This window comes from Chryseobacterium defluvii, assembly GCF_014204415.1.
Lineage (GTDB): Bacteria > Bacteroidota > Bacteroidia > Flavobacteriales > Weeksellaceae > Chryseobacterium > Chryseobacterium defluvii_A.
Genome location: NZ_JACHLE010000001.1, coordinates 1,730,144 through 1,787,814 on the forward strand (window position 1 = coordinate 1,730,144; position 57,671 = coordinate 1,787,814).

Consider the following 57,671-nt stretch of genomic DNA (forward strand, 5'->3'; position numbering starts at 1 on the left):
CACCTGTAGAATTTGTCAGTTCCAATATTTTTTGTAATATTGCAACAATAATATTGACAGATCTCTCCCCTATTCAACTGCTTGATTTTGTTAAAAGTACTGAATTTGAGATGGGAAGAATTAATGATTCAAGAGTATCCGGAAGTTATAATGACAGGATAATAGATATTGATATTGTTAAATATAATGAATTAAATTTCAAATCAGAAAGATTAGAAGTTCCTCACAAAAAACATCTTTTTGACAGAGAATTTTCTAAAATATTATTAAAAAATTTATCTAGGAAAACATAAAACATATTGTATGAAATTAGGTTTATTATTATTGGCCACGTTGCCTATCGCCACTTATGCTCAGGACAGTATTGCAGTATCTTCTTCCAATGAATACCCAAATACTTTTTCCTCGGGCTCAGCCAATGTTCAGCCTTTCAACAACGCCTCGAGAAGGTTCAAGGATTGGGCCATTTCAGTTGGTGGTGGTGCAGCATTCATGACTCACTCTGATCTTACCTCTTTTTATGATAAGAAAATCAATTGGGGATATAACGCTTACGTCAGTTTAGACAAGCAGATATCACATACTTTTGGTTTGAGTCTTATTTATCAGAAAGGAGAAACTAACCAAAAAGCTCAATTGCCTGGCGTAACAGGACAAATGGCCGGGGTTGGAGTTGCCAAAACTAAGTATGACCAGATTGCCTTAATGGGAGATATTAACTTTTCCAACTTATTGCGAAGAGTGGATAACCATTCCCCATACAGATGGGCATTACACGGTTACGCAGGTATTGGTCTCCAGAGTTTCCATACCTCTATACATGACAACCATGAATATAGATGGAGTACTGTCCCTCAAAGAGTACCTCTTTTTATTGATCAAAAAATTGATATTGGTTCATTCTTTTATCAGGGAGGTATTGGTTTAAAATATAAAGTAAGCAGACTTGTCGACATTGAGGCAAGAACTATGTATGTTATAAGCGGGGATGATGAATTTGATGGTGGCGGATGGGCCGGTCCTGGTGACTATGATCCAAACTCCACTGTTTCCAAATATAACATGATTAATGACAGACGATCAGATAATCTTTGGACCGTAAACTTAGGTTTAACATTCAAATTAGGAAAGCATTTATCTCATTTAACCTGGCATGACCCATTACAGGAGGCATATTACAGAACAAGCTTACTTGAAAATGCTACAACAGACCTAGTGGTTTGCGAGAGAGGTGATAATGATAATGACGGCGTATGTGATGATTGGGACAGACAACTTGATACTCCTGCAGGAGCAAGAGTTGACGGTGCCGGTGTTGCATTGGATATGGATTTAGACGGGGTTATTGACTTGTATGATAAATGTGTTACGGTTCCCGGACCTGTTGAAAATAACGGATGTCCTACTACTCCGGAGCCTGCACCGGTAAATACGGCAACAACAGTAGAAAAAATCAATGACGATTTCCAGGGCATTGAATTTGAATTGAACAGTGATAAAATAAGACCTCAGTCTTTTGAAAAGCTTAATCATGCAGCTGATATTATCAAAACTTTAGATCCTAACAGTAAATATGCAGTAATAGGGGCTACAGATACCAGAGGTTCAGAAACCTACAACTTAAATTTATCACAAAAAAGAGCAAACTCTGTTGTGAAATATTTAACTGGTAAAGGAGTATCTTCAAGCATGCTGGTTGCAGAGGGCCGTGGAGAATCTGATTTGAAATATCCTGAGTGCGATCCTGCAACTAAATGTCCGGAATGGAAAAACGAAGCAAACAGAAGAGTTTACTTCCAAGCGAAATAAAATCATTTAATTAACTAAATAAAAAATACACTATGAAATTAAGTTTAGCAATTGTTGCATTAGCTTTAGCTATACCTACAGCTAGTTATGCGCAAGACTCAACAGCAGTTTCAAATGGAGAATATCCGAATACTTTTTCTTCTGGCTCTGCTAACGTTTCCCCGTTTACAAACAGCTCTAAAAGATTTAACGATTGGTCTATTTCAGCAGGGGTGGGTGTACCTTTCATTCAGTCTGCTGATTTAACATCTATAAAAAATGGTAACGGTAAAAACCTTTTTGGTTATTCCGCATATTTAAGTATTGATAAAGCCATTACCCATGCTTTTGGATTAAAGTTGCAGTATGACAGAGGAGAAACAAGACAGGGATGGTTCAATACCAAAGAAGCAGCGCCTGCTGATGCTACAGGTTACCAACAGGTAGGAGCAAGAACCCAGTATGATGCGATCTCATTATTAGGGGATATCAACTTTTCTAACCTTTTAAGAAGAGTTGACAATCATTCTCCTTTCAGATGGGCACTGCACGGATATGCAGGTATCGGAACACTGGCTTACAGAGCATACCAGAAAGACCAGACGTCACAAAGATTAATGACAGAAGTTAAGCCTTTCAAAATTGGTTCATTCTTCGGTCAGGCCGGAGCTGGTTTGAAATATAAAGTGAACAGAAGAATTGATCTTGAAGGTAGATTGATGTATGTAATGACCGGAGATGATGAATTTGATGGTGGTGGCGAAGCATACAGTGCTATCAACAAGCGTGAAGAGCAGGTTTCTGACAACTTCTTTAATGCTACTTTAGGGTTATCTTTAAAATTAGGAAAACACGAATCTCACTTAATGTGGCATGACCCGTTACAGGAAATCTATTACAAGTTAGATGTTTTGGCTAACAAAAACCAGGATATTGAAGTATGTAAGAAAGGTGATGCTGATAATGACGGAGTTTGTGACGATTGGGACAGACAGCTTGATACTCCTGCAGGAGCGAGAGTTGATGGTGCCGGAGTTGCCCTTGATACAGATTTAGACGGAGTAATTGACCTTTATGATAAGTGTGTTACAGTTCCGGGACCTGTTGAAAACAACGGATGTCCTACTGCAGCAGCAGCTATTGCGGGGCCTGTAACTGATGATACTAGAACTTTGGAAGGAATTGAATTTGATTTAAATTCAGATAGAATTTTACCTTCTAATACTCCAATCCTTAACAACGCAGTTAATTATATCAACTCTTCAAATGGAGAATATAACGTAATCGGAGCTACAGATACAAGAGCTTCTGATGCTTATAACCAAAAACTATCTGAAAGAAGAGCAAACAACGTTAAAAATTATCTGATCCAGAACGGTGTTCAGTCCGGTAAACTTAACGCTGTAGGTAGAGGAGAAAAAGATCTTAAATATCCTGAATGTGAGCCTGCAACTAAATGTCCTGAATGGAAAAACAGAGCAAACAGAAGAGTTTACTTCGAAGCTAAATAATAAACCTATTATTTATTATATAAAAGTCATGCTATGCATGACTTTTTTTGTTATCATACTTTTCCTTATTTTTACCCTATGATTTCATCACAGGACTTTCAAAAACTGAAATACCAGACTCTTGATCATTTCTGGGGATATACCAGCTTCAGAGATGCTCAGGAAGAAATCATCGATTCTATATTAAACGAAAAAGACACTCTGGTTTTATTGCCCACAGGAGCAGGAAAATCTTTATGCTACCAACTTCCGGCACTGCTAAAAGAAGGAGTATGTCTCGTTATCTCTCCATTGCTGGCCTTGATGAAAGATCAGGTCAGCCAACTGAAATTAAGAGGTATTGAAGCAGAGTACCTGTCTTCGGAACTGGATGAATATGATTCGGAAGTGATCTATAACCGATGCAAAGACGGCTTGACAAAACTATTATATGTATCACCGGAAAGATTAAACAATATTCAGTTTATCCGGAATATGGAAGAAATCCGGCTGTCTTTCATTGCAGTGGATGAAGCTCACTGCATCTCTGAATGGGGACAGGATTTCAGGCCCAGCTACCAAAACATAAAAGAGTTCAGAAAAAATACTCCGGGTATTCCGTGCCTTGCTTTAACGGCTACGGCTACGCCAAAGGTTATGGAAGAGATCAAAACCAAACTGGAACTTAATCTCCCTAATGTTTTTCAGAAAAGTTTTAAGAGAGACAATATTAAAATTTTTACTGACGAGGTTTCAGATAAATTCCAAAGAGTTTTCGATATATTGAAATATAGCTCAAGTTCAGGGATCATATACGTCCGGACAAGAAAAGAAGCGGAACAGTTGACAGATTTCCTGCACAGGAATCAATTAAAAAATGTGGATTTCTTCCATGCAGGACTGACTACAAAAGAAAAAAATACCAAACAAAATCTATGGAAAAATAGTGACAACCATGTTTTGGTTGCAACCAATGCTTTTGGGATGGGAATCGATAAGGATAATGTGAGGCTTGTGATTCACTTCTCCCCTTCCTCTTCGCTGGAAAACTACTACCAGGAAATAGGAAGGTCCGGAAGAGACGGGAAAGACAGCCATGCATTTCTATTGTGGAATAAGCAGGAAATATTGAATTTTGATCAGGTTTTAAAAAATCAAACTCCCGGCAAATCGGAATTCCTGAATATCATCACCTACCTCTATTCCGTATTTCTGGTGGCCGAATATGAAATGCCGGAAAAGGTATTTCAGCTTAATATTACAGGAATCCAGAACTTCACAAAGCAGTCAGCAGCTAAGATTAAAAATGTTTTGAATTTCCTGCATAACCAGGAGATCATCTATTTTAATGATCATAAAAGCTTATCTTCGGTAGAATTGCTTATTAAAGCTGATGAAATAGACCAGCTTCCGCAAAAGGATGCCTACTTCATAGAGCTTCTGCTGAGGACAGTTTCCGGAATCACAACCCATAAAGTAATATTCAGTGAGCAAAATGTAAGCAATAAGATCGGGATTGGTATACCTTTGATCAAAGAGCGCCTCAGGGAACTACAACAGAAGAATTACCTCGAGTATGTAGACGGAGCATTGTCCAGTGTGAAATTCCTGAAACCAAGGGATGAAAGGGCAGTCAATGGTATTTACTGGAAGCTCTTTGAGCATATTCAGAAAAACAAGATCCAGAAATGGGAAGAAATGAAGTTTTATATTGAAAATAATGATTATTGCAAGATGAAACTTATTCTTGCCTACTTCGGGGAAAAAAATTCAAAGAACTGCGGGCAGTGCTCTGTCTGCGAAAAAAATAAACAATCTATTTTCGGGCAAAATATTTCTTCCCGGATCATTGATCTTCTGGCCAAAAACCCGGCAACTATTGAAGAACTTTCCGTACAGTTAAGCTACCATCCGAAAGAGAATATTTTAGAAAACCTTATCTTCCTTCTGGATTCCGGCAAAGTAAGAATGCTGAACTTCAGAACATACGCACTGGCCTGATCGATAAATGATGATTAGCAATATAATCTTTTAATCTTTTAATCTTTTAATCTTTTAATCTTTTAATCTTTTAATCTTTTAATCTTTTAATCTTTTAATAATTAAAAGACCTCTATCTTTGCATCATGAAATCATTGAAAGTAGTTTTTTTAGGCACTCCTGAGTTTGCAAAAACTTCACTGGAGGCCATTCATCAATCACATCATGAAGTCGTAGGAGTTGTAACTGTTGCTGATAAAGCAAGCGGACGCGGACAAAAGATCAGTCAATCTCCGGTAAAAGTTTTTGCGGCAGAAAATAATATTCCCGTTTTTCAGCCCGAAAAATTAAGAAATCCTGAGTTTCTCGAAGAATTAAGAAAGCTGAATGCAGATGTTTTTGTAGTCGTTGCTTTCCGGATGATGCCTAAGGTTCTTTTTGAAATGCCTGAAATAGGCACTTTTAATCTTCATGCTTCCCTGCTTCCGGATTACAGAGGAGCGGCCCCAATCAATTATGCTATCATCAACGGAGAAGAGAAAACCGGAGCGACCACATTTTTCATTAATGAAAAAATAGATGAAGGAAATATCCTGCTACAGGAAACACTGGAAATTTTGCCTGACGAAAGTGCCGGAAGCCTTCATGATCGGTTAATGGAAATGGGAGCTAAACTCGTTGTAAAAACCCTTAACGGATTATCTGAAAATTCTATTGAAGAAAGGCCACAGCCTCAGGTGGAACATCCTAAGAATGCTTATAAGATTTTCAAGGAAGATACCCGGATCAATTGGGATGCCCTCTCTAAAACGGTCCATCAGTTTATTTTAGGAATGTCTCCTTACCCTGCGGCATTTACCACATTAAAAATAGGAGAAGAAGAAAAAGGGCTAAAGATCTTCGGAGGCAAATTTGAAATTTCAGATCATGGAAAAGCTCCGGGAACTTTGGATATTTCAAAAAACGATCTTAAAATCTATACAAAAGACGGTATATACCATCCTTTAGAGCTGCAATTGGAAGGAAAGAAAAGAATGAACAGTAAAGATTTTCTGAATGGTTTCAGAAATTTTGACGAAATAAAAATGGCTTGATAAATCAAGCCATTTTTATTTCGTCAAAGTCAATGATCAAAAGAACTGCTCATATTAAAATTTACAATTCACCATTGCCTATTCACTTTTATAATTGAACCATTTCGGTTACCTCCACATCATATCCTCCTACCTGTGGTTTTATATTCGGATTTTGAGTAATTACTTTAAATTTATTGATCCCCAGATTCTTTAAGATCTGTGTCCCGATCCCGTAATCCCTGTAATTATAAGCCAACGTAGGGTGCCGCTCCTGGCCATCCTGATAATTCAGGAACTGCTGTAGCTTTCTCAGTGTATTTTCAGAATTTGAAACATTGTTGATGAAAATAATAGCTCCTTTCCCTTCTTCATTAATCATTCCGGTTACTTTTTCCAACAGAGGTTTTTCACCGTTATTCAATCTCGTTAAAACATCAAAATAAGAATCAGAAGACTGTACCCTTACCAGGATAGGCTCATCTACAGTCCAGGTTCCTTTGGTTAATGCAAAATGGATCTGATCGTTTGAAGTTTCCCTGAAAGCAAAAAAATCAAATTCCCCGTAGTGGGTCTTTACTTTTCTTTCTTCCAGTCTGTCTATAAGATTTCCTTTTTTAAGCTGATAATGGATCAGGTCTTCAATGGAAACTATTTTTATATTGTGCTTTTGGGCAAAAATATAGAGCTCGGGCAGGCGGGACATGCTTCCGTCTTCATTCATGATCTCACAGATCACTCCCCCTTCCTTTAAACCGGCAAGATGAGTAAGATCGATGGCAGCTTCGGTATGGCCTGCTCTTTTCAAAACACCTCCTTTTCTTGCACGAAGCGGGAAAATATGCCCGGGCCTCATGAAATCGGTAGGTTTTGATTTCTCGTCCATCAGTGCCAAAATGGTTTTGGCCCTGTCCCCTGCGGAAATTCCGGTAGAGGTACCATTTCCCAAAAGGTCTACAGATACTGTAAAAGCAGTTTCTTTAGGATCGCTGCTTCTGCTCACCATGATATCCAAGCCTAGTTCGTCACATCTTTTTTCAGGAAGCGGCACACAGATCAGTCCCCTTCCGTGAACAGCCATAAAGTTGATGATCTCAGGAGTGGTAAGCTCTGCAGCGCAAAGAAAGTCTCCTTCATTTTCCCTGTCTTCATCATCCACCACTATGATTACTTTTCCGGTTTTAAGGTCTTCTATAGCCTCCGGAATAGTATTTAATTTAATATCAGACATTTTTACTTTTTAAATTTGTGCAAAGATACTTATAAAAACAGGCATCTGCCAATTAATATAAACGGTTTGTTACGCTTTGAATAAAGAGTCGGCTGCCTCCCTGAAAATCCTGTAAGATTCCAGTCTTTTCCGATGATCATAAATATGAGAATTGATGATGAGCTCATCCACATTAAATCTTTCCTGAAAGTTTTTAAGCTTCTCTTCGATCTCAGATTGATTTCCAATGAAACTATATCTTAATTTTTGTAAAACAGCAGCCTTTTCCATGGGCGACCATATTTCATCCATATCAGCAACAGGCGGGGCAAAAGGTTTCCTGTCATTCCTTATAATATTGATAAATGCCTGGAATAAGGTAGTGGAAAGCAGATGTGCCTCCTCTGAGGTCTCTGCGGCAATTCCGTTGACACAGGCCATCATATAAGGTTGAGCCAATTGCTTTGAAGGTTCAAAGTTCTCTCTGTAAATATTGAGAGCCATTTCCATCTGTTCAGGAGCAAAATGCCCTGCAAAAGCATACGGAAGCCCCAGTTCGGCAGCAAGCCATGCACTGTCTGTGCTTGATCCCAAAATGTATAACGGAATATCCAGCCCTTCGCCCGGTATGGCACGAACCAAAGCCCCGGAATTTTCTTTAGAGAAATACGTCTGCAATTCTAAGATCTGCCTTGGAAACTGCTGATTGATCATTGCCGGATTCCTCCCTAAGGCCTGTGCTGTTAAACCGTCTGTTCCGGGTGCTCTTCCTAACCCCAGATCAATTCTTCCCGGAAAAAGGGATTCCAAAGTCCCGAACTGTTCGGCAATCACCAAAGAGCTGTGATTAGGGAGCATAATTCCTCCGGAACCTACCCTGATCGTTTTCGTTCCGTTTGCAATAAATCCAATAAGCACGGAGGTCGCCGAACTGGCAATACTTGCCATATTATGATGCTCGGCAAGCCAGAATCTTTTATAATTTAATCCTTCAACATAATTGGCCAAAGATAAACTGTCCTGGAAGCTATCATGGATGCTTTTTTCCTGTTTCACGGGAGCAAGATCCAGAACAGAGAGTTCAAAGTTTTTCATAATTTTAAATTAGCAGGCTGAAAACCTTAAACAAATTTAAATTATAAAAACCTATCGGGAGGCTTTTTATTATTGATAAGACTGATTGATAAGGTGAGCAAAAACTATTGAAAATGTCATTAAATTTCATTCCATTTTTGCATCTGAAACTATTATATTTGAATCATGGGAATAATAGTAAGCTATGAAGTAATTAATAATCCGAAAATAATTTCAGAGATTGAAAAGAATAAAAATACGGATTTTGAAATTGAAATTTTTTTGGATCAAAATAAAATATACATTCAATCATTTCCCTCTTTTGTAAAAAGCTGGAATCCTCTATATTCACTCCTCAATAAAATATCCGAAAATAATATTTTCAATAAGCTGAGCAGGTATGAATCGGGGGTTGAATTTAATGAGTACACAAAAATATTCAGTAATGATGAAGTAGAAATCTTATTTAATATACTTGAAAAAATCTCTACTCATGATATCATGGATCGTCTTAAGGATGAATCTTTAAAAAATAAAATTTCTAAAGAGGACGGTTACCACATGGAAGATATTTTTCATCGGGATTCCATTCTTTTTGAATTTCAGGAATTGAAAAAAGCTTTTAACACTGCTTTTAACGAAAACTCTCAAGTGGTTCAGATATTGTTTCCTTAAAATTTAAATCAAAATATTATTCTCTTTTTTCCTTCTTATAATTGTAATGATTTAAAAGAATCCTGATCTCATTAAACTCAAAATCATTTGGTAAAGCACTCTTCCATTCCGTTAAGGTCTGATATTGTTTTTTATCAAATTCTTCTTCAAATACTTTGATCTTATCCGCTGTAATTACCCTTGAAATATCCAGCAATCCCTGTTCTGCAAATTTCGCCAGGTGCCCGATCACCGTTTCCTTCACCAATCCCCTTTCTAGGGCAATCTCCGCAATGGTTTTCCCCTGCTCAAATAACTGGAAAGTAAGGACCTGTGACGGAACCTTGGCAATCTTCAGATTAACTTCTTTATTATTTTTCTCATCCAGAAGTTTGGTATCCAGCAGATGAATACTTTTTAAGCTGTTCAGGTATTCTTCAGTATCTTCCAGCCATCTCCTGAATTCTTCATTATAGTGTTTTAAGCCTTTAGCCCCTTTTATTTCAGCATAAAAATCTTTTAAAGGGCTAAATATCTTTTCATTGATTTCCTTAAAGAAAAAATTAACGGCTCCTTTGGCTTTACTTTCAATCTCAGACCATTCTTCTTTCTGATCGATAAAATTGGAGACCTTCTGAAACAATATCCTTTCGAGCTTTTCAAAAATCTTTCCCAGATTGGCGGCATCCTGTTTTAATTGATGATATAACTGATTCACCTTTAAATGATCGATACTTTTGGTCGTAACGGATAATGCATTCCAGTCTTCCACTTCCTGCAAAAACCACATACAATCTATTGTACGGAGCACCTTCCGGATGCTGTAATCATATTTCTCCTGATTCAAAATAGTTTCCACATGGTCATTCGCAAAGGTATTTCCCTGGAACTGCAGGATCCTGCTATCTTTAAAGATCACTTCAGGAGTGATTTTAGATTTCAATACGATCCCTTCCAATGTTCTGCAACGCGAAAGCGCCACATACACCTGCCCTGCCGTAAAGCTTTTTCCGGCATCAATGATAACTTTATCGAAAGTTAATCCCTGGCTTTTATGAATGGTTACCGCCCAAGCCAGCTTGATGGGGAATTGCTCAAAACTTCCCAATGTCTCTTCTTTGATATTCTTTTCAGCATCAAGAAAATATTTCTTTTGTTCCCAGACTTCTTTTTTGACGACAATCTCCCGTTCGCTGCCATCCAGGATCACCCGGATCTCGTTTTCATCCAGAACGGAAATTTCCCCCAGCTTTCCATTAAAATATTTTTTATCAGGAGAAGTATCATTCCTGATGAACATGATCTGCGCCCCTACTTTTAATTCCAGAAACTGGTCATTAGGGAACTGGTTTTCTTTAAACTCGCCAAAAAGCTTTGCCTCATAAATAGAAGCACTGGTTTTGATCCCGGCCAGTTTTTCCTGGTTGATCTCATCAGCCATTTTGTTATGGGAACAGAGATATACATAGGATTCCCCTCCCGGCTCAAATCCGGGGTCATACCTTTCATTCAGGTGGTCAAAATCAATATGGGCAACATCTCCGTCACGGATCGCATTTAAAATTTCTAAAAATTCTTCATCAGACTGCCGGTAGACTTTAGTCAGTTCAATCGTTATTAACGGGATTTCTTTTACGGCATGGCTATCAAAGAAAAACGGAGAATGGTAATACTGCTTTAAGATCTGCTCATCCCGCACCACAGGCGGAAGCTGATACAGATCCCCAATGAACAACATCTGCACGCCGCCAAATCTCTGGTTATTCCTTCTGATGAATCTCAGGGAAAAATCCATCATATCCAGAATATCGGCTCTCAGCATAGACACCTCATCAATGATGACGATCTCGACCTCTCTTAAAAGCTTGAGTTTATCTTTCCTGTATTTAAAATGAGGCATCAGGTCGGCAATATTCATGGCCAGACTTCCGTCAATTCTTTCAGTGGTGGGTACAAACGTTCTTAAAGGCAATCCGAACATTGAATGAATGGTAACCCCGCCAGCATTGATTGCAGCAATGCCTGTAGGTGCTACTACAATATGCTTTTTCCTGGTTTTCTTTACAAAATCGTTAAGAAAAGTGGTTTTACCGGTCCCAGCCCTTCCCGTAAGAAAAACACTTCTGTTGGTATGCTCTATTAAGTCAAAAAAATGATCATTCATCACCGCCAAAATTACGGAAATGAATTTGAAAATCCTGTAATGGCATACATTTTGAAAATTCCAGAATACAAAAATTTTTATGAAAAGAATATTCCTGCATGCTCCGGTACTGGTTTTGATCTTTATAACCAGCTTACTTTCCTGTAAAACAGCAATCAATATGGATGCTAACCTTCCAAAGGATATTTCGGAAAAGCCTGTGGATGAGAGCAGCCAGAGATATGACAACGCCCAGCTTGATAAGCTAAAGGCCGCCATAGAATCGGAAATTGCCAGAGAAAAATGTATTGATCCGGCTGAATGGACATTTTCACCCGTAGGGTCAAAAGCCTGCGGCGGACCGGTTTCTTATATTGCTTATCCTAAAAAGCTTGAATCCGGCATTTTGCCCAAGATACAGGATTACACTAACAAAATGGCTGAATACAATAAAAAATATAATATCACATCGGACTGTATGATGGCAACCCCGCCTTCATCGGTCAAATGTGAGAATGAAAAAGCCGTTTTAATCTATTAATTGATAAAACTCACAGATGACTAAAACCCTTGGGTAGCCACTAAGAATAAAAAAGCTCCGTCTGACATCAGACGGAGCTTTTTTTATTTTGTTATTTCTTCTTTATACCATGAGGAGTATTTCACATAATTATTGGCAATCCTGTTGACCTCGCCTTCCAGCAGCTGTGTTGAAATGTCTTTGATCTTTTTTGCAGGAACACCACCCCAGACTTCTCCCGATTTGATATGGGTTCCCTGGGTAACTACAGAACCTGCTCCCACAATGGAATTCTCTTCCACAAGGCAGTCATCCATTACAATCGCTCCCATTCCGATGAGGACATTATCCCTAATCGTACACCCGTGAACAATTGCATTATGGCCAATGGAAACGTTACTCCCAATATTTAAAGGATGTTTCTGATAGGTGCAATGCAGCATTGCATTATCCTGAACGTTTACTTTATCTCCCATTTTAATATAGTGAACATCTCCCCTGATCACTGCATTGTACCATATACTGCAGTCTTTTCCCATGACCACATCACCGATCACGGTTGCTGTTTCGGCTAAAAAAGTATTTTCCCCGATCTGCGGTGCCTTTCCTAAAAGTTCTTTTACAAGTGCCATAATTTTAATTTGAAAATTTGAAAATGAGCCGATTTGAAAATTTAATGCCTGTCTTACAATCTTAAATCATGATGATAGCAAAAATCTAATTTCCAATCTCTGGCTTCTAATTTCTAATTGCGTATTTTTGTATCTCAAATTTAACGAAAAAATGCATACCATAATTATAGAGCCAACCGAAAACCCGAAAGTGATGAAATTTGTAACGGATTACAACATGATTCCGGGATCTTTAGAGTTGGACAGAAATTCGGATATATCTGAAATTCCTCTTGCACAGGAGCTTTTCAATTATCCTTTTGTGGAAAGAATTTTCATTACAGCCAATTTTGTGGCAGTTGCCAAGCAGGATACTGTAGAATGGGAACATGTAGCGGAAAACCTTAAAAATGTAATTGAAGATGAATTATTGGCCAATCCAAGAATTTATCTCCAGAAGAGAAAGGAAATGTACCAGATCTATGCGGAAATGACCCCGAATCCTAACGTAATGAAGTTTGTTTCCAGCAAGCTGCTGATGGAAGGTTTCGTAGAGGTAAAATCCAGAGATGAAGCAGAAGGAGTTCCTTTGGCACAGGCTGTTTTTAATGAATTCGATTTTGCACAGGAAGTATTCATTTCTGATAATTTTGTGGCAGTTACAAAAAATAATACGGTAGAATGGCATCAGATCATGATGGCTGTTCGTGGTTTCATTGCTGAATATTTGCAAAATGGAGGTGTAATTTCTAATCTTGAGCCTCAAAAACATGAAAATCCGGTGGAAAAGATCATTAACAGAGATTATACCGATGATGAACAAAAAATTTCCGATATATTAAATGAATATGTTGCTCCTGCAGTGGAAAATGACGGCGGAAAAATTTCATTAATTGAATATGATGAAGTTTCCAAGACCGCAAAAATGCTTTTACAGGGAGCCTGCTCGGGATGTCCGAGTTCTACTGCCACATTGAAGAACGGGATCGAAAATATTTTAAAACAATTTGTACCGGATTTAGTAGAAAACGTGGAAGCCGTTAATGGTTAATTAGCTGACAGTTGATTGCTGGCAGTTTATAGTTATTGTACAATATAAAACAAAAGAGCTTGGAGAAACAATTCCGGGAACCTGAAACCCAAAACTCTAAAAAAGGAATTTTATTAGTTAACCTTGGTTCGCCAAAATCTACAGATGTAGAAGACGTAAAGGAATATCTTGACGAGTTTTTAATGGATGAAAGGGTTATTGATTACCGCTGGATCTTTCGTGCCCTTCTGGTTCGCGGGATAATTCTGAAAACCAGACCTGCAAAATCTGCGGAAGCTTATAAGACTGTCTGGACGGATGAAGGCTCTCCTTTGATCATTATTACACAAAAAATTCAGAAAAAACTCCAAAAACTGGTAGACGTTCCTGTAGAGATCGGAATGAGGTATGCTGAACCCAGTATTGAAAGAGGAATTCAAAAACTGGTTGATCAGGGAGTTTCCGAGATTGTTCTTTTCCCACTGTATCCCCAGTACGCCATGAGTACAACGGAAACCGTGATTGAAAAGGCCGAAGAAGTAAGAAAGAAAAAATTTCCGGGTGTAAAGATCAATTACATACAGCCGTTTTATAACAGGGATATTTATATCGACTGCCTCGCTGAAAGCATTAAGGAAAAGCTCCCGGAAAATTTTGATGTACTACAGTTTTCTTATCATGGTGTCCCTGAAAGACATATCTATAAAACAGACCCTTCGAATACCTGTAAAATTGATGACGCCAACTGCATCAACAGCAAAGTAGATGCCCATAATGCCTATTGCTACCGCCACCAATGTTATAAAACTACAGAAGCCGTTATTGCAAAAATCGGTTTGCCAAAAGAGAAAACCATTGTTTCTTTCCAATCCAGATTAGGAAAAGACAAATGGATCGAACCTTATACGGATGAGACATTGGAAACTATACCTAAAAAGGGAGTAAAGAACCTGGCTGTTGTTTGCCCTGCCTTCGTTTCGGATTGTCTGGAAACATTAGAAGAGATCTCCGAAGAAGGCAAAGAGCAGTTTTTGCATGCCGGTGGAGAGAATTTTCATTATATTCCATGTCTGAATGATGAGGACCGGTGGATTAATGTTGTAAAGATTCTATGTAAAGAAAAACTGAATGATTTTTATTTAGTCTGATAAAACAAATGAAAATATTAAAACCTCCGGTAACCGGAGGTTTTATTTTTATCTAATAATATTACGGATGCTTCGTGAACTACGTTCGTAAACTTTCAGTTTACGAACGTAGTTCACGAAGCATTTTTCATTTGATCTCTGCCTAAAAACTACACACTCACTTTATTATGAGAATAGTCTTTAATAAATTCTGAAGGTGTTTTTTCCGTATACTTTTTGAACATTCTGTTAAAATACGTTACATTATTGAATCCGCAGCTGTAGCTGCTTTCTGAAATGGTCTTATCCTGTGCCATCATCAGGCATGCCTTATTGATACGGTAACGGTTAACAAACTCCGTGAACGTGATCTGGGTTGCTTTTTTGAAGAAGTTACAAAAGGCGGGCAATGTAAGGTTGGCCAGTTTTGCGACATCATCTATATTGATCTCCTTGTCATAATTATGTTCGACATAGGTGAAAATATTTTCCAGGCGGGTTTTATTTCTGGAGATGATCGTATAGGGCATGATTTCATTATTCAGCAGTTCATAGTCTTTGCATTTTGAGAGTTCAAAAAGAATTTCCAGTAATAAAAGATATCTTCTGTACCCCTCGGATTCCTGCATGTGCCTGAGTTTTGGAAGCATTGCCTTTTTGATCTTATGATGAAAATGGATGCCGTATTTTGAAAGTTCCAGAAGGTTCTTAATAGATCTTGCTTCCACTTCCTGCTGGGGAAACTGTAAAATTTCCTCTCTAAACTGGAGTACAATCTCTTCATGCGGATCTATGGAATTCAGTCCGAAACCGGAATGGGGAATATTGGAACCGATCAGGACGAGGTCTCCATTTGTATAATTGCTTTTATGATATCCTACGTGGCGGGTCCCGCTGCCGGAAACTACACACACCAGTTCAATTTCGGGATGGTAATGATAGGCCCATTTAAATTCAGAAATGGGAGAATTATTGTGTATCATGCGAAAAGAGCTTTTTTCATCCGGAACTACTCTTTCAAAAGTAACTTTCATTCAATTAATCGTATTTAATCGTTAAAAATAATAATTATATTAATATAGTTCAAATATTGATTTATTGTGTTAAATTAATGTTAAGTCAAATGCTTCTATCTTAGCCAACAAGAAATAAGTTTAATGAAAAATTTCAATATAAAGATAGTTTTATTCTTAAATTATTTTGTTTTTGCCATCCTGCTGAATTCTGTAGGTACCGTTATTTTGCAGGTACAGCAGAACTTCGGGATCTCGAAATCAGCAGCAAGTGTCCTGGAAGGTTTTAAAGATCTTCCGATCGCTATCTGCTCATTCATTTTAGCCTCGTTTTTACCAAAGATAGGAATTAAGAATTCAATGCTTATCGCCTTGTTTCTGGTGACCTGCATGTGTTTTGTGATGCCTTTTTCAAATGATTTCTGGTTTTTTAAGTTATTATTTGCTATTGTAGGGATTTCCTTTGCGTTAATAAAAATATCGGTTTTTACCTCTATAGGCCTTGTCACTGAAAATGATAAAGAGCATTCAAGCTTTATGGGATTTCTGGAAGGATTTTTCATGGTAGGTGTGTTGATGGGAAATGTTCTTTTCAGTCTGTTTATAGATGACCACAATCCTAAGTCTACGGAGTGGCTGAATGTATATTGGGTTTTGGGAGGGCTTTCGCTGGCATCATTTTTATTTCTCTTCTTTTCTAAGCTGGATGAAAGAGAGGCAAAGAGCGAAAAGACAGATCTTATAGGGGATGTTAAAAACAGTATAAGCTTACTTAGCTATAAAAAAGTTTTATTCTTTCTTCTGTGTGCATTTCTTTTCGTTTTGGTAGAACAAAGCTTCCAGACCTGGACACCCACATTTTATAAAGAGATCCTGAAATTGCCGACTTCCATGAGTATTCAGGCGGCAGCTGTTCTGGCAGGAGCATTTGCTTTAGGGAGATTTTTATCAGGATTTTTCTCTAGAAAATTCAACTGGATCTATGTGGTTTCTTTTTGTATTATTGGCTTTGCCATCAGCATACTGCTTGTATTACCTCTGACTCATAACATTCATATTGACGTAAATACAGGTTGGTTAAACGCGCCGCTCGTCGTGTATCTGTTTCCATTGATGGGCGGTTTTCTTGCTCCGATCTATCCGAGCATCAATTCTATTATCCTGTCTTCTATTCCTAAATACCTGCATAGTGCTATGTCTGGCCTTATTGTAGTATTTTCTGCAATCGGCGGAACGATCGGTTCTATTATTACCGGGTTTGTATTTCAGGAGTTCAGCGGACAGCATGCTTTTTATCTTTCATTGATCCCGCTCTCATTGCTTCTTGTTTCAGCAATTTTTATGAGCAGATTAACAATAAATTCTAAAAAATAATGAACAAACAGCTATATATTAATGAAATTCAGGCTCTTTTTGAGGATGTTCAGAGAGCCCGGATTTTTGAGGATCAGAAAATGATGACCGACGCGGTGCCATTGTTTCCTGTTTCCGAGATCAATGATAAGTATGCAAAAGAAAAACATGAGCAGGGTTTTGATTTAAAAGCTTTTGTTTTATCAAATTTTGATTTTTTAGGGGCAAAAATATCGATTCATAGAGAGGAAAATTTACCAATAGAACGGCATATAGAAAAACTTTGGGATGAACTTACACGCACGGCATACGAGGAAAAGGGAACTCTTCTGAAACTTCCCAAACCTTATATAGTTCCGGGAGGGCGCTTTAATGAATTCTTTTATTGGGACAGCTATTTTATCATGCTCGGGTTACAGGTTTCCGGAAGAATTGAGATGATGGAGAATATTATAGAGAACTGTTCCTATCTTATTCAGAGCGTAGGATTTGTTCCTAATGCAAGCAGAACCCATTTCCTAAGCCGTTCTCAGCCTCCATACTTTTCTATGATGCTTGATCTGCTGTTTGAAAGCACCCATGATGAAAAAATTTACATCAAATATTACAATACACTGGAAAAGGAATATAATTTCTGGATGAACGGTGAAGAATGGCTGGACAATGACACGGCTGTTAAAAGAGTGGTAAAAACCAGGGACGGTGATATTCTGAACCGTTATTACGATGCTGAAAATGCACCTCGTCCTGAAAGCTATATGATAGATATAGAAGACAGTGAGGATACTTTGGGAGAATTTTACAGGAATATAAGAAGTGCCTGCGAATCCGGATGGGATTTTTCCAGCAGATGGTTTGCAGACGGCGAGACCATACAGACGATAGAAACTTTGAATCTTGCCCAGGTTGACCTCAACTGCCTTTTATGGCATCTGGAGAAAACACTGGCTAAATCTTCACAACTTCAGAACGATACAGAAAAAGAACATTATTATACTGAAAGAGCAGCAGTCCGCAGACAGATGATCGATAAGTATTTCTGGGATGAAAACTCCGGGTTATATAAAGATTATCACACAAAAAAACACAACCATACGGCGTCTGAACATATTGCTGCTCTTTATCCTTTATTCCTTGGTCTTGCAGGTACAGAACAGGCTCTGGCTGTTGCAGAAAACATCACAGACAAATTTCTATACAAGGGAGGGTTAATAACCACAACGAAGCAATCCGGACAGCAATGGGATATGCCTAATGCGTGGGCTCCTTATCAGTGGATAGGGTATAAAGCGATGAAAAACTATGGACTGACCCGTCTGGCCGATGAAATAAGAGACAACTGGTGCTCTAATGTGGAAAGGGTATATGATAACACGGGAAAACTGATGGAAAAATACAATGCACTGGATACCGAAACTATAGCCGGAGGAGGAGAATATCCTAACCAGGATGGGTTCGGGTGGACGAACGGGGTCTATTTAAAATTAAAAACTAACTAAACAATTTAAAAATCATATGGCTATGAAAAGAAAATCGATCTTATTATTTACCGGGATCGCTACGCTTTATTTTAATCAGGCGTATGCACAGGAAACTCCACAGGATTCCACCAGAACGGCAGCTATCGACCAGGTAGTAATCACGGGTAGTGCAAACCCTAAAAAGAAAATAGAATCCAGTACGGCGATTTCTACATTCAGTGCAAAAGAAATTCAAAAGCAAAACCCTGTAAGTACTGCAGCGTTATTACAGAAAGTTCCGGGGTTTGCAGTAGAAACATCAGGAGGTGAAGTGGGGAACAACCTTTTCGCAAGAGGTATTCCTTCTGCCGGAGCTTATGAATATGTACAGGTTCAGGAAGACGGGCTTCCGGTTTTTGAAGATGGGGCTTTGCAGTTTGCCAATGCCGATGCTTTCTTCAGAGTAGACGCTACTACAGCAAGATTGGAAGCATTAAGAGGAGGTTCAGGATCTATTTTTGCATCCAATGCTCCGGGAGGTATTATCAACTTTATTTCTAAAGAAGGTTCCAATAAGTTTACAGGGATGACCAAACTGGAAACCAGTACTTATGGACTAATGAGGGTTGATGGAAACTTTGGAGGCGCGTTGGTTGAGGACAAATTATTTCTGAACGTAGGAGGCTTTTACAGAGTGGATAACGGGATAAGAAATCCCGGATACAAAGCCAATAATGGCGGACAGATCAAGCTTAATCTAAAGTATGTTTTTGATAAAGGTTTTGCAAAAGTATACTATAAAAAGCTTAACGACAGAAACTTATTCTTACTTCCGATCCCTCTGATGCAGGAAGGAGATAAGATCAAGGAATTCCCGGGATTTGATGCCAATTACGGAACATATGCTTCAAGATATATCTCAAAATTAAGAGTTCCACAAGTGGGAGGCGGATATTTTGAAAGGGATCTTGAAAATGGAGTAAATCCGAATGTAGATGTCTTAGGCGGTGAATTTAAGTATGATTTAGGAGAGAATTTCAGTGTTTCCAATAAAATGAAATACACAAATATTGACCTGAATTATACGGCAATTTTCCCAAGTGGAACTCCGACCTTAGCAAAAGATTTTGCAAACGGTTATACAACTTCCGCAGGTATGGCAGCTCCGATCTTAGGAAACAACTATCAGTATTCCTATGCGGATAACGGACAAGTAGCTAACCCGATGTATGTGCAAAAAGTTGGCTTCTGGGCAATTGATAAAAAAATGAACAATTTTGCCAATGACCTGAGATTTGATTATAAAATTGATAACTTATCAATGGCCTTAGGCTTCTATAAATCAGCTTGGAAATCTTCGCAGTCCTGGAACTGGAGTAATTTATTGGTAGAAACAAAAGATCATACAAGACTCTTAAACCTGGTAGATACTTCTCTGGATGCTACGGATCCTAATTATTCCAGAACGTATAACGGGGTATCAGATATCTCTTGGTTAGTAAGAAACTCAGAAATCCAGGGGAGTGTAAATGCTCTTTATTTTAACGCTGATTTCCAGGTTAATGATAAATTGAATTTGAATGGAGGGATCAGATATGACAACAATACTTATAAGGGTGTTAAGGATAAAGCATCTTGGGGAAATCAGTCGAATCTTGACAACTCAGGGCTATCTGTAGACGGAGGATCTTATAACGGATTGAACGGCTTCAATACCACTACTGCAGATAACAGTATGCTTGTTTCCAGCGGACCATATTATTATTGGAGATATGATGTGGACAAGGTTTCTGCAACAGCAGCAGGAAACTATAAATTCAACCAAAACAATGCGGCTTTTGCAAGATACTCTCATGGTTTCAGATCACCGATCGAAGAGGCGTACTATGATAACGCAGAGAATCTTGATAAGATAAAGCCAACTGTTACCAATCAGTTTGAATTAGGATTCAAGCATTATCAGAGTAATTTTGATATTACTGCCATCCTGTTCAGCTCTGCATTAAATGATATTGCATTTACAGATATCTTATCGAACGGACAGTCTGAAAATGCTTTTGGAAGTACTAAAAATTACGGATTGGAATTAGAGACCAACTGGAGATTCTTCAACAGGTTATTGGAAGTTTCATTAAATGGAACCATTCAGGACCCTACTTTCAAGGAAATGAGACAAAGCGGAGAAGATCTTGAAGGAAATACGGTAAGAAGAATACCTAAGTTGTATTTCACGATCAGCCCGGCTGTTAATATTACAAAAGAATGGAGAACTTACGTAAACCTTAATTATTACGGAATGCGTTATGCAGATAACTTCAATAAGCAGGAGCTTCCTTCTTTCACAGAGGTAGGAGCGGGAATGTCTTATCAGTTAGGAAAAATAAGATTTGCAGTAGATGCTACCAATATCTTTAATACTATCGGATTAACGGAAGGAGACCCAAGATCGGGAGCTACCGGTAAAGATGGTATCATCATGGCAAGGCCAATTATGGGTGCAGCTGCAAGAGCATCAATTACACTGGACTTCTAAAGTTAGTTTTTTCATATCGATAAAACCGCTCAAAATTGGGCGGTTTTATTTTTTTTATAATATCAATTCTACTTAAAAAACGGATTATACTGCTTTTCAAACCCTATCGTGGTAGGATTTCCATGCCCTGAGAACACTTGCGTATCACCATCCAGGATGAAAAGTTTGCTTTTGATGCCTTCAATTAACTGTTCATAATTTCCTTTATAAAGATCTGTTCTTCCTATGCTGCCTTCAAAGAGGACATCACCGGAGACCATGAATTTCTGATATTCATTATGGTACACCACACTTCCCGGAGAATGCCCCGGAACATGGTAGATCTTAAACATTTCACCATCCAGATCGAGGATATCCCCTTCATTAACATACTCAATATCTACTTTCACAGCATCTATTTTAATTCCGAATCGCATTCCGCTTGCCTGAAGCATATCCAATACTTCCTCATCCTCTTTGTGCATGCTTACAGGAACTTTAAATCGGTCAAACGCCCACTGTAAACCAAAAACATGGTCAATATGGGCATGGGTCAGGAGTATTTTCTGAATCTTCAGCCCGTTATCAGTAATGAAACCATCAATAGCCCTGGTTTCCTGTTCGTTCATATTTCCCGGATCGATCAGCCAGGCATTTTTATTTTCATTGAAGATGATATAAGTGTTTTCGCTCGCAAAGTTGAATACGAAGCCTTGAATCTGAAGCATACGTTGAAATATTTTTCCTCAAAAATACGATATTATTAAGAAAATGATGATTTTTCGCTATCTTCGTTATAATGAAAACCTTTCGATTATTTTTACTTTTTTTAAGCGGATTGGTCTTTGGGCAAAACATTCAAAGCATTCAGTTATTCAATCCCCAGACCAATGATGAAACCCCTGTGATCCGGTTTGGAGAGAGGCTGGTACTGAGTTTTGATGACCTCACCAATTCCAGTGAAATTTACAGGTATACCATTAAACATTATGACCGTAACTGGAATGATGACAATCTTTTCTTTACGGAATTTGCCAATGGAAGCCTGAATGGTCTTCTGGATCAGTTTCAGTATTCATTCAATACTTTGCAGGCTTATACCCATTATACACTGACCTTCCCGAATGAGAAGATGCAGCCAAAGATCTCAGGAAATTTTGAGCTTATTGTTTATAAGAATTCTGCCGAAAAACCACTTTTTAAGAGAAGATTTTATGTAGTTGAGGATACTGCCATCTTAGCATTGAATATTTCCAGGATTGCGGACGCTAAAAACCCTGACATCAACCAGAGAGTTGAAGTGCAGGCCGTTTCCAAAGGAGGAGACCTGTCTTCAAACGTAAACTCCATGAGCCTGAATATCGTACAGAATAATAACATGAATGTTTCGGTAAATAATATAAAACCAAGCTCCACTTTGGGAAATAAGCTGCTCTTCCAGCAGATGAATCTGACATTCCCTGGAAACAATGAGTTTTATTATTTCGACAATAAGAATATAGATATGGCTGCCGATATGGTTCGCTCTACAGAAGTGAAAGACGGGGTCAATAATACCTATCTGCATCCGGTATGGGCTTATCCGTTAAACTACCAGTATCAGCCGGATGTGAACGGTGCCTGGTACTACAGGAGAAATGATCTGGGGATCGAAAGAAATGCAGAAAGGGAAGCAGATTATGCATGGGTATATTTCTCGCTGGAATCAGATCCTTTGGAAAAAGAAATTTATATTCTGGGAGGATTTAACGACTTTAAGCCGGGCAAAGAATACCAAATGCAATATGATACCGCCAATAAAATGTATGTAGCAAAGATTTATATGAAACAAGGGTTTTATAACTATATCCTGGCAACAAAAAATTCTGATGGAACATTAAATTTCGGGGAGATCAACGGGAACTTCTGGCAGACTGATAACCTCTATCAGGCATTCTTATATTATGCGCCTTTCGGAAGAAGCTATGACGGACTGATGGGATATGGGGAATTCAGAAGTCCTGTAAGATAATTTGGACATTGTTTTTGCTATAACCGGTTTTACTTTGTTATTTCTGAACGAAGCGTAAGCGAAGAATATTTTTGATGCTCTGAACAGCTTATCCAGCCTTAATGGTTAATTTTAAAAGAATAATTAATGCAGATATGATTCGACTTCGCTCAGCATGACACGGCAGAAATTATAAATTATAGATTTTAATTGAAAAAGGCACATACACACTTATCAGTCATCAATATATACCTTCTATCAGTCATTTCCTGTCACCCTACCCCTGAGCAAAGTCGAAGTATCTATATTTAAATTAAAACTGTTACTCGTGATGTGAAAAATTTATTCCTCGTAGATTACCCAGATTCTTCAACACAAACATCTGCCAAATCTACGGGAGAATCAAAAAAAGCTGTCCAAAAAGAACAGCCTATCTATCTAAAGTAATTTAAACTACTTCCACTTAATATTACATCCCATACTCGGTCTCTGGATTTCCTCCTGCGGCTCACCCAACAGAAGATTTTCAAAAGCAATGATCAGGTCTTCGCCCGTCACATCCTTATTATTCCCCGGTCTTGAGTCATCCATCTGCCCTCTGTAAATAAGATCCAGCTTTTCATCAAAAAAATAAAAATCCGGTGTACATGCTGCATCATAAGCCTTTGCTACAGACTGGCTTTCATCATACAAATAAGGAAAATCAAATTTTCTTTCAATCTGGAATTCGATCATTTTTTCAGGAGAATCAGCCGGATATTTCTCAACATCATTGGTATTCACTGCAATAAATTCTATCCCTTTTTCATGATAATCTTCGTAAAGCTCATTGATCTTATCAATCACATGAAGAACAAAAGGACAATGGTTGCACATAAAAATCACCAATGTTCCTTTTTCTCCTTTCAGTTCCTCTAATGACTGTATTTCGTTACTCTTTGAAGGGTTCGGAAGCTCAAAAAAAGGAGCTTTGGTTCCTAATGCCAGCATATTGGATGGGGTATTCATATCCTGTATTTTTCTTTGCTGACAAAGATAAAACTTCTTTTATGATTAACAATTGAGGTTTTTATAAAGTTGCGTTAAATGTTAAAATTAAAATTTTGTTTGGATAGTATAATTAAAACTTTGTAGTTTTGCTAACACTGTTAGTAAAAACATCATGGGTTTACATGAACGCCGTCAAAGAGAAAAAGAATCTATCCGTGCAAATATTTTGCAGGCAGCTTTCAGTTTGGCTAAAACAGAGGGTTGGGCTTCTCTTTCCATGCGGAAGATAGCCGACGCTATAGAGTACAGTGCCCCTGTTGTATATGATTACTTTGAAAATAAGGAAGCCATTTTATTTGAAATTTCCCTGGATGGTTTCAACCTCCTGAGCAAGGAACTGGTCAAGGCTAAGAAAAAGCATAACACTCCTGAAGAGCAACTTACAGCCATCGTAGACGCATACTGGAAGTTTGCTTTTAAGAATAAGGAATATTACCAGCTTATGTTTGGACTAGGAATGCAATGCAGCGGAAAAGGACAGATGAAAAAGGAATTTTCTTCCTTTCAGGATATGATCTATTACTGCACGTATGATATCATTAAAAAGAATGGTTCAAATACGGATAATGCCTGCCACATGTCACATGCTTTATTTTCGGCTGTACATGGCCTGATTTCCATCATGATGATGCGTAATACGGATATTCCTTCCACGATGAACAAAACGACTTTGGACGAAACGGTTTCGGCATTTGTTAAGTCTTTGTAAATTTTTTTTGAATTAAAAATTAACAGCGTTAGGAAAAGTAACACGAGTATTTAATTTTTTTATTACAAGCTTATTAAAAATTACTCATACAAAATGAAAAATTAGTTTCCGAACATTAACACTGTTAGAAAATTTAACACCATATATATTATACTTTTATCTCTATAACTCATATTAAAAAAGCAACTCTAATTATGGAAATGACAACCTGATCTGACATTAAGAATTCTGTAATTTTTTTGATCTAATTATTAACACTGTTAGAAAAATTAACAGGATTTATTTTAAAACAACATCACTCAATTCAAACTTATCATTAAAAAAATCAAACGTAAAATGAAAATAACTGGAAAAATAAGGATCATCGTACTCATCGCTGCCGGTATCATCCTTTTACAAAGCTGCAGCAAAGCAGCCGAAGGCAGCAACCAGGCACCCCCTGCCCCGGAGCTTCCCGTTTATACCGTGATATCCTCTCCGGCAACGACCTATCAGGAATTTCCAACAGCATTGGAAGGAAAAAACAATGTGGAAATCAGGTCGCAGGTAGACGGATATCTGGATAAAATATACGTGGAAGAAGGCGCCTATGTAAGAGCCGGACAACCTCTTTTTAAAATTGACTCAAGAGCATACGGAGAACAGATGAATATGGCACAGGCCAATCTTCAGGTTGCCAATGCCAATATTCAAAAGGCCAAGGTGGAAGTAGACCGCCTTCAGCCGTTAGTAGAAGCAAAAGTAGTTTCTGAAGTACAATTAAAAACAGCGAAAGCGAATTACGCAGCCGCCGTAGCAGCTGCATCACAGGCAAAAGCTTCCGTAGGTGGTGCAAGAATCAATGTAGGGTTTACCACTATTACAGCCCCTGTAAGCGGCTATATCGGAAGAATTCCTTATAAAAAAGGAAGCCTGATCTCCAGAACAGATCCTAATCCATTGACATTATTATCAGATATCAGCGAGATCTATGCTTATTTTTCTTTAAGTGAACTGGATTTTATCGCCTTCCAGAACAAATATCAGGGCGCAACCTTAGAAGAAAAACTGAAGAATATGCCGATGGTAGAATTGGTGATCGCCGACAACAGCATGTATCCTGAAAAAGGAAAGATGAGCATCGTTGACGGGCAATTCGATAAAACTACAGGAGCCATCAGTGTACGTGCTGTCTTCCCGAACGCTAACGGAACTTTGAGAACGGGAAATACCGGAAGGGTCCGCATGCCGCAACTATTGTCCAATGCAGTGGTCATTCCACAAGAATCTACTTTTGAGATTCAGGATAAAACCTATGTATATGTAGTGGGAAAAGATCAGAAAGTAACCAGCAAGCCTATAAAGATATCAGGAAAGACAGACAGTTACTATTTTATTTCTGAAGGATTAGTTCCCGGAGAAAAAATAGTTTTCACAGGAATAGGAAACCTGAAAGACGGAGCCGCTATCAAACCGAAAGCTATTTCTTCTGACAGCCTGCTGAAAGCAAAACCATTGTAATGAACTATTTATAAAAATTGTTTAAGCTTGACCAAGTTTTTAAACACTTTAGTTATCGTAAGTTAAAAACTAACAGCATATAAGTTTCGAAAATCTTTGATATTCACCTCAGGCATACTTAATATTCACAGCTTTTACAATTAAATAAACTTATGTGTTTTTAAAATTCAGGATCAATAAAGTTTAAATACTTAAAAAAAATAAACTCCTTATGTTAAAACAATTTATAGAAAGACCGGTATTGTCAACGGTCATATCCATCATACTCTTACTATTGGGGGCACTATCGGTTTTCAATCTTCCGATCACGCTGTTCCCGGATATTGCGCCGCCGAGTGTTCAGGTAACGGCATTTTATCCCGGAGCCAATGCTGAAGTTGTAGCCCGTTCTGTCGCAACTCCGATAGAAGAGGCCGTAAACGGTGTTGAGAACATGACCTACATGACTTCCAACTCAAGTAACGACGGTACCATGACCCTTAGTGTATACTTCAAGCAGGGTTCTGATGCCGATAACGCAGCGGTAAACGTTCAGAACCGTGTATCCAAAGCAATGAGCCAGCTCCCGCAGGAAGTTGTTCAGGCAGGAATTTCCACCCAGAAAGTCCAGAACAGCTTTATCATGTTCATGGGATTGTACAGCGAAGACCCGAAACAATACGATGAGCTTTTCCTTCAGAATTATATGAAGATCAACATCATCCCTCAATTACAGCGTATCCCGGGTGTTGCCCAGGCTCAGGTTTTCGGGACAAGGGATTATTCTATGCGTATCTGGTTAAAGCCGGATAGGCTGGCAGCCAATAATCTGTCTCCGCAAGAAGTAATGAATGCCATTAAAGACCATAACCTTGAAGCCGCTCCGGGACGTCTCGGGCAGGGAAGCAAAGAAACATACGAATACATCCTTAAATATAAAGGCAAGCTAAACAAAAACGAAGACTATGAAAATATTGCCATCAAAGCCAATAATGATGGTTCATTTTTAAGATTAAAAGATGTAGCAAGAGTAGAATTCGGTTCTTACACTTATACAGCAGCCAACAGGGTTGACGGAAAACCGGTATCCGGTTTTGCCATATTGCAGACTGCTGATTCCAACGCAAACGAAATCTTAACGGAGATCGAAAAACAGGTTGATGAGTTCTCAAAAACCCTTCCTAAAGGAGTGAAGCCGATCATCATGTATAATTCCAAAGACTTCCTTGATGCTTCCATCCATCAGGTTGTGGAGACTCTGGTTATTGCATTTATACTGGTGTTTATTGTAGTATATATTTTCCTTCAGGATTTCAGATCTACATTGATTCCTGCCATTGCAGTACCTGTGGCTATTATAGGAACGTTCTTCTTCCTTCAGCTTTTTGGTTTCAGTATTAATATGCTTACCCTGTTTGCATTGGTCCTCGCGATCGGGATTGTGGTGGATGATGCCATTGTGGTCGTAGAAGCCGTCCATTCAAAGATGGAACACTCCGGAATGCCGGTAGAACAAGCCACCATGAATTCTATGAGTGAAATTTCAGGAGCAATTATTTCCATTACTCTCGTGATGTGTGCGGTTTTTGTTCCGGTTGGTTTCATGCAGGGCCCGGCAGGAGTATTTTACAGACAGTTTGCCTTCACGCTGGCCATTGCCATTTTGATCTCAGCTGTTAATGCATTGACATTAAGCCCTGCATTATGCGCCCTTTTCCTGAATGATCCTCAGGGAGAACATGGTGAGCACGGGCAGAAAAAAGGTTTCGGTGCGAAGTTTTTCAACGCCTTTAATGCGAGTTTCAATACCATGACCAGAAAATATATTTACAGTCTTAAATTTTTGATCAAGAATAAATGGGTTGCAGTCGGAGGTTTAGCCCTTATTACTGCGGCAAGCATTTTCTTAATTAAAAAAGCCCCTTCAGGATTTATTCCGACAGAAGATCAGGGATTCGTATTATATGCCGTGAATACCCCTCCGGGAAGCTCATTGGAAAGGACTCACAGAGCCACAGAACAAATTGATAAAATTGTAAACGGTGAAAAAGCAACCAATCACCTCTGGGTTGCAGATGGTCTGAACTTCATCAGTAATGCCAATGCTTCCCCCTACTCTGCCGGCTTCATTAAGCTGAAAGACTATGACGAGCGCGGAGATATGAAAGATCCTGATCAAATTGCAGCAGCCTTAACAGGAAAAGTAAGCCAGGTAAAAGACGCCAATGCCTTCTTCTTTAACTTCCCTACGGTACAGGGTTTTGGTAACGTATCAGGTTTTGAATTCATGCTTCAGGATAAGACCAATGGTTCTTTCGAGCAATTAGGGACAACAACCCAGGCATTTATCGGAGAACTGATGAAACGCCCGGAAATTGCGTTCGCCTTTACCACTTACGCAGCCGGAAACCCTCAATATACCATTGAAGTGGATTCTGATAAGGCCAACCAGCTGGGAGTTTCGGTTACGGATTTAATGCAGACCATGCAGATCTATTATGGCAGCAGCTTCGTTTCAGATTTTAACAGGTTCGGGAAATATTACAGGGTCATGGCCCAGGCAGATATTCCTTATCGTACGGATGTGAATTCTTTGGAAGGAATTTTTGTTAAAAACAATTTGGGTGAAATGGTTCCTGTAAAAACTCTGGTGTCCTTAAAAAGAACCTTCGGGCCGGAAACTGTGACCAGAAACAACTTATTTAACGCAGTAACCATCAACGGAACTCCAAAACCGGGTTACAGTACCGGGGATGCCATCAAAGCTGTGGAAGAAGTGGCCCAACAATCTCTTCCGAGAGGATATGGCTATGAATGGACAGGAATTACCCGTGAGGAGATCAAAACAGGAGGCCAAACCGCTTTCATCTTCCTTCTAAGTATTTTGTTTGTGTACTTTTTATTAGCCGCACAGTATGAAAGCTATATCCTGCCATTTGCCATTATTTTAACCGTCCCGACAGGAATTTTCGGAGTATTTGCTTTTACAGGATTGGCGGGAATTGATAATAATATCTACGTTCAGGTAGGATTGATCATGCTGGTCGGATTGCTGGCAAAGAACGCCATTCTTATTGTAGAGTTTGCAGTCCAGCGAAGAAAAGCAGGTAAAACATTGATAGAATCTGCTCTTCAGGCTTCAAGACTACGTCTAAGGCCTATTCTGATGACCTCGTTCGCCTTTATCATCGGTATGCTTCCGTTGGTCTGGACACAAGGTGCGGCTGCAAAAGGAAACCACTCCATCGGCTGGAGTACCGTTGGAGGAATGTTTACGGGAGTTGTCTTCGGAATCTTCATCATTCCGGTATTGTACGTGATTTTCCAGTATCTGCATGAAAAAATGCCAAGCAGAAAAAAGAAAAGGCTTCAAAGAAAACAACAGGAAGAAGAATTTTTAGCCACTACTCATTCATAAAAATGATATACAAAAGCCCATTAAAAGCTATGAAAATAATAAATAATATTTTTCTAACACTCATATTGGCTGTGCTCGCGGTTTCGTGCAAGACCAAAGTGGCCTACACGGAGCCGGACCTACAGCTCCCCGAAGAATTCCGGTTTACGGCTACTGCTGATACAGCAAGTATCGCAAACCTGGAATGGAAGCAATTTTTCAGCGACCCTATCTTACAGGGATGGATTGAAAAAGGGATTTCCAACAATTATGATCTTCAGATTGCATTAAAACAGGTTGCTTCTTCACAGGAAAAACTGAAACAGGCAAAATATCTGCAATATCCTGATGTAAATTTCGGGATTACGGGACAGATCTCGAGGCCTTCTAAAAACAGCATGAACGGGCAGAGCCTGAATTTATTTTTAGGACAAAGCCATGTTGAAGATTACAACGCAGCCTTCAATCTGGCCTGGGAAGCTGACATCTGGGGGAAAATCAAAAACCAGCAGGAAGTTTCGAGAATGCAGTATCTGCAAACCTATGAAGCGAAAAAAGCCATCCAGACACAGGTAGTAGCCGCAATTGCCCAGGGGTATTATAACTTACTGATGCTTGACAGGCAGCTGGAGATCGCCAAAACCAATCTGGAATTAAGTAACAATACTTTATCCATTACCAAAAAAATGTGGGAAAGCGGTGATACAACATCTCTCGGGGTTCAGCAGGCAACCGCACAAAAGCAATCTACTGAACTTCTGATCTCCCAACTGGAACAGAATATTGCCATTCAGGAGAATGCATTGAGTATTCTTGTAGGCAAGGCTCCCAATAAAGTAAACAGAACCATTGAAATGTCCGATACCTCTTTACCACAAAATATTTCAGCAGGGCTTCCTGCAGCAATGGTAAGCCGTCGTCCGGATGTTCGTCAGCAGGAGTTGGTTTTATTAGAATCCAATGCGATAGTAGGAATTGCCCAGGCCAATATGTATCCATCTTTGAAGATCACGGCAACCGGAGGAGTAAACTCTTTCAAGGTAGATAACTGGTTCCAGATCCCGGCTTCATTGTTCGGGTCTGTTCTGGGGGGGATTACCCAGCCTGTTTTCCAGAAAAGACAGTTAAAAACTGATCTGGAAATAGCTAAAATTCAAAGGGAGAAAAACGTATTGGCGTTCCGCCAGTCTGTTTTGAATGCGATGGGTGAAGTTTCCGATGCTCTGGTTTCCAATGAAAATTTAAAAGTCCAGGAACAAAAAGCAACGGAACAGGTACAGACTTTAAAAGAAGGAATAAAAAGTGCCCAGCTTCTTTACAAAGGAGGAATGGCCAATTATCTTGAAGTGATCACTGCTCAGGCAAATTCTCTTCAGGCAGAGCTGAATCTTGTCTCCGTAAAAAGGCAGAGATTAAGCAGTATAGTTGATCTGTACAGGGCTTTAGGCGGCGGTTGGAAGTAGTAAATTAAAATTATATTGTTGAGATGCAGTCTCTCGGGACTGCATTTTTATTTTGAACCGTTAAGAATATTGAAGTCATTAAGTTGTATTAAGAAAAATTGAAACTTTATTTTTGAAACTGTTCATAAATCCATTGGGTCAGATCGTCAAAATCTTTTTGAGAGTACCCTAACTGAAGATAGTGAATATTATCCGCCTTTCTGTACCAGGTCAGCTGACGTTTTGCATATCTCCGGCTGTTTTTCTTGATCTCTGAAATGGCAAAATCCAAATCCCATTCTCCGTCAAAATATTTAAATAATTCGGTATACCCTACCGTATTTAAAGCAGTCAGACCTTTAAATTCCTCCAGACTTTTTGCTTCTTCCAGCAATCCTTTTTCCATCATGACATCCACTCTCCTGTTGATCCTGTCATACAATTCCTCTCTCGGAGCTTCAATTCCGATCCTGATGACATTAAAATCCCGGGAGCCCTGGTCAACTGAGATCTGTTCAGAGTATTTCCTGTCGGTCTGCCAGATAATATCGATCGCCCTTAAAAGCCTTCTGTGATTATGGATGTCTACCACTGCATAGTATTCAGGATCAAGCATTTTCAGGATCTCCTGCAATTTCTCTATTCCGTCAGAATCTAATATATCCTGTAATTTTTCCTGATTTTCAGCATTCGCTTCCGGTAGCTCATTTAAACCTTCAATAACTGCTTTTTCATACATCATGCTTCCGCCCACAAGGATGACAGTGTCATGTTTTTCGAAAAGTTCATTGATCTTTTTTAATGCATCTTCTTCATATTGTCCTATAGAATAGTAGTCTTCCACAGAAAGATTTCCGATAAAATGATGCAGAATTGCCGCCAGTTCTTCTTCGGAAGGTGCCGCAGTACCTATTTTCATTTCTTTAAAAAACTGCCGGGAATCACAGGAAATAATTTCCGTACTGAAATATTTTGCCAGGTCAATTGCCAGTCTGGTTTTTCCAATTCCGGTGGGACCTATTACAGAAATCAAATTTTTCATCTGCCGCTTATACATTTTTCTTTTAATGATTATAATGTAATCATAAATCAACGACCGTGTTCTTCATACCATCCCATTTTTAAAACGAGTCCGATATGAAATTTATTTGTTGAGACTTTTTCGGCGCGGCAGCTTTGCCGCTGCACCGAAAAACCATTACAGTATTTTCCAGTTCATTACGATTTCACAGTGCTAATTTAAATGTTTATCTTTGTAAGACAATAAAAAACTATGATTTTATCAATGACCGGCTTCGGCAGAGCTGAAGGTGTTTTTGAAGGTAAAAAGATTTGTATTGATATTAAATCGCTGAACAGCAAAAGTTTTGATTTAAATATTAAAATCCCTTTACGCTACAAAGAAAAAGAATTTGAAATCAGAAAAATCCTTAACGACAGGATCATCCGTGGAAAGGTAGACTGCTACGTAAATTTAGAGAATCTTGAGGAAAGCAATGATGTAAAGATCAATAAAAGCCTGATTGATTCTTATATGAATGAGCTTCGCAGTATTGCTTCCGACGGACCCGACTTTGAATATCTCAAAATGGCGGTACGGCTTCCTGAGGCCGTAACCACAAGACCTGACGAGCTTACGGAAGGAGAATGGGAAAACCTGGCCGAAATTGTAAATACAGCCGTTGACCGATTTGAAGAATTCAGAAAAACAGAAGGTAAAATTCTGCATGAAGAACTGAACCGAAATATCCTGAATATTGAAAAGTATCTGGCTGCAGTAGCCCCTTTTGAAGAGGTAAGGATCCAAAGTGTAAAAGAACGTTATCAAAAGGCCCTGAAAGAGTTTGAAAATGTAGATGAAACCCGTTTCTACCAGGAAATGGCCTATTTCACGGAAAAGCTGGACGTTTCTGAAGAAAAGGTAAGACTTTCCCAGCATTTGAAATACTATAAAGAAGTGATGGATAATGAGGACTTCAACGGGAAAAAACTGGGTTTCATTTCTCAGGAGATCGGAAGGGAGATCAATACTTTAGGATCAAAAGCCAATCATGCCGAGATCCAGAAGCTGGTAGTGATGATGAAGGATGATCTGGAAAAAATTAAAGAACAAACACTTAACGTATTATAATAGTTGAAAGTTATTAGTTGACAGTTGAAAGAAAGAAAACTGACAACTATCAACCAACAACCAACAACTCTATGAATAAAGTTATCATATTCTCAGCACCGTCAGGAAGTGGGAAAACAACATTGGTAAAATACTCTCTGGAAAGATTCCCGGAACTTGAATTTTCCATTTCGTGTACGACGAGACAGCCGAGAGGGAATGAAGTGGATGCTGTAGATTATCACTTTTTAACGCCTGATCAATTCAGGCAGAAAATTGCAGAAGGTGCTTTTGTGGAATATGAAGAAGTATATACCGATAAATATTACGGAACTCTAAAATCCGAGGTCGAAAAAATATGGGCCCAGGGAAAAACAGTAATTTTTGATGTAGATGTAAAAGGCGGAATTTCCCTGAAAAAATATTTCGGGGAAAAAGCATTGTCTATTTTCATTGAACCGCCTTCCATTGAAGAATTGGAACGAAGATTGATTACAAGAAATACGGATGATTCAGATACTATAAAAACACGTGTTGCAAAAGCAGAAGAAGAAATGGCCTATGCCGGGGAATTTGATAAGATCGTGGTGAATACGGATCTGGATGACGCCAAGAAAGAAATAGAAAGTTTAATAAAAAATTTTATCGGGAATTAAGGTTGGGAAGATGGAAGTTAGAAAATGCACGACTCATGGAATCAGCATCAAAAATCTAATTTCTAGTCACGAACTTCTAATTACTAATAAATTAAAAAACATAAGTTTGATATGAGTACCGAAACATTAGAAAAAGCCAAATCCGCTATTCCGGTCAGAGGTTTTTTAGATATAAAAGATATTGCGATCCCACAGGGAGAAGAACTGGTAAAAGCGATCCTGGAGCTCAAAAAAGAAAAAAATGCCGTTATCTTAGCCCATTATTACCAGCCGGGAGAAATTCAGGATATTGCTGATTTCCTGGGAGATTCTTTACAACTGGCAAGACAGGCCAAAGAAACAGACGCGGATATGATCGTATTCTGCGGGGTACACTTCATGGCAGAAGCAGCTAAAATCCTGAATCCTTCAAAAAAAGTTGTTCTTCCCGATACAATGGCAGGATGTTCATTAGCTGACGGATGCAGCGGAGAAGGGCTTAGAAAAATGCGCGAACAGCACCCTAATGCTTTAGTAGCTACTTATATCAATTGCAATGCAGAAACGAAGGCTGAAAGCGACATTATCGTGACCAGCTCCAATGCCGAGACCATTATTGAAGCGCTACCCAAAGACAGGCCTATCATTTTTGCTCCGGATAAAAACTTGGGAAGATACCTGATGAAGAAAACCGGACGGGATATGATCCTTTGGGACGGAAGCTGCATTGTACATGAGGCATTCTCTATGGAAAGGATCGCTCAGCAAATGGCAGATAACCCTGATGCCAAGCTCATCGCACACCCTGAAAGTGAGGAGGCGGTTTTAAAACTGGCGCATTTCATAGGTTCCACTTCTGCCCTGTTGAACTATGTGGAAAAAGATGACTGCCAGAAATTCATTATTGCCACGGAAGAAGGAATTCTTCACGAAATGAAAAAACGGGCTCCGCATAAAGAACTGATCCCCGCATTGGTTTTTGATGAAAGCTGCAATTGCTCCGAATGCTTCTACATGAAACGCAATACCATGGAAAAAATGTATCTGTGTATGAAATATGAACTCCCCGAAATCCTTATTGACGAAGAACTTCGTTTAAAAGCATTGAAACCGATTGAGGCAATGCTGGAACTTTCAAAGAGTATAAAATAAATAAAAGCACTGTTAAAACAGTGCTTTTTAATTGTATTCATATTGATCTGGTTTATTACTTCTACTCTCTATAATCTTTTCAGATACCTTTTATTCATTGTATAAAACAAAGATAGGATACAAAAACCTTATAGTTAGCAGTATTTAATAGGTGTATAAGATTATTCAGCAAGTGTATAACGTATTGCTCATCTTTTGATTATTTTTGTTATATATATTATGGTCATGAGTAAAATTTATCTGGAAGATGTAAAAATATACGCTTATCATGGTGTTTTGCCTGAAGAGAACGTTATTGGTACTTATTATCTTGTGAATGTGGAGCTTCATACAGATCTGTGGAAGGCATCGGAATCTGATGACCTGAATGATACGATAAGCTATGCCGACATTAATGAAATTCTCCATCATGAAATGAAGATCATATCCAAATTATTGGAGCATGTCGCTGGCAGGATCATTTCCAGAATTCATGAGAAATTTCCCCGAATCGATTATATTAAAATCCGCATCACCAAAACAAGTCCGCCTATGCAGGGTGAGATGAAAGGAGCAAGTATCGAATTGGAAAAAGGTTTTAAACCGGAAAGTTAAAATATTCTTATTTTCGTTTCCTAAAAACATAAAGAATTGAAATTCATTAAAATATTATTTCTGTTAGCATTCATCAGTACTTTCGGGCAAAGTACGGTGAATGATCAATTGGCGGTTTATAATTTCCCCAAGATAAAATCCAGCATTACAATGCCGGTTACCATTCCGCTTTCTGAAATCGGAAATATGGTCAATTCTTCTGTAAAAGAGCTGATCTACCAGGATGATTCTTATACGGATAACAACAATGACCAGTTTAAAGTGAAAGTATGGAAAACCCGCCCGATACGGCTGGTAGGAGGTACCAATCAGAACCTTTTGATTGAAGTACCGTTAAAAATATGGGCGGAAAAAGGAGTAGGAACCCTCGGAGTATATTCGTATCAGGACACTACTTTTGAAACGGTGATGTATTTTAACTCTGCTTTAAGCTTTAAGAATAACTGGACAATCACGACACTCACCCAGCCCATGGGATTCAAATGGGTTACCAAACCCGTTCTGGATTATGGAAAAATAAAAATCCCCATCACTTCCATGGTTGAGAAAAGTTTAAAGGAGCAACAGGAAAAATTCTGCAAGACTATAGACCAGCAGATGGCAGCCCAGCTCAATTTTCAGCAATATGCCGTATTGGCATGGAACGCTTTTTCACAGCCCTTCCATATTTCTGAGGAATACAATACCTGGCTGAAAATAACGCCCGCCAATGTAAACATCACCCCTTTAAAATTCTATGGAAACCAGATCGACACTTCCATTGGCATTGATGTTTATTCTGAAACCTTTACCGGAAGAAAGCCGGAAGCATCCCAGCCGATAAAAATTGCGCCCAATTTTAATTTCATTCCAATCCTTGCTGATAAATTCCTTCTTCAGACTACAGCAAATATCCCTTTTACCGAAGCGACCCAGATTGCAAAAAACATGTTCCTGAATAAAGAATATGATATGAGAGGTTCTAAAGTAAAAGTTACGGACATAAAGGTATATGGTGTTGAAAACAAGATCATGATCGAAGCGGAAACCGAAGGCTATGTAAAAGGCCGGTCGTTTATTTCAGGGATCCCGGTGTATGACGAAACCAAAAAGAAAATTGTACTGTCCGATACCAAATTCAACCTGAAAACTTCAAATATTTTACAGAAAACAGCCACTCTCCTGTTCAAAGGCAAAATTGTAAAAATGATAGAGGAAGAATACGGGATACCTACCCAGGATCTGGAAAACACTTCTAAGAAAAGCATAGAGGAAGCGTTTAATAAAGAGTATTATAAAGGTTTAAAAATGAATGGCAGGGTTTTCAACTTAAAACCCACCCAAATCCTCTTAAATGAATCGGGCATTACAGCCGTTATTGATACCAATGCTACTTTAAAACTGGTCGTCAACGGATTTTAAACTAATTAAACCATAAAAACAAATGAGAAAAGTTTTGAAAATTGTAGAATATAATAAAAGCCCGATAAGTATAAGGTTTGCTAATTTGGTGATAGACAGGATTGTTGTTTTCACTTTATTTGTTTTGTTCGGGCTATTTTCTTCCCTTGCCTACCAATTCTTTAATATTGAGTTTTTTCTCAATATAGCTAATAAGCTTTCAGATATAAACAAAATTCAGGATCTGTTAATAACCTCATTTCTATATTTTCTTTATGTTTTTCTTATGGAATATTTTATCAAAGGAAGAACAATCGGTAAATATATAACTGGAACTAAAGTAATTAGTACCGATGGATCCCAACCGACCTTACTGGAATATTTTATCAGGAATATTTCAAGATTTGTTCCTTTTGATGCTCTTTCTTTTTTTGGAGAAAATGGATGGCATGATAACTGGAGTGATACAAGAGTTGTCAATATCAAGAATTATGAGTCTAAGAAACAGCTAAAAGAAGAAATAAACAGCCTTGGAACAAAAGAAATTGCTTAAAAAGCTTTGTTTGATTAATAAAAAATTTTATATTTGCACACTTCAAAAATGGTACTTTGGCCGAGCGGCTAGGCAGTGGTCTGCAACACCATCTACAGCGGTTCGAATCCGCTAGGTACCTCATTAAACCTCTGGCTATCTGATTATAGATTTTCGGAGGTTTTTTTATGCCAGGACTTCCTTAAATTTTAAACTGAATTTTAAGAAAACGGAGATTTCTGTTTTTTTGCTTCTCATACTCCTGCCAACGTTCAATCAACAAATAACCCCGGCAGTGCATGCTAAAATTAAGGATGAAAAATAGGTGCACACTTTCTGCCGGAGCATAATAACAAGATTTAAACTAATGGAATAATACATTTTGATGACTATATAATTTACTAAAGACTGCCTAAAAGATATATTAATTACCCATTACACACTGCTTACATTCTGTTTTTCAAAAATAAGCGAAACGCCTTTATACAGTTTATTGATCACGCATTGTAAAATAAATCTTTATGTTACTTCATGTTTAATTATCACAAGTAAATAATGTTTTTAAAAAAGTTTCATTTTATAAAGAATCTGTTTCAAAATATACAATAGGCATCAATTATAAAAAGATTCTTTCCATTTTGCTATGGTATTTCTGCTTAGTTTGAAATGGGCAGCCAGTTGTTTATTATTTAATTTATATATCTTCTGATAATCAAGGATCTGTAGAATAGCAGTCTTGTCATAAGCCCTGTGCTTTCTACTGAATATTTCACTTTCCTGATCTGATATGCCAAAAATTTTTTGATTCAGTCTTATAATATCCAGATTGGACATCTTCTTCTTTAAAAGACATCTGCATTCTTCAAATTTTTCGGGGTGATTTTTATGAAGGATTTCTGTATATATTTTTACGTAATCGGGCCTTATGCGTATTTTTCCAGCCATTTATATAATGTTGTTTTAGGAATTCCGTATTCTGCTATTACCTGTGATTTTGTTTTCTCACCTGTTCTGATCATAGCTAAAAGAAAATCGATTATTTCTTTAGTATAAATGTTTTTTCGAAACTGAGGCAGCTTTGAAACCGGCTTTTTAAAGCTCTTATAATTAGCGTTACCCGGTGGGGAATATAAAATCAAATGCTGGGAGTAAATCCTGAAAAAATCGTATTCCAGCAATTTACACCATTTTAAAAGACATTCGGTATCTAAACTTTTAGCTTTGTACATGTCTGATACCTTTTGCTCTGTACACTTGAAAAACTTACAGAGACGATCCAAATGTATTTTCTTTTCCCTTACTTTTATATCAATTAAAGCTCCTATGTGAATATCTAAAAAATTCATAACTTAAGACAGAATAAAGAAGCATAATGTCAATAATAATATTAACATTATGCTTTTAATTATTAATGATTAAGGCCAGTATGATTGTGGGTTCCTGTTTCCCTGGGACCAGCCTGAAGCACTGAAATCGACGCCTGAATCAAATATACCCGTAGGCTGAGTGGCATAAATACCATATAATATCAGATGTGGAGTTGTTTGTACATCATATTGCTGATTTGTTCCATCAACAGAATTCCAGATTAATCTGTACTTATACCAATAATTACCTATTTTCATATTCCATCCTACGTTACCCACTTCCGCATAGAAAGTCAGCCCATTTCGTCCTGCTCCATGGGCTCCACGGGTAGAGCTACCAGCACCGGGAGCGCCTGAGCTATTAAGGTATGGGTCCAATGATCCTAATCTTGCTCCGTTGGCCAGATTAGTCCCCGTATATGAATATTTACTGTTATCAGCCGTACTGTTTGCCGTGAATGTATAATTAGTAATGTTAGAACCTGAAATATTTTTAACAAATACGTACCACAGTGTCAAGTAATTAGCCCAGTTTCTCATATTAGCAAAATCAAGCTGTATTCTTCCATCGCTAGGCATTCTTGAAGCCATCAGACCTTCTGTTGCATATATGGATCCGTTTTTTGTCCAATAACCATTTGAAGAATTATCCCCGCTTGCCTGCATCTCCAGCCCTGATCCTGCAATCCAAAGCGGTTTAACATCTATTTCCACTGAACATAAGTTATTGTTCGTAATTGAATTTCTTATCACATAAGTTGCTGTCTGACCATTGGCCCCATTAGCTCCGTTTGATATTTCTTCTGATGAATTAGGAGTACTCCCCTCTGAGTTTATTCCAATGCCAACCAGCTTCGTTGCTGAATCAGCCGGCTGCAATTTAACTGAAATGGGTCCGGTTGTAGTAATCGGATTTCCTCCGTTATTAAAAGTGAACAACATTCCATTCTTATCTTCTGTGGTAATATTGATATAGCCGGGAGTACCGATAGTTAAATCCAAATTAATATAATTGCTGTCGGTTACTAATTGTTTAGTGGCATTATAAACCCCTGCAGGCGTTGCACCAGAGCAGCTATAAATAGCGTTCCCATATGGATGTAAAATGACAATATTACAGTTTGAGCTTGAATCTGTCAGTGGTAAATTCGTATCATTTGTGTTTGGGGTTCCACTATAGTTTATAGTTATACTTGTCGTAGAAGAGGTTGCACCAGTTATTCCTGCAAAAGTATAGGCAACACCATTAATGTTCTGATTAATGGCAGGAATGTTTCCTGTACCTGTAACTGTTACAGGTACCATAATGGTCCCCGAGCCACTAACACCGGCTGTCATACCCGGATTTACGGATGCTCCGGAACAATTATACTGATAACCGAATGTCTGTTGGGTAGTAACTGTATAGCTGCATGAAGAAGTTACACCATTGGCCTTTATAACAAAATTAACAGGTGAACTGTTTGGAGTGCCTCCTCCTGATAAAGTTACTGGTTGCAGGCCTGTTGCGGTAAAAGTACCTGTTGCTGCATAAACAATTCCGTTGTTATTTGTAATTTCTATATGGTAAGGACCGGTCTTTGTAACATTAACGTTAAAAATAATAGAACCTGAAGTATTTTGCCCTATGATATAGGTATTAGTATCTGCTGCCGGAAACTGTCCGCAATTAATTGTATAATCGGCCAAAGTTGAAGGATCACAAGAGCTTTGACATAATGACATCCATTTATTCTCTGTAATATTCCAGTAATTGTAACAATCTGTATCTGTATTATAGATTAGAAGACCATCTCTGTCTGCGTTAGTAGTTCCCGGCAAAATTGCATCTCTTTGGGCCTGTGACATCCTCGGCAGGAGAACACCCTTTGATGTTGAAACTACATCCAGAATTGATTTAGTATTTGGGCTGGACGTACCTATTCCAACTTGAGCAAAAAATAAACAGCTACACATGAATAAGCTGAAAAATAAAATCTTTCTCATCGTTTGTTTGTTTTTGTATTAAATTCTGACGATATATTCTCTTTTTTTGATCCCGAAGAATCATCTACCCCGCACATTTTTTTCCAGTTATTAGCCAATGCGCTGTAATAATTAAAACACTTTTCATCTACATTGTAGATTAATAACCCATTATCTTGTGCGGAAATGTTGATGGCATTTCTTTCAGAAGTGGTAAGCCTAGGAAATAAAACTCCGGCATTTTTAGAATGAACATCCAGTATGGCCTTCTCATCAGGTGAGGAATAAGAAATATCTTTGCTTATACCCACATTACCTCCCTGCTGAGAATGTGCCAGTCCAAATGACAGATAAAGGAAAATAATTAATTTTTTTTTCATCTCTATAGAATAATTTAAATTTGTTTGTATTTATTTCAGCCCAATGATTAGTTCATTAATCCTAGATACTTTCATTTAAAATCAGGTTGACAAACCTAGTGGAAAATTGAACATTTTATTGAATATTTTGGGTTACAAAAGGTAAACCGCAACACCGGCATGGTATACAAAAGGTAAACGGAATTTATTTAAAATACTGAATTTCAATTATTTATTTCCATCATTTATCATAATAAATATTTACCTGTCATATGAAAGTGTTTATAGTTTTATATTTGCCCTACCCATCCAGAATATATGGTTCGTTATTAATCCCGATATTTTTATACAAAATTGGTAAGCCTTAACTCTATGAAAAAAATTCTCTGTTTTTTTATTTTGCTGTTAGCCGCAAATAGACTTTTATCTCAAAGTGATTTTGATAGTTATCAACAGTTGATTTATACTTATTTGTATAATAAGGATAAAGAAAAAGCAAAAGAGATCATAAATACTCAATTTTTAAATTCAGATAAAGACTCTGAAAAAGTAATCGGATATATTTATCTGGCAGATTATTATTCTTTTTTCGATAATCAGGAAGATAAAAAAGTAGAAGCACTGGAAAATGCAAAAAAAATTGCAGTTTCAACTCAAAACCCTGTTGATATGGCCTATGTACAGTTTGGATATGCCCGATATTATCAGAATCTGGATAAAAATGATCTGTTTATAAAGGCTGTTAATTACAGCATTAATACATTCAGTAAATACCCGAATGAAAACTTTATTCTAACGCAGCTGTATTTTTTAAGATATAAGTATAAATCCAAAAATCCGATGGAACTGGATACCAGAGCAGATTGTTTTAAAGCAAATTACTATGCCCTGAAATCTAAAAACAATATTTTAATTAATTTCACCTACAGCAATCTGGGATACTACTATAAGACCCAGTTTAATAATACAAGCAATAAGAAATATTTAGACTCTGCTGATATCAGTTATCAAAATTCTTATAAGTATGCGGATATTATAAAAAACACCGAAGCTAAAAAAAGATCACTCATCGTATATTATCTCAACTATGGAAGTTTGCTAAATGCTTTGGTGCCGGGCAGCTACAAAAAATCCCTTGAACTCTATAACAGATCTTTATCTTTAATCGGAAATGATCAGAATTTCAGGGATATTACAATCTTAATATACAATAATATAGGATCGGCTTATGAAAATATAGATGATATTGGTTTAGCAGAAGAGTACTATAAAAAGGCTTATCAGTTATCAAAAGACGATCAAAGCACTTTTACACTCCACAGACTTGTTATTTTGAATAATTTATCTCGCATATATGAAGGCTTACATCAGTATGAAAGAGCCCTCAATTTTGAGAGAGAAGCGAAAAGCCTTATCAAAGAAGAGAGTGAAAAACGTTTTGCCAATAATACAAAATCTCTCGAAATCTTTTACCAGACTGAACAAAAAAACCAGCAAATAAAGCAATTAGAAGAAACAAATAAAATGTACACAAGGCAAAATTTCCTTTATCTGGGCATTGCACTGCTATTACTTATGGGAATCATATTTTTATTCTTTTTATTACGCTTTAAACAAAAATTAAATAAACAAAAAACGAACCTGCTTGAAGCAGAAAAAAACGAAACCCAACTTGTACTTCAGCTTGAAAAAGAAGAAAAGGTTCGTCTTAAAATAGAACAGGAACTTTTATCTATGCAGCAGGAACAACTGCAAAAACAGGCTTTGGCAACATCTCTCCGATTAAACCATAAAAACTCTTTTATTCAACAGCTAAAGGAGAAGGTAAAGGAAAAAAGAGATACAAACCTTGAGAAAATTCTAAAAGAGGAGCGGTTATCCGATAGTGATTTTAGCAACATGCAGGATATTATACAGAAAGTACATCCTATTTTTTTTAAACGTCTTAAAGAGCTGTCCAAAACAAAACTTACAAATCTGGATTTGAGATACGCCGCTTATATTTATCTGAATCTGGATAACCAGCAAATTTCAAATGCACTGAAAGCAGATCCTAAAACCGTTAAAGTCACAAAATACCGATTGAAACAAAAAATCGGTTTAAATAAAGAAGATGATTTGCAGAATTTTATTCAAAATATAGATTTATGAAAATATTTAGAACCTGTTTAAATTTTATTTCTGTATTTAATTTTTAGTATTATTTTTTACTTTTAAATTAAACAGGCAGTTTGCTATGCTGGAAGCTTCTCTATACTATGTAGATTCTTTCGGAATTACAAGCTGAATTCCAAGAATAATAAATTTAAACAGGCTCTTAGTGTTAAAAAAAATATTTCTCCAGAGCAGAGATATTCTCTGTTGTCTATGTATGTGGTAACTGCGTTACCAACTTATTTGTACTTTAGGCATTTTATCAATATTTATTATTAGAAAGCTATATCCTTAATTTCAGATATTTTTTACATTTTGGTGCCCTTTATACCATCCAGCTATCTTTCAGCCCGGAAATTTTATTTTGACCAGGAAAGTACATGAGTCATACGCTTAACGCTTTTGGAAACATATATGCTTCTTCAGGGAAGATCAGGACTTAGCTTTTTAGTTTCAGGCTAAGCTTTATAAAATTCAATATAATTGTAGTTTTTGTCAAGATGTGAGGAATATTTAATTCTTTTCCAAATAAGATGTTCTTTGATATAAATAAAAAAAGCCCCCTTTTCAGGAGGCCGTAAAAACACAAATGATGAAAAAAAATCTATTCAGAATGATCTGAACAGAATATCTTAGTAGTATAATTATACTATTCTGTTCTTTTAAAATACATTTCCCGGCAAGGAAATCAGACAATCATATACAAATAATATTTTCAACAAATGATTATCTATTTCCCAAGCTTATTTTTTGCGTGTTAAATTTACTATAAATTTCTAAACTACAAGAATAAATAACACTTAATTGCTAAAACCCACAAAGAAAAAGAACTTTATTATTGTGAAATACAAATTCCTTTCCAAACTTATTCCTCACATCAATAGATGTATACAGGATAATATTGCATTTTTCCTTGCAGAGTAAGGTTTAATATTTTTTCAGACTTTTTAACATTACTTAACATAAACTTGGCTTCATAATTGAAAAATAATAGTAAAGTCAGAGTCATTAGACTTATGGAGTATTAAAAATTTGAATTATGAAGAATATAGTATTAGCAGGTTTTTTGTCAGTATTTTTAGTGACGGCCTGTAAGAAAGATGACCGTATAGCTGAAAAGTCTCTTGAACAGCAAAAGCTTGAATTCCAGGCAAGACAACTTGAAATTGAAAAACAGAGACTTGCTATTGAAAAAGAAAAAATTGTGTATGAGGCACAAAGAAAAGCAGACAGCATTGCAGAAAACAAAAAGGCAAAAGCCGTAGCTGAAAACAATTCAAGGCCACAGGTAATAAGGGAAACCAGAACCGTGTACAGAGACAGAGAAACCAGTTCAAATTCAGGCAACGGAACTTATGCCAATAACGGAACCGGCACATCACAAGGTACCACCCAGAAAAAAGGAATGAGTAAAGCCGCAAAAGGTACCATAATCGGTACTGTGGGAGGTGCAGCAGCAGGTGCGATTATCAGTAAGAAAAACAGAGGCCTTGGTGCTGTTGTAGGAGGAGTTGTAGGAGGCGCAACCGGTTATACGATCGGTAGGGCACAGGACAGAAAAGACGGAAGGGTGCAGCCTAAATAAAAATTATAGTTTAAAAGAATAAAAGATTGCTTATTTTTAGGCAATCTTTTTTATGGTCTTATTATTATTTTCTTCCATCCTCATCATTCCTGTTTTGGCAGGATGGGGAAAAATAGTGGAAAATATTTCCGGGGCTCTATTTGATGGTATTTCGGGAAAGATTTTATCGGGAATCGCCGGAATAAGCATTATCTGGATGATTCTTTCATTTTTTGTCCCTCTTAATATCTGCATTGAGGTTGCTACGATTGCATTAGGGCTTATTTATTTTTTTAAGGACAAACTTTATCTGGAATTTTACCGGTTTTCAAAAAAAGACAGCTTACTCATTGCTTTTATTTCCCTGATCATCCTGTTTTCAGGTTCATTCTACCCGTATATAATGGATCATTTCGGGTACTACGTCCCCACTATACAATGGATCACCGGATATGGTCTCGTCAAAGGTATTTCCAATCTGGATCTTACCCTCGGACAGGTATCCTTATGGCATATTTTTCAGAGTGGATTTTCAAATTTTTCAGACCCTTTTTTAAGGATCAATGCTATTTTACTGATCATTTATTCAGCATACATCATAGAAAGAAAAAGCTGGATCCAGCTGTGTTTCCTTCCTGTTTTATTGCTATTCTCACAATCACCAAGTCCGGATCTGCCTGCCATTGTTTTCTCAATGGTCATTTTAAATGAGATTATTTCTGGCAATAAGCAAACTGCCCTACTCTTCGGATTTTCAGCATTTGTTATGGCGATAAAGCCCACCATGATATGGCTTCCCATCCTATGCTTCCTGTACAGCATACTTGTCGTGAGATCCGGTTTCAAAAAACTGATACCGGGAACCTTGATCATAATCCTATTCTTTTTTAAAAATATCTGGACATTTGGATATCCTGTTTTTCCGGTAGCAGTAATTGATCTTAACGTAAGCTGGAAACCAAATCCTGAAGTATTGAAAATATCTTCCCAATATGCCATTATGAAAACCTATGATATGCAGTACTCCTATCAGGAAATTCAGCAGTTCTCCGGCTGGGAATACATCAAGAACTGGCTTTTCCTTAATGGGATCAAATCCGGGATCAATATTTTTTTCATCTTGAGTCTGCTCATATTCGCGGTATTTGCATTGATCAAAAAAAATAAAATCATTTCTTTAATTTTCTTTTCAGTACTTATAAAAAGTGCGCTGGTATTATATTTTTCTGCCCAGTACAGATTTTTTATCGATGTATTTTTTGTAATATCCTTTATACTACTGCTGAAATATTTCAACAGAAAAAGGGCAGTATTTGTTTTCTCTGTATTCAGTATATTTTTTATCGGATTCCTGTCTTTTCCTGATCTTGTACGGCAATATGTTCCAAGTTTCAGGCTGGGAGAATTTATCGGTTCCTTCCAAAAAAAGCAGATCTATACTCCATCTTCGTATGAGTATAACAAATTCAATGCTTACAAAATCGGAAACCTGAAATTCAACATATCCAGAAAATATCCTTACAATTTTGACACCCCAGTTCCTGCCATTTCGGAAAGCTATATTTTTGATGATGTACAGGCGGGTATTTTTCCCCAGCTTATCGACGAAACTGATATTAAGAAAGGATTCATCTGGAAAACAATGGATGAAAAAGAAAAAAAGGAAGCCCGGAACCTCATCCATACTATCAAAAACACTCATCCATAGAACCTATCCAAATACTTTATTTTCTGGATAAAAAACGGTAATTTTGTATCATGTTCAATACTTTAGGTAATCTTCTCAGCCTTACAACATTTGGGGAAAGCCATGGCCCGGCTTATGGTGGTATCATTAATAATTTTCCTGCAGGTCTGGAAATAGATCTGGATAAAGTTCAGTACGAACTGGATCGCAGAAAACCCGGCCAGTCAGCCATTGTTACACAGAGAAAAGAAAGCGACACTGTAAAATTTCTTTCAGGGATTTTTGAAGGAAAGACCACAGGTACACCGATCGGCTTTACGATTGAAAATGAAAATCAGAAATCAAAAGATTATGACCATATTGCGGGTGCTTATCGTCCAAGCCATGCAGATTTCACCTATGATCAGAAATTCGGGATAAGGGATCACCGCGGCGGGGGTAAATCTTCAGCCAGGGAAACCATGAACTGGGTAGTTGCCGGAGCATTGGCCAGGCAGCTTTTATCTAATATAGAAATCAACGCTTATGTGTCTTCCGTAGGTGAGATCTTCTGTGAGAAGCCTTATCAGGATCTGGATTTCTCAAAAACGGAAAGCAACGATGTACGCTGTCCGGATGCTGAAACGGCAGAAAAAATGATCGCCAGGATCAAGGAGATCAAAAAAGAAGGCAACACAATTGGTGGAACCATAACCTGCGTTATTAAGAATGTTCCCATAGGAATCGGGGAACCCGTTTTTTCCAAATTACAGGCCGAGCTGGCCAAAGCAATGCTCAACATCAATGCCTGCAAAGGCTTTGAATATGGAAGCGGATTCTGCGGAGCAAAAATGACAGGGAAAGAGCATAATGATGCTTTCAATACGGATTTCACTACAAAATCAAACCTTTCAGGCGGCATTCAGGGCGGGATATCCAACGGAATGGATATTTATTTCAGAGTGGCCTTCAAACCTGTGGCAACTATTCTAAGGCCTCAGGAAAGTGTAGATAAAGAAGGGAATCTGGTCATTGTGGAAGGAAAAGGAAGACACGACCCATGTGTACTTCCAAGAGCGGTTCCCATAGTAGAAAACCTTGCCGCTTTTGTATTGGCCGACCTGTTCCTGATCAACAAAACAAGAAATTTAAATCAATTTTAAACAAAGATAGTGGTAATGAAAAATTACTGGGAGAAAGCAATTACTTTCGAAGAATATATAGAAATTGCAAAACAGAGACTGGAAAACCCTGATAATCCGAAGGATATAGAATATAAACAGTATTATGAACTGGGACTTCAAAGGATCGACAGGACTTTAAAAAAGTATAGTCCCGATGAAGATCAGACAAATGAACTTCTATCTAAAAATTTTGACGGGAAAATCCTGATCATTTCTGAAGCATGGTGTGGAGATGCCAGTGCAACGGTTCCGGCTTTGGTAAAATTCTTCGAAGGGAAAAATGAAGTAAAGATCTTCCTGAGAGACAGTGATACCAGCCTTATCGATCAATTTTTGACCAACGGAACCCAATCTATCCCGAAAGTTATTATTTTAGACAAAGACCTGAATGTTAAAAATTCATGGGGCCCGCGTCCGAAATACGGTACTGAATTGTTAATGAAGTTCAAAGCAGATCCTGAAGCTTATCCAAGGGAACAGTTTTATAATGATCTGCAGCTTTATTATGCAAAAAACAAGGGTAAAGATGCTATTCAGGAAATTTTAGAATTATTGTAAAGAATCCTTTTTTATGAAAAAAAATATAATTTATATTGTATTGGTCATCATTATAGGTATCATTGCCTTTGTTCCTGGAGTAAAGGATTATTTAAGAGACCAGTTCTTCCCGATCGCAGCAGTTGAAAATGCCGTTACGATAAGTGAAGAGGATTATGACATCGATCTCCAGGGGATCAATGTTCCGAGTACCAATCTTAAGAATTTCAGGGGAAAACCTGTTTTTCTGAATTTTTGGGGAACATGGTGCCCGCCATGCCGGAAAGAATGGCCAAGTATTCAGAAATTGTATGATACTAAAAAAGGCAAGATAGAGTTTGTTCTTATCGCCATGAAGGATGAAGAATCTGCGGTAAGAAAATTCCTGCAGGAAAATAATTATACGGTTCCCGTGTATATTGCCCAAAGCCCCATCTCTGAAAAGCTCCTTCCAAAGGTATTTCCCACTACCTTCCTTTTAGACAAAACAGGCAGGATCCTCATTAAGGAAGATGCTTACAGAGACTGGAACACGGAATCCACCCATAAGTTTATCGATAATATTATTAAATAACTTTTTTTTAACTAAAATTTATAATTATTTGGTACAGAATTTGAGAATTTTGTAGAGTTGGAAAAATATTTAAAACTAAACACAAAATGAAATATTCAAAATTAAATCTGGCTAAAGAGGCGATCAGCCACAAAGGTTTTGTAAAAAAGATCCCTGACATTTTCAGAATGGTAAAAATGTGGAAAAAAGGAAACTATCCTATGAAATCCATTGATATTATCCTTCCGCTGTTAGGCCTTTTGTACGTGATCTCCCCTATCGATCTCCTTCCGGAAGTTGCCGTACCGGTAATAGGAGTACTGGATGATTTAGCCATTCTTTCTCTCGCCATCCCGAAACTCATCAGAGAAGTAGATAAATTCTTACTTTGGGAAGCCGAGCAGAAATACAGTTCAGGCAGCACAAAAGTGATCGATGCTGAAATTGTAGAATAATTTACAGATAATATCCTTTAAGCCATTCCAGTAATTGGGGTGGCTTTTTTTAGAGATAAGAAATTTTTAAGCCTTATTCCAAATGATTACCTTTGCAACATCTAATAAAAAATAATGGAAAGTAAAAAAGAATTCTTTTTAGAATGCTACAAACTGGGAATCATCAAGTTCGGAAGGTTTACTTTAAAAAGCGGTATTGAGAGCCCTTTCTACGTAGATCTGAGACCTCTGGCTTCCGATCCTAAAATTTTAAAAAATCTTGCCAATTATTTACTGGAAATGCTTCCTTTAGATAATTTCGACCTGATCTGCGGTGTCCCTTATGCTGCTCTTCCCATGGCTACAGCTATGTCTCTGGAAAGCTATATCCCGCTGATCATTAAGCGAAAAGAAGCAAAAAGCTATGGCACTAAAAAGATGATCGAAGGAATTTACCAGAAAGGTCAAAACTGCCTTTTGGTAGAGGACGTGATTACTTCCGGAAAATCTCTGGTGGAAACCATTGCTGAAATTGAGCATGAAGACATTAAGGTTTCCGATATTGTTGTTGTGCTTGACAGGGAACAGGGCGGAAAACAGCTTCTGGAAAGCAAAGGATACAGGGTGCATACCCTTTTCAATATTTCCGAGGTTTGCGACATTCTTCAGGAAAACGGGGAGTTGACAGATGAAGAGGTAAAAAGGATCCATGATTTTCTTCAGGGAAACCATATTCAGTTTGAAGAAAAAACCAGAAGCTCTTATGAGCAAAAACTGAAAAATGCACAGCACTCCGTTTCTAAAAAGCTGTTAGAACTTGCCTTGGCAAAACAGTCCAATCTTATTGCCTCTGCAGACGTTACAACCACTAAAGAATTATTAGAACTGGCTGATAAAGTAGGCCCGCATATTATTGCTTTAAAAACCCATATTGATATCATCTCCGATTTTGAATATGAGAAAACGATCACTCCGCTAAAAGACCTTGCCGCAAAACATCAGTTCCTGTTAATGGAAGACAGAAAATTTGCTGATATCGGGAATACTCAGGAGCTTCAGTTTACCAGCGGTGTTTTCAAAATCACAGATTGGGCAGATTTTGTGACCTCTCAGGTGATCGGTGGTTTCGAATCATTGGACTGCTTCAAAAATGTAGGCGTTGTTGCCATTATAGGCATGTCTTCCAAAGGAACCTTAACAACCAATGAGTACCGTGAAGAGGCCCTTAAAATTGCCCTATCCCATCCGAATGTTATTGGCGGGGTTTCCCAGAATCCGGTTCCGGAAGAAATTCTTTTATTCACTCCCGGAGTAAATCTGGCGGACTCAGGAGACGGAAAAGGACAGCAATACAACACCCCTGAATATGTTTTCAAAAACCTTCACACAGATTTCATAATCGTAGGAAGAGGAATTTATAAAGCGGATCAAGCTGAAGAAGCTGCTATCGCTTATAAAAATGAGGGCTGGAAGGCTTACCTGGATTCTTTGGAAAAAAAAGTGATTCAGGACTGAAATCTTGCAGAATGTTTTCAAAATAAGTTTATATTTGACGCTTGATCAAGGATTTTGAAAAAGGTTATTAGTATTTGTCTTATTTTGTTTTTGGGTGCTGCGGAACTTTCGGCACAAACAGACAGTATTTATATTGAAGCAAAACTGTCTTCGGATAAAAAGACGCTGGAAGTAAACCAGGAATTGGTGTATTACAACCGTTCGGAAAAAGATTTACATACCATAAAGCTTTTAAACTGGGTTTCCGCTTATAAAAAAAGAGGAACCTCTCTGGTGTACAGAAAACTGGAAGACAGAAATAATGACCTGCATTTTGCCAAACCGGAACAGCTGGGTAAACTGTTGAATTTAAATATTCCCCAAGCTGACCATCAGCCTGTTCCAATAATAGATATCTCAGAGGAAAATATCTTTATCCCCCTTAATACGGTATTAAAGCCCGGTGAAAGTACTAAACTGGCGATACGGTATCAGGTACAGCTGCCTGACAGCGGATTTACCGGATACGGAACCTCTGATACAAGTACGGCATTAAAATATTTCTTTATTGTTCCGGATCATTTTGATCCGGACAATATTTCCAAAAGAAACTATCACGATATTGAAGAATCAGTAAGTTTTGATACTCATTGGACTGTTAATTTCGATATTCCTGTCAATTATTTTATTGAAAGTAACCTTCAACAGGTTCAGATGAATTCTTTTAAAGGATATCTGGATTCGGATCCTGAATTCCTGATCTCTCAGAATGAATATCCTTCCATAAAAGTCAAAACACAGGAAATAGATACGGAAATAAAATTCGGATACAATTTAAAGCCTGAAGAAAAGCAGAATCTGGAATTTTATCTTCCTTTGCATTTACAGTTCATTAAGGAAAGAACGGGCTTTATTCCCAAAAAACTTTTCATTTCTGATAAGTTCAGGGGAAAAGAAGATTTTTTCGGGAACAATGACATCAAATTCTGGAAATTCAAATTCCAGCTATTTACAGATGCGGAGAAAACAGATCTGGACTATTTTGGAATTATTACAAAAAAGATCCTGGATGAAAATATCATTGCCGATAAGCAGGACCACCACTGGTTCAAAAACGGTTTAAAGTCTTATCTGGAAATTCAGTACCTGAAAAAATTCTATAATGAAACCAAACTTCTCGGTCATTTGCCTGAAGCTAAAATTTTTGGTGTAAAGCCTTTAAAACTGTTCCATGCTTCAGAACTTAAGCTATCAGACCGTTATGGAATTGCCTATCAGTACATCATGTCACAGAATCTTGATCAGAAGATCGACGAAAAATTTGCAGTTCTAAGCAATTTTAACGATATGGCGATCAGTAGCTTTGAAACAGGTACATTATTCGATCATACAGCAGAAAAAATAGGCGTTGAACGATTTGATAGTTTATTAAAGGATTATGTAGATAAGAATATCCATAAGCAGATCAATCCGGATGATTTTTTACAGGAGCTTTCCGAAAAAGATAAAACAACCCATTATTTGTCAGGTTTTCTCACTCAGAAGAACAGGGTCAATTTTAAGTTAAGAAAATTCAAAAAGGAAGGTGATTCCCTGAATATAACCATTTCCAAGAACACGGATGATGCGATTCCTGTAAAACTGGAGACCCAAACCCGCGAAGGAGAAACCAACAGTTACTGGATAGAAACCAAAGAACGCGAAAGAGACATGATGGTTACTATACCGGCTCTTGATACTTATAAGATTACTTTAAACGACGATTATATTTTCCCGGAAGCCAATTACCGCGATAATTTTCTATATGCAAAAGGGTTTTTCTCTAATACAAAGAAGATCAAATTAAAACTGATCAAGGACATTCCTAATCCTGAGTTTAATGAAATCTACCTAAACCCAAGGATACGTTTCAGTAATGCTTATGATAAGTTCCTTTTCGGGATCAATTTTAAAAACCAGTCTTTATTTGATCAAAAATTCCTGTATTCCATTACCCCGATGTATAGCTCGGGTACGGGAAAACTTACGGGCTCCGGAACCGTTTCGTACTCGTTCCTTCCTGCTGAAAGTATTTTCAGGAGCCTGACGTTTGGAGTTTCCGGCTCTTATTTCCATTATGATTATGATCTTGCTTACAGAAAAGCATCTATTTTTTCAAATTTAAGTTTCAGAAAAAACCCAAGAAGTACCGTAAGCAGAGGGATCGGCATATCTTATAATTATTATGAGCGGGATCTGAGCCCGGTAATGATCGCAAACAGAGATTATGACAAATACAATTTGTGGAGCGTCGGCTACGGATATACGGACAACCAGATGATCCATGAAAAAAGCCTGAGTATAAGCGCCCAAGGAATGGAAGATTTTAATAAAATTACAGCTGAAGGTCTTTACAGATGGGAATTTGCCCCAAAACAAAAATTAAGCTTAAGGCTCTTTGCGGGATATTTTATGAGGAATGATACCCGAAATAACACCTTCAATTATGGTATTTCAAGGGTATCCAACTATTCTTTTTCTTATAGCCTTTTGGGAGAAAGTGCAACCGGGGGGCTTCTATCCCAGCAGTTTATCCTTGCAGACGGTGGTTTCAAATCATTTATTCCGGGAAGCGTTAATCAATGGATTACCTCGTTCAATGTGGATTCAAGCGTGTGGAAAATATTCCATGTATATGCAGATGCAGGGATTTATAAAAATAAGAACTCTTCCACCCAGTTTATCTGGGACAGCGGTATAAAAGTAAGGGTAATTCCTGATTTCCTTGAGGTGTACTTCCCTATTCAGTCTTCTCTGGGCTTTGAGCCTTCGTTTAAGGACTATGCCAAGCGTATACGATATACTCTGGTCCTTAACCTGGGAGCCATTATCAATGCGGCGAGAAGAGGATGGTATTAAAAATTGCTATGATTTTTATTGCAAAGTACTCAAAGATTTTTTAAATAAGACTGTTTTTAAGTTCGCAAAGGCGTTACATTTCATAAAACAAAAACAGCCATTCTTTGAATGACTGTTTCCGGGGATATTTTAAAAATATATATTAATCTTTCAGGATCTTTTGAGACACCGGTACATTATTTACTGTACCTGTAACAATATAATTTCCTGCTGACAGATCAGAAACATTGATCGTTTCATCTGCTTTTACTGACAATGTTTTTACCACCTGCCCCAGCATATTGTAAACCTTCACATCTTTAGCCTGAGCACCGAAAGTAATTTCATTATCATTCACGAAAGTATTCTTAACAAAACTTCCTTTTATATTTTTCACATCGGTTACAGCCAGAACAGGGGCATACGTTCTTGCCACCAGATTATCAATGGAAACATTGCCGGTTCCTGAAGTAGCATTTCCTGCTTCTCTTATAGCTACTCCGCCTAATGTTGCCCCTGAAGCTCCTGTTCCTAAAGAATTGGTCAAAAGAGGCTGGGAATTGATCTGTAAAGTCGCCGAATTGGTAGAAGCATTGTTATCAATAGTATAAGTCATCAGAATATTGGCAGGAGTACCGTATGGGATTTCCGTACCATATGTGGGTGCCGGAGCCGGACTTCCTGCCCCATTATTCAATACTCCTAAGGTATATCCTGTAGCAGATCCTTTGATATAAAGCCTAGCATTGAAGTTTCCCGGAGAAGCTCCCGATGAAACCGTAAACATTAAGAAATAATCGCCGGATGTAGTTAGACCCGTTGCACTGGCCACATTAATCGTAGCAGAGTAATCAGCCTTACTGATCCCTGTGGGAGAAACATTATAAACTGCTGAAAATGCTTTATTAACATCCTCATTGTTTCCCGCCACCAGATTGGCAGTGTTACCATCAGATAAAATCTGTCCTGCAGTTCCACTATGGGTTGTCCACCCGTTTGCATTCAGAGCGCCAGCGACACTGAAATTGTCGGTCAGCACAGTCGTCTGTGCATTCATAAAGGCAATAGCAGACACTATTCCTAAAACTGTAAAGATCCTTTTCATTATGTAAAGTTTAAAATTTATATTATAAAATTACAAAAAAACCGTCATTTTTATAAAATGACGGTCAATATTTAACAAATAATTAAAAACTATTTTTTAAGTACTTTTTGAGAAACTGCCTCCCCATTTACGGTTCCGGTCACAATATAGTTTCCTCTTGTCAATTCAGAAACATTTAAACTAGCCCCTTCTTTTGAAGAAGTTTTTACAATCTGACCATACATATTGTAAATTTTAACATCTTTTACCTGAGACCCGAAAACAATCTCGTCAGCATCAACATAAGTATTCCTGATGAAGCTTCCTTTTTTATTTTTGATATCATTCACTGCTAAAGTAGAACTTGTACCCACAAGTTTCACATCATCAATTCTCCATTCGGTTCCGTTTGTCCCGGTAAATCTGATACTTAGGTTTGCAGTAGAAGGAATAGTTCCTGTCGGGCTGATATATGCCCAGGTAGCGGTTCCTGATCCTGTCGGTCTTGAATAAGAAAGGGCGGTCCAGTTAGTTCCATCCGAGCTTACTTCAACAGTCAGTTCATTATTTGCAGCAGTAGCTCCTTTTCTTTGGCCGAAAGAAAGCTGAATACTTGTATAATTGGTTGTATCAATACCGGAAATGATAAAAGTTTCACTGGCAGCATTGACCATTACATTTGCTCCTGCAGAAGCTTCAGGGTAATTAGTTGTAGAAGAAGCATTGGTAGCTCTTACATCTGCTGTCCCGGAATAAGTGATCGGGCTTCCGTTTTGAAAAGTATTGGCAGAAATTGCTGTTGTTGCAGTAGCAGTACCCATATCCTCAGAATAAATAGTAGTCTGAGCAAAAGATGTGATAGCAAACATTGCTGTAGCTATTAGCGAATAAAATTTTTTCATGATTTTTTTAAATTTACTTATTAATAATTTGGACTGCTAAAATACAGGTATTTTTTCGTTTCAGACAATAATTAGGTTAATTTTTTGTTAATATTGCTTAAACCCTTACTATTAACATTTTTTAATTATTTTTACCAATCATTTTAAAGGGCTTGCGGAATTATATTTTAATATTCGTGTTGTTTTTTATGGGCATATTTTCGGGTAATGCACAGATATTCACATGGAAAAATCCAAACCTTCCCCAAGACACCATAAAAAAAGACACTCTGTTTCTTGCAAAGAAAGACAGCATTTTTGCACTCAAAAAAGACAGTATCCTTATCTCAAGACTTGAGCAGGATATTTTTGCAAAAGACACTCTTGATTTTGTAAAAACCAATAATAAGATCATTGTAGATGAAGCCGTACTCGCTAAGAATGACAAAAAAAGATTTTTAGGAGAACTCAATTCAAAAGGTTCCATTATACGGGGGATCACTTTTGGTAATAACCAAGGACAATCTGTACAAAGCTCGATGGATCTTCAGATCTCCGGAAGGCTTTCTAAGGATGTAACCATTTTAGCCAGTATTTCAGATCATAATCTTCCTATCCAGGCGGATGGATATACCCAGACCCTTGAAGAATTCGACAAGATCTATATGCAGCTTAACATCAAGGATAAATCTATCCTCAGAGCCGGACACCTGGACCTGGTTGAAGCTAAAAATTACTTTTCCAAATATCAGAGACGAAGCATGGGGCTCCAGTTCCAAACTGAGTTTGGCAAAGACAACAAAACTTTTGTTGATGTTTCGATGGGAGTTGCCCGAAGTGAATTCCACAGGGTGCGTTTCCAGGGAGTTGAAGGCAACCAAGGACCTTATCGTCTTACCGGGAAGAACGGAGAGCAGTTCATCACGCTTATTTCAGGTTCGGAACAGGTATTCATTGACGGGATACTGATGAAGCGCGGGGAAAACCAGGATTATGTGATCAACTACAATACCGGAGAGGTAACGTTTACCAGCTTCCGTCCTATTTTTCAGCAGAACTTTATTACGATCTCTTATAACTATACGAACAGGAACTATTCCAGATACCTGTTTACAGGAAAGCTTGAACATAAAAGAGAAAAATCAAGATTCGGGCTAAGCTGGTTCATGGAGAATGATAATAAAAATGCTCCGCTTTCCCTTAATCTTTCCAAAGAGGACGAAGAGATCCTTGCAGAGGCAGGTAATGATCCCAATCTGATGTATGCCCCTTCCGGTGTGGCCACAGAATATGATGTCAATAAAATATTGTACCGCCAGGTTCAGGGGCCTGGTGGAAATTTTTATGAATTCTCCACTGATCCCAACGAGACGCTTTACCAGGTTTCCTATACCTATTTCGGTGCGAATCTGGGAGATTATAAGGTGACGCAAACCACAAACAACGGACGTGTTTTTGAATATGCAGGCCCTAATATGGGAGATTACAGAGCAGTAAGAAAGCTTCCTTCGCCTCAAAAGGCACAGGTTTACTCCTTCAATTCTGAATTTTTACTCAAAGAAGGTAAAATAGGGGCAGATTTCTCTTTAAGCAATTATGACATCAACTTATTCTCTTCCAAAGATTCCCAGCAAAATATAGGCTATGCGGGACGTATTTTCGGGAATAAAACATTCGCAAAGAATAACTGGAAAGGAACTCCAAGCTTCGAATACCAGTATATAGATAAGCAATTCCATATTTTAGACAGAATTAATGATGTGGAATTCTCCAGAGATTTCAACTTAGCTCAGGAATTCAGCCAGAAAACACAGAATAGGTTTATTTTCAGCTTCCTGAATAAATGGAACAATAAATCAACCCTGAATTACCGTATTAATTATTTGGATGAGCGTGATTCATATAAAGGTATTAAAAATGACCTGGATTTCGGATGGATCTCAGGCAAATTCTTTACCAAAGGAAGCTTGTCCTATCTGAGTACTACAGCCACCCTGCAGGACACTAAATTCATACGGGGCGGAGCATCTACGGAATACACTGG

Annotated in this window: 47 protein-coding genes and 1 tRNA gene (2 of these 48 running past the window's edge); 34 read left to right on the top strand and 14 right to left on the bottom strand. The window is 37.8% G+C overall.

All coding sequences use genetic code 11. The features are described 5' to 3' along the window. The 5 genes from folK to fmt form a co-directional block, all read left to right on the top strand. Positions 1-293 carry the 3' portion of a 2-amino-4-hydroxy-6-hydroxymethyldihydropteridine diphosphokinase gene (gene folK / locus HNP38_RS07930; protein ID WP_184187166.1) on the top strand. It extends 133 nt beyond the left edge of the window, so 293 of the gene's 426 nt are visible here — the last part of the coding sequence; its start codon lies beyond the left edge, outside the window; its stop codon occupies positions 291-293. Positions 294-303: 10 nt separating this feature from the next. Continuing rightward, on the top strand, positions 304-1,809 hold the full coding sequence (locus tag HNP38_RS07935; protein ID WP_184187169.1) for an OmpA family protein: 1,506 nt from the start codon (positions 304-306) through the stop codon (positions 1,807-1,809). A 32-nt stretch (positions 1,810-1,841) separates the two neighbouring features. Beyond that, on the top strand, positions 1,842-3,299 hold the full coding sequence (locus tag HNP38_RS07940) for an OmpA family protein (RefSeq protein WP_184187172.1): 1,458 nt from the start codon (positions 1,842-1,844) through the stop codon (positions 3,297-3,299). Positions 3,300-3,377: 78 nt separating this feature from the next. Then, positions 3,378-5,279 carry an ATP-dependent DNA helicase RecQ gene (locus tag HNP38_RS07945; RefSeq protein ID WP_184187175.1) on the top strand — a complete coding sequence of 634 codons (1,902 nt, stop codon included), beginning with the start codon at positions 3,378-3,380 and terminating at the stop codon, positions 5,277-5,279. A gap of 125 nt (positions 5,280-5,404) precedes the next feature. After that, entirely contained in the window at positions 5,405-6,352 is a 948-nt protein-coding gene (gene fmt / locus HNP38_RS07950) for a methionyl-tRNA formyltransferase (protein WP_184187178.1), read from the top strand. 88 nt (positions 6,353-6,440) lie between these two features. Here the strand turns inward: fmt and ribB are convergent, their stop codons facing one another. Continuing rightward, a complete protein-coding gene (gene ribB, locus HNP38_RS07955; RefSeq protein WP_184187181.1) occupies positions 6,441-7,562 on the bottom strand; it encodes a 3,4-dihydroxy-2-butanone-4-phosphate synthase in 1,122 nt (373 codons plus the stop codon). A gap of 69 nt (positions 7,563-7,631) precedes the next feature. Beyond that, positions 7,632-8,636, bottom strand: a complete 1,005-nt coding sequence (locus HNP38_RS07960) for an LLM class flavin-dependent oxidoreductase (RefSeq protein ID WP_184187184.1) — start codon at positions 8,634-8,636, stop codon at positions 7,632-7,634. 165 nt (positions 8,637-8,801) lie between these two features. Here HNP38_RS07960 and HNP38_RS07965 point away from each other — a divergent pair, with 165 nt between their 5' ends. Further along, a complete protein-coding gene (locus HNP38_RS07965; protein WP_184187187.1) occupies positions 8,802-9,290 on the top strand; it encodes a DUF1877 family protein in 489 nt (162 codons plus the stop codon). Between the two features lie 16 nt (positions 9,291-9,306). Here HNP38_RS07965 and HNP38_RS07970 read toward each other — a convergent pair whose 3' ends face one another. Next, positions 9,307-11,433 carry a helix-turn-helix domain-containing protein gene (locus HNP38_RS07970; RefSeq protein ID WP_184187190.1) on the bottom strand — a complete coding sequence of 709 codons (2,127 nt, stop codon included), beginning with the start codon at positions 11,431-11,433 and terminating at the stop codon, positions 9,307-9,309. A 79-nt stretch (positions 11,434-11,512) separates the two neighbouring features. On the opposite strand from HNP38_RS07970, the gene HNP38_RS07975 reads away from it, so the two are divergent. Next, complete coding sequence (locus HNP38_RS07975) at positions 11,513-11,953, top strand: hypothetical protein (RefSeq protein ID WP_184187193.1); 441 nt, start codon at positions 11,513-11,515, stop codon at positions 11,951-11,953. An 83-nt stretch (positions 11,954-12,036) separates the two neighbouring features. On the opposite strand, the gene HNP38_RS07980 is transcribed toward HNP38_RS07975, so the two are convergent. Then, complete coding sequence (locus HNP38_RS07980) at positions 12,037-12,564, bottom strand: gamma carbonic anhydrase family protein (protein ID WP_184187196.1); 528 nt, start codon at positions 12,562-12,564, stop codon at positions 12,037-12,039. 151 nt (positions 12,565-12,715) lie between these two features. Here HNP38_RS07980 and HNP38_RS07985 point away from each other — a divergent pair, with 151 nt between their 5' ends. Both HNP38_RS07985 and hemH read left to right on the top strand, forming a co-directional pair. Continuing rightward, positions 12,716-13,594, top strand: a complete 879-nt coding sequence (locus HNP38_RS07985) for a NifU family protein (RefSeq protein ID WP_184187200.1) — start codon at positions 12,716-12,718, stop codon at positions 13,592-13,594. A 59-nt stretch (positions 13,595-13,653) separates the two neighbouring features. Then, on the top strand, positions 13,654-14,721 hold the full coding sequence (hemH, locus tag HNP38_RS07990; protein ID WP_184187203.1) for a ferrochelatase: 1,068 nt from the start codon (positions 13,654-13,656) through the stop codon (positions 14,719-14,721). A gap of 149 nt (positions 14,722-14,870) precedes the next feature. On the opposite strand, the gene HNP38_RS07995 is transcribed toward hemH, so the two are convergent. Beyond that, complete coding sequence (locus HNP38_RS07995; protein ID WP_184187206.1) at positions 14,871-15,734, bottom strand: AraC family transcriptional regulator; 864 nt, start codon at positions 15,732-15,734, stop codon at positions 14,871-14,873. A gap of 123 nt (positions 15,735-15,857) precedes the next feature. Here HNP38_RS07995 and HNP38_RS08000 point away from each other — a divergent pair, with 123 nt between their 5' ends. Genes HNP38_RS08000 through HNP38_RS08010 form a run of 3 tightly spaced genes read left to right on the top strand, consistent with a single transcriptional unit; the run spans position 15,858 to position 21,059 of the window. Next, on the top strand, positions 15,858-17,087 hold the full coding sequence (locus HNP38_RS08000) for an MFS transporter (protein WP_184187209.1): 1,230 nt from the start codon (positions 15,858-15,860) through the stop codon (positions 17,085-17,087). Continuing rightward, positions 17,087-18,565, top strand: coding sequence for a trehalase family glycosidase (locus HNP38_RS08005; protein WP_184187212.1), 1,479 nt, complete (start codon positions 17,087-17,089; stop codon positions 18,563-18,565). The genes HNP38_RS08000 and HNP38_RS08005 overlap by 1 nt, the downstream gene beginning before the upstream one ends. 22 nt (positions 18,566-18,587) lie before the next feature. Continuing rightward, complete coding sequence (locus tag HNP38_RS08010) at positions 18,588-21,059, top strand: TonB-dependent receptor (RefSeq protein ID WP_184187217.1); 2,472 nt, start codon at positions 18,588-18,590, stop codon at positions 21,057-21,059. Positions 21,060-21,127: 68 nt separating this feature from the next. Here the strand turns inward: HNP38_RS08010 and HNP38_RS08015 are convergent, their stop codons facing one another. Then, the gene (locus HNP38_RS08015) at positions 21,128-21,766 is read right to left on the bottom strand and encodes an MBL fold metallo-hydrolase (RefSeq protein ID WP_184187220.1); all 639 of its coding nucleotides are present in this window, start codon (positions 21,764-21,766) and stop codon (positions 21,128-21,130) included. Positions 21,767-21,837: 71 nt separating this feature from the next. On the opposite strand from HNP38_RS08015, the gene HNP38_RS08020 reads away from it, so the two are divergent. Next, positions 21,838-23,049 carry a type IX secretion system plug protein domain-containing protein gene (locus HNP38_RS08020; RefSeq protein WP_184187223.1) on the top strand — a complete coding sequence of 404 codons (1,212 nt, stop codon included), beginning with the start codon at positions 21,838-21,840 and terminating at the stop codon, positions 23,047-23,049. Positions 23,050-23,481: 432 nt separating this feature from the next. On the opposite strand, the gene HNP38_RS08025 is transcribed toward HNP38_RS08020, so the two are convergent. Continuing rightward, positions 23,482-24,036 carry a thioredoxin family protein gene (locus tag HNP38_RS08025; protein ID WP_184187226.1) on the bottom strand — a complete coding sequence of 185 codons (555 nt, stop codon included), beginning with the start codon at positions 24,034-24,036 and terminating at the stop codon, positions 23,482-23,484. A 154-nt stretch (positions 24,037-24,190) separates the two neighbouring features. Between HNP38_RS08025 and HNP38_RS08030 the strand changes: the two genes are divergently transcribed. The 4 genes from HNP38_RS08030 (at position 24,191) to HNP38_RS08045 (ending at position 31,126) form a co-directional block, all read left to right on the top strand. Beyond that, positions 24,191-24,787 (top strand): TetR/AcrR family transcriptional regulator, encoded by a 597-nt coding sequence (locus tag HNP38_RS08030; RefSeq protein WP_184187229.1) that lies wholly within the window; start codon positions 24,191-24,193, stop codon positions 24,785-24,787. 336 nt (positions 24,788-25,123) lie between these two features. Beyond that, positions 25,124-26,287, top strand: a complete 1,164-nt coding sequence (locus HNP38_RS08035; protein WP_184187232.1) for an efflux RND transporter periplasmic adaptor subunit — start codon at positions 25,124-25,126, stop codon at positions 26,285-26,287. Between the two features lie 211 nt (positions 26,288-26,498). Further along, the gene (locus tag HNP38_RS08040) at positions 26,499-29,684 is read left to right on the top strand and encodes an efflux RND transporter permease subunit (protein ID WP_184187235.1); all 3,186 of its coding nucleotides are present in this window, start codon (positions 26,499-26,501) and stop codon (positions 29,682-29,684) included. 29 nt (positions 29,685-29,713) lie between these two features. Next, on the top strand, positions 29,714-31,126 hold the full coding sequence (locus tag HNP38_RS08045; RefSeq protein WP_184187238.1) for an efflux transporter outer membrane subunit: 1,413 nt from the start codon (positions 29,714-29,716) through the stop codon (positions 31,124-31,126). A gap of 106 nt (positions 31,127-31,232) precedes the next feature. Here the strand turns inward: HNP38_RS08045 and miaA are convergent, their stop codons facing one another. Further along, complete coding sequence (gene miaA, locus HNP38_RS08050) at positions 31,233-32,147, bottom strand: tRNA (adenosine(37)-N6)-dimethylallyltransferase MiaA (RefSeq protein ID WP_184187241.1); 915 nt, start codon at positions 32,145-32,147, stop codon at positions 31,233-31,235. Positions 32,148-32,378: 231 nt separating this feature from the next. Here miaA and HNP38_RS08055 point away from each other — a divergent pair, with 231 nt between their 5' ends. The 7 genes from HNP38_RS08055 to HNP38_RS08085 all read left to right on the top strand — a co-directional run bounded on the left by HNP38_RS08055 (position 32,379) and on the right by HNP38_RS08085 (position 37,650). After that, complete coding sequence (locus HNP38_RS08055) at positions 32,379-33,236, top strand: YicC family protein (RefSeq protein WP_184187246.1); 858 nt, start codon at positions 32,379-32,381, stop codon at positions 33,234-33,236. Between the two features lie 71 nt (positions 33,237-33,307). After that, positions 33,308-33,871, top strand: coding sequence for a guanylate kinase (gmk, locus tag HNP38_RS08060; protein ID WP_184187250.1), 564 nt, complete (start codon positions 33,308-33,310; stop codon positions 33,869-33,871). 111 nt (positions 33,872-33,982) lie between these two features. Next, complete coding sequence (nadA, locus tag HNP38_RS08065) at positions 33,983-35,002, top strand: quinolinate synthase NadA (protein WP_184187253.1); 1,020 nt, start codon at positions 33,983-33,985, stop codon at positions 35,000-35,002. A 225-nt stretch (positions 35,003-35,227) separates the two neighbouring features. Next, positions 35,228-35,596 (top strand): dihydroneopterin aldolase, encoded by a 369-nt coding sequence (folB, locus tag HNP38_RS08070; RefSeq protein ID WP_184187257.1) that lies wholly within the window; start codon positions 35,228-35,230, stop codon positions 35,594-35,596. 36 nt (positions 35,597-35,632) lie between these two features. Then, complete coding sequence (locus tag HNP38_RS08075) at positions 35,633-36,997, top strand: DUF4403 family protein (protein ID WP_184187260.1); 1,365 nt, start codon at positions 35,633-35,635, stop codon at positions 36,995-36,997. Positions 36,998-37,019: 22 nt separating this feature from the next. Continuing rightward, positions 37,020-37,529 (top strand): RDD family protein, encoded by a 510-nt coding sequence (locus tag HNP38_RS08080; RefSeq protein WP_184187264.1) that lies wholly within the window; start codon positions 37,020-37,022, stop codon positions 37,527-37,529. Positions 37,530-37,579: 50 nt separating this feature from the next. Next, positions 37,580-37,650: transfer RNA gene (locus tag HNP38_RS08085), tRNA-Cys, on the top strand. Between the two features lie 470 nt (positions 37,651-38,120). Here HNP38_RS08085 and HNP38_RS08090 read toward each other — a convergent pair. The 4 genes from HNP38_RS08090 to HNP38_RS08105 form a co-directional block, all read right to left on the bottom strand. Then, a complete protein-coding gene (locus HNP38_RS08090; protein WP_184187267.1) occupies positions 38,121-38,453 on the bottom strand; it encodes a helix-turn-helix domain-containing protein in 333 nt (110 codons plus the stop codon). After that, the gene (locus HNP38_RS08095; RefSeq protein ID WP_317166712.1) at positions 38,432-38,737 is read right to left on the bottom strand and encodes a hypothetical protein; all 306 of its coding nucleotides are present in this window, start codon (positions 38,735-38,737) and stop codon (positions 38,432-38,434) included. The genes HNP38_RS08090 and HNP38_RS08095 overlap by 22 nt, the downstream gene beginning before the upstream one ends. Before the next feature lie 186 nt (positions 38,738-38,923). Further along, positions 38,924-40,861 carry a hypothetical protein gene (locus HNP38_RS08100; protein WP_184187274.1) on the bottom strand — a complete coding sequence of 646 codons (1,938 nt, stop codon included), beginning with the start codon at positions 40,859-40,861 and terminating at the stop codon, positions 38,924-38,926. Next, entirely contained in the window at positions 40,858-41,220 is a 363-nt protein-coding gene (locus HNP38_RS08105) for a hypothetical protein (protein ID WP_184187277.1), read from the bottom strand. The genes HNP38_RS08100 and HNP38_RS08105 overlap by 4 nt, the downstream gene beginning before the upstream one ends. A gap of 351 nt (positions 41,221-41,571) precedes the next feature. On the opposite strand from HNP38_RS08105, the gene HNP38_RS08110 reads away from it, so the two are divergent. From HNP38_RS08110 to HNP38_RS08150, 9 genes are all read left to right on the top strand, one after another. Next, the gene (locus HNP38_RS08110) at positions 41,572-43,350 is read left to right on the top strand and encodes a tetratricopeptide repeat protein (protein ID WP_184187280.1); all 1,779 of its coding nucleotides are present in this window, start codon (positions 41,572-41,574) and stop codon (positions 43,348-43,350) included. Between the two features lie 1,042 nt (positions 43,351-44,392). Next, positions 44,393-44,938 (top strand): glycine zipper 2TM domain-containing protein, encoded by a 546-nt coding sequence (locus HNP38_RS08115; protein WP_184187283.1) that lies wholly within the window; start codon positions 44,393-44,395, stop codon positions 44,936-44,938. A gap of 52 nt (positions 44,939-44,990) precedes the next feature. Next, a complete protein-coding gene (locus tag HNP38_RS08120; protein ID WP_184187287.1) occupies positions 44,991-46,625 on the top strand; it encodes an LIC_10190 family membrane protein in 1,635 nt (544 codons plus the stop codon). Between the two features lie 50 nt (positions 46,626-46,675). After that, positions 46,676-47,746 (top strand): chorismate synthase, encoded by a 1,071-nt coding sequence (gene aroC / locus HNP38_RS08125; RefSeq protein WP_184187291.1) that lies wholly within the window; start codon positions 46,676-46,678, stop codon positions 47,744-47,746. Between the two features lie 15 nt (positions 47,747-47,761). Beyond that, positions 47,762-48,325: a thioredoxin family protein gene (locus HNP38_RS08130; RefSeq protein WP_184187296.1), complete on the top strand. Its 564-nt coding sequence runs from the start codon at positions 47,762-47,764 to the stop codon at positions 48,323-48,325. 13 nt (positions 48,326-48,338) lie between these two features. Next, positions 48,339-48,878, top strand: coding sequence for a TlpA family protein disulfide reductase (locus tag HNP38_RS08135; protein ID WP_184187299.1), 540 nt, complete (start codon positions 48,339-48,341; stop codon positions 48,876-48,878). 86 nt (positions 48,879-48,964) lie between these two features. After that, complete coding sequence (locus tag HNP38_RS08140) at positions 48,965-49,312, top strand: YkvA family protein (protein WP_184187302.1); 348 nt, start codon at positions 48,965-48,967, stop codon at positions 49,310-49,312. 114 nt (positions 49,313-49,426) lie between these two features. Beyond that, complete coding sequence (gene pyrF, locus HNP38_RS08145) at positions 49,427-50,806, top strand: orotidine-5'-phosphate decarboxylase (RefSeq protein WP_184187305.1); 1,380 nt, start codon at positions 49,427-49,429, stop codon at positions 50,804-50,806. Between the two features lie 54 nt (positions 50,807-50,860). Beyond that, a complete protein-coding gene (locus tag HNP38_RS08150; RefSeq protein ID WP_228460983.1) occupies positions 50,861-53,683 on the top strand; it encodes an aminopeptidase in 2,823 nt (940 codons plus the stop codon). 142 nt (positions 53,684-53,825) lie between these two features. On the opposite strand, the gene HNP38_RS08155 is transcribed toward HNP38_RS08150, so the two are convergent. Both HNP38_RS08155 and HNP38_RS08160 read right to left on the bottom strand, forming a co-directional pair. Beyond that, on the bottom strand, positions 53,826-54,767 hold the full coding sequence (locus HNP38_RS08155; RefSeq protein ID WP_184187309.1) for a T9SS type A sorting domain-containing protein: 942 nt from the start codon (positions 54,765-54,767) through the stop codon (positions 53,826-53,828). Between the two features lie 89 nt (positions 54,768-54,856). Continuing rightward, positions 54,857-55,648, bottom strand: coding sequence for a T9SS type A sorting domain-containing protein (locus HNP38_RS08160; protein WP_184187313.1), 792 nt, complete (start codon positions 55,646-55,648; stop codon positions 54,857-54,859). A 188-nt stretch (positions 55,649-55,836) separates the two neighbouring features. Here HNP38_RS08160 and HNP38_RS08165 point away from each other — a divergent pair, with 188 nt between their 5' ends. After that, on the top strand, positions 55,837-57,671 hold the 5' portion of the coding sequence (locus HNP38_RS08165; protein WP_228460985.1) for a hypothetical protein. Its footprint extends 1,411 nt past the window's final position; 1,835 of the gene's 3,246 nt are visible here — the first part of the coding sequence; its start codon is at positions 55,837-55,839; its stop codon lies off the right edge, out of view.

Coding starts and splice junctions, on each gene's coding strand:
- HNP38_RS07960 (WP_184187184.1), bottom strand. CDS start 8,636: ATGAAAAACTTTGAACTCTCTGTTCTGGATCTTGCTCCCGTGAAACAG.
- HNP38_RS08015 (WP_184187220.1), bottom strand. CDS start 21,766: ATGCTTCAGATTCAAGGCTTCGTATTCAACTTTGCGAGCGAAAACACT.
- HNP38_RS08055 (WP_184187246.1), top strand. CDS start 32,379: ATGATTTTATCAATGACCGGCTTCGGCAGAGCTGAAGGTGTTTTTGAA.
- HNP38_RS08020 (WP_184187223.1), top strand. CDS start 21,838: ATGAAAACCTTTCGATTATTTTTACTTTTTTTAAGCGGATTGGTCTTT.
- HNP38_RS07985 (WP_184187200.1), top strand. CDS start 12,716: ATGCATACCATAATTATAGAGCCAACCGAAAACCCGAAAGTGATGAAA.
- HNP38_RS07965 (WP_184187187.1), top strand. CDS start 8,802: ATGGGAATAATAGTAAGCTATGAAGTAATTAATAATCCGAAAATAATT.
- HNP38_RS08000 (WP_184187209.1), top strand. CDS start 15,858: ATGAAAAATTTCAATATAAAGATAGTTTTATTCTTAAATTATTTTGTT.
- aroC (WP_184187291.1), top strand. CDS start 46,676: ATGTTCAATACTTTAGGTAATCTTCTCAGCCTTACAACATTTGGGGAA.
- HNP38_RS08035 (WP_184187232.1), top strand. CDS start 25,124: ATGAAAATAACTGGAAAAATAAGGATCATCGTACTCATCGCTGCCGGT.
- HNP38_RS08100 (WP_184187274.1), bottom strand. CDS start 40,861: ATGAGAAAGATTTTATTTTTCAGCTTATTCATGTGTAGCTGTTTATTT.
- fmt (WP_184187178.1), top strand. CDS start 5,405: ATGAAATCATTGAAAGTAGTTTTTTTAGGCACTCCTGAGTTTGCAAAA.
- HNP38_RS08110 (WP_184187280.1), top strand. CDS start 41,572: ATGAAAAAAATTCTCTGTTTTTTTATTTTGCTGTTAGCCGCAAATAGA.
- HNP38_RS07975 (WP_184187193.1), top strand. CDS start 11,513: ATGAAAAGAATATTCCTGCATGCTCCGGTACTGGTTTTGATCTTTATA.
- nadA (WP_184187253.1), top strand. CDS start 33,983: ATGAGTACCGAAACATTAGAAAAAGCCAAATCCGCTATTCCGGTCAGA.
- pyrF (WP_184187305.1), top strand. CDS start 49,427: ATGGAAAGTAAAAAAGAATTCTTTTTAGAATGCTACAAACTGGGAATC.
- HNP38_RS08080 (WP_184187264.1), top strand. CDS start 37,020: ATGAGAAAAGTTTTGAAAATTGTAGAATATAATAAAAGCCCGATAAGT.
- HNP38_RS08005 (WP_184187212.1), top strand. CDS start 17,087: ATGAACAAACAGCTATATATTAATGAAATTCAGGCTCTTTTTGAGGAT.
- HNP38_RS08025 (WP_184187226.1), bottom strand. CDS start 24,036: ATGAATACCCCATCCAATATGCTGGCATTAGGAACCAAAGCTCCTTTT.
- folB (WP_184187257.1), top strand. CDS start 35,228: ATGAGTAAAATTTATCTGGAAGATGTAAAAATATACGCTTATCATGGT.
- ribB (WP_184187181.1), bottom strand. CDS start 7,562: ATGTCTGATATTAAATTAAATACTATTCCGGAGGCTATAGAAGACCTT.
- HNP38_RS08040 (WP_184187235.1), top strand. CDS start 26,499: ATGTTAAAACAATTTATAGAAAGACCGGTATTGTCAACGGTCATATCC.
- gmk (WP_184187250.1), top strand. CDS start 33,308: ATGAATAAAGTTATCATATTCTCAGCACCGTCAGGAAGTGGGAAAACA.
- HNP38_RS08090 (WP_184187267.1), bottom strand. CDS start 38,453: ATGGCTGGAAAAATACGCATAAGGCCCGATTACGTAAAAATATATACA.
- HNP38_RS08140 (WP_184187302.1), top strand. CDS start 48,965: ATGAAATATTCAAAATTAAATCTGGCTAAAGAGGCGATCAGCCACAAA.
- HNP38_RS08010 (WP_184187217.1), top strand. CDS start 18,588: ATGAAAAGAAAATCGATCTTATTATTTACCGGGATCGCTACGCTTTAT.
- HNP38_RS08105 (WP_184187277.1), bottom strand. CDS start 41,220: ATGAAAAAAAAATTAATTATTTTCCTTTATCTGTCATTTGGACTGGCA.
- HNP38_RS08045 (WP_184187238.1), top strand. CDS start 29,714: ATGAAAATAATAAATAATATTTTTCTAACACTCATATTGGCTGTGCTC.
- HNP38_RS08155 (WP_184187309.1), bottom strand. CDS start 54,767: ATGAAAAGGATCTTTACAGTTTTAGGAATAGTGTCTGCTATTGCCTTT.
- HNP38_RS08115 (WP_184187283.1), top strand. CDS start 44,393: ATGAAGAATATAGTATTAGCAGGTTTTTTGTCAGTATTTTTAGTGACG.
- HNP38_RS07945 (WP_184187175.1), top strand. CDS start 3,378: ATGATTTCATCACAGGACTTTCAAAAACTGAAATACCAGACTCTTGAT.
- HNP38_RS08120 (WP_184187287.1), top strand. CDS start 44,991: ATGGTCTTATTATTATTTTCTTCCATCCTCATCATTCCTGTTTTGGCA.
- HNP38_RS08130 (WP_184187296.1), top strand. CDS start 47,762: ATGAAAAATTACTGGGAGAAAGCAATTACTTTCGAAGAATATATAGAA.
- HNP38_RS07995 (WP_184187206.1), bottom strand. CDS start 15,734: ATGAAAGTTACTTTTGAAAGAGTAGTTCCGGATGAAAAAAGCTCTTTT.
- miaA (WP_184187241.1), bottom strand. CDS start 32,147: ATGAAAAATTTGATTTCTGTAATAGGTCCCACCGGAATTGGAAAAACC.
- HNP38_RS07970 (WP_184187190.1), bottom strand. CDS start 11,433: ATGAATGATCATTTTTTTGACTTAATAGAGCATACCAACAGAAGTGTT.
- HNP38_RS07940 (WP_184187172.1), top strand. CDS start 1,842: ATGAAATTAAGTTTAGCAATTGTTGCATTAGCTTTAGCTATACCTACA.
- HNP38_RS08135 (WP_184187299.1), top strand. CDS start 48,339: ATGAAAAAAAATATAATTTATATTGTATTGGTCATCATTATAGGTATC.
- HNP38_RS08160 (WP_184187313.1), bottom strand. CDS start 55,648: ATGAAAAAATTTTATTCGCTAATAGCTACAGCAATGTTTGCTATCACA.
- HNP38_RS08095 (WP_317166712.1), bottom strand. CDS start 38,737: ATGTACAAAGCTAAAAGTTTAGATACCGAATGTCTTTTAAAATGGTGT.
- HNP38_RS07935 (WP_184187169.1), top strand. CDS start 304: ATGAAATTAGGTTTATTATTATTGGCCACGTTGCCTATCGCCACTTAT.
- HNP38_RS08030 (WP_184187229.1), top strand. CDS start 24,191: ATGGGTTTACATGAACGCCGTCAAAGAGAAAAAGAATCTATCCGTGCA.
- HNP38_RS07980 (WP_184187196.1), bottom strand. CDS start 12,564: ATGGCACTTGTAAAAGAACTTTTAGGAAAGGCACCGCAGATCGGGGAA.